Annotated in this window: 49 protein-coding genes and 1 pseudogene (2 of these 50 cut by a window edge); 23 read left to right on the top strand and 27 right to left on the bottom strand. The window is 73.0% G+C overall.

All coding sequences use genetic code 11. From position 1 onward, the window contains the following. On the top strand, nucleotides 1-372 hold the 3' portion of the coding sequence (locus tag QSK20_RS16850) for a helix-turn-helix domain-containing protein (RefSeq protein WP_285789527.1). It extends 45 nt beyond the left edge of the window; only the last 372 of its 417 coding nucleotides appear in the window; its start codon lies off the left edge, out of view; its stop codon occupies nucleotides 370-372. A gap of 32 nt (nucleotides 373-404) precedes the next feature. Here the strand turns inward: QSK20_RS16850 and QSK20_RS16845 are convergent, their stop codons facing one another. The 9 genes from QSK20_RS16845 to QSK20_RS16805 all read right to left on the bottom strand — a co-directional run bounded on the left by QSK20_RS16845 (nucleotide 405) and on the right by QSK20_RS16805 (nucleotide 9,310). Next, complete coding sequence (locus QSK20_RS16845) at nucleotides 405-1,307, bottom strand: DUF8832 domain-containing protein (RefSeq protein WP_285789526.1); 903 nt, start codon at nucleotides 1,305-1,307, stop codon at nucleotides 405-407. 196 nt (nucleotides 1,308-1,503) lie between these two features. Continuing rightward, nucleotides 1,504-3,675 carry a RecQ family ATP-dependent DNA helicase gene (locus QSK20_RS16840; protein WP_285789525.1) on the bottom strand — a complete coding sequence of 724 codons (2,172 nt, stop codon included), beginning with the start codon at nucleotides 3,673-3,675 and terminating at the stop codon, nucleotides 1,504-1,506. A gap of 109 nt (nucleotides 3,676-3,784) precedes the next feature. Next, the gene (locus tag QSK20_RS16835; RefSeq protein ID WP_285789524.1) at nucleotides 3,785-4,909 is read right to left on the bottom strand and encodes a branched-chain amino acid ABC transporter permease; all 1,125 of its coding nucleotides are present in this window, start codon (nucleotides 4,907-4,909) and stop codon (nucleotides 3,785-3,787) included. Then, a complete protein-coding gene (locus QSK20_RS16830) occupies nucleotides 4,906-5,796 on the bottom strand; it encodes a branched-chain amino acid ABC transporter permease (protein ID WP_285789523.1) in 891 nt (296 codons plus the stop codon). The genes QSK20_RS16835 and QSK20_RS16830 overlap by 4 nt, the downstream gene beginning before the upstream one ends. Next, a complete protein-coding gene (locus tag QSK20_RS16825; RefSeq protein WP_285789522.1) occupies nucleotides 5,793-6,554 on the bottom strand; it encodes an ABC transporter ATP-binding protein in 762 nt (253 codons plus the stop codon). Before QSK20_RS16825 ends, QSK20_RS16830 begins: the two co-directional genes overlap by 4 nt. Beyond that, entirely contained in the window at nucleotides 6,551-7,294 is a 744-nt protein-coding gene (locus QSK20_RS16820) for an ABC transporter ATP-binding protein (protein WP_285789521.1), read from the bottom strand. The genes QSK20_RS16825 and QSK20_RS16820 overlap by 4 nt, the downstream gene beginning before the upstream one ends. 7 nt (nucleotides 7,295-7,301) lie before the next feature. Beyond that, on the bottom strand, nucleotides 7,302-8,507 hold the full coding sequence (locus QSK20_RS16815) for a substrate-binding domain-containing protein (RefSeq protein ID WP_285789520.1): 1,206 nt from the start codon (nucleotides 8,505-8,507) through the stop codon (nucleotides 7,302-7,304). A 201-nt stretch (nucleotides 8,508-8,708) separates the two neighbouring features. Continuing rightward, on the bottom strand, nucleotides 8,709-8,987 hold the full coding sequence (locus QSK20_RS16810; RefSeq protein WP_285789519.1) for a hypothetical protein: 279 nt from the start codon (nucleotides 8,985-8,987) through the stop codon (nucleotides 8,709-8,711). Next, on the bottom strand, nucleotides 8,984-9,310 hold the full coding sequence (locus tag QSK20_RS16805; RefSeq protein ID WP_285789518.1) for a DivIVA domain-containing protein: 327 nt from the start codon (nucleotides 9,308-9,310) through the stop codon (nucleotides 8,984-8,986). Before QSK20_RS16805 ends, QSK20_RS16810 begins: the two co-directional genes overlap by 4 nt. A gap of 261 nt (nucleotides 9,311-9,571) precedes the next feature. Between QSK20_RS16805 and QSK20_RS16800 the strand changes: the two genes are divergently transcribed. The 4 genes from QSK20_RS16800 (at nucleotide 9,572) to QSK20_RS16785 (ending at nucleotide 12,694) form a co-directional block, all read left to right on the top strand. Further along, nucleotides 9,572-9,835: a GntR family transcriptional regulator gene (locus tag QSK20_RS16800; protein ID WP_502888917.1), complete on the top strand. Its 264-nt coding sequence runs from the start codon at nucleotides 9,572-9,574 to the stop codon at nucleotides 9,833-9,835. Between the two features lie 13 nt (nucleotides 9,836-9,848). Then, nucleotides 9,849-10,535, top strand: a complete 687-nt coding sequence (locus QSK20_RS16795) for a GNAT family N-acetyltransferase (protein WP_285789517.1) — start codon at nucleotides 9,849-9,851, stop codon at nucleotides 10,533-10,535. Between the two features lie 519 nt (nucleotides 10,536-11,054). Continuing rightward, nucleotides 11,055-12,167: a hypothetical protein gene (locus tag QSK20_RS16790; RefSeq protein ID WP_285789516.1), complete on the top strand. Its 1,113-nt coding sequence runs from the start codon at nucleotides 11,055-11,057 to the stop codon at nucleotides 12,165-12,167. After that, nucleotides 12,167-12,694, top strand: coding sequence for a SigE family RNA polymerase sigma factor (locus QSK20_RS16785; protein WP_285789515.1), 528 nt, complete (start codon nucleotides 12,167-12,169; stop codon nucleotides 12,692-12,694). Before QSK20_RS16790 ends, QSK20_RS16785 begins: the two co-directional genes overlap by 1 nt. Before the next feature lie 97 nt (nucleotides 12,695-12,791). Here QSK20_RS16785 and QSK20_RS16780 read toward each other — a convergent pair whose 3' ends face one another. Then, nucleotides 12,792-13,913 carry a glycerophosphodiester phosphodiesterase gene (locus tag QSK20_RS16780; protein WP_285789514.1) on the bottom strand — a complete coding sequence of 374 codons (1,122 nt, stop codon included), beginning with the start codon at nucleotides 13,911-13,913 and terminating at the stop codon, nucleotides 12,792-12,794. Between the two features lie 167 nt (nucleotides 13,914-14,080). Here QSK20_RS16780 and QSK20_RS16775 point away from each other — a divergent pair, with 167 nt between their 5' ends. Both QSK20_RS16775 and QSK20_RS16770 read left to right on the top strand, forming a co-directional pair. Further along, the gene (locus tag QSK20_RS16775) at nucleotides 14,081-15,418 is read left to right on the top strand and encodes a TrkH family potassium uptake protein (RefSeq protein ID WP_502888916.1); all 1,338 of its coding nucleotides are present in this window, start codon (nucleotides 14,081-14,083) and stop codon (nucleotides 15,416-15,418) included. After that, nucleotides 15,408-16,085: a potassium channel family protein gene (locus tag QSK20_RS16770; protein WP_285789512.1), complete on the top strand. Its 678-nt coding sequence runs from the start codon at nucleotides 15,408-15,410 to the stop codon at nucleotides 16,083-16,085. The genes QSK20_RS16775 and QSK20_RS16770 overlap by 11 nt, the downstream gene beginning before the upstream one ends. Nucleotides 16,086-16,127: 42 nt before the next feature. Here the strand turns inward: QSK20_RS16770 and QSK20_RS16765 are convergent, their stop codons facing one another. The 7 genes from QSK20_RS16765 to QSK20_RS16735 all read right to left on the bottom strand — a co-directional run bounded on the left by QSK20_RS16765 (nucleotide 16,128) and on the right by QSK20_RS16735 (nucleotide 25,061). Continuing rightward, complete coding sequence (locus tag QSK20_RS16765; RefSeq protein WP_285789511.1) at nucleotides 16,128-17,924, bottom strand: serine/threonine-protein kinase; 1,797 nt, start codon at nucleotides 17,922-17,924, stop codon at nucleotides 16,128-16,130. Nucleotides 17,925-18,030: 106 nt separating this feature from the next. Continuing rightward, entirely contained in the window at nucleotides 18,031-19,584 is a 1,554-nt protein-coding gene (locus tag QSK20_RS16760; RefSeq protein WP_285789510.1) for a fused MFS/spermidine synthase, read from the bottom strand. A gap of 36 nt (nucleotides 19,585-19,620) precedes the next feature. Next, on the bottom strand, nucleotides 19,621-20,634 hold the full coding sequence (locus QSK20_RS16755; RefSeq protein ID WP_502888915.1) for a coiled-coil domain-containing protein: 1,014 nt from the start codon (nucleotides 20,632-20,634) through the stop codon (nucleotides 19,621-19,623). A gap of 138 nt (nucleotides 20,635-20,772) precedes the next feature. Continuing rightward, nucleotides 20,773-21,585: an inositol monophosphatase family protein gene (locus QSK20_RS16750; protein WP_285789509.1), complete on the bottom strand. Its 813-nt coding sequence runs from the start codon at nucleotides 21,583-21,585 to the stop codon at nucleotides 20,773-20,775. Further along, entirely contained in the window at nucleotides 21,578-22,030 is a 453-nt protein-coding gene (locus tag QSK20_RS16745) for a response regulator (protein WP_145837041.1), read from the bottom strand. The genes QSK20_RS16750 and QSK20_RS16745 overlap by 8 nt, the downstream gene beginning before the upstream one ends. After that, the gene (locus QSK20_RS16740) at nucleotides 22,027-23,811 is read right to left on the bottom strand and encodes a sensor histidine kinase (protein ID WP_285789508.1); all 1,785 of its coding nucleotides are present in this window, start codon (nucleotides 23,809-23,811) and stop codon (nucleotides 22,027-22,029) included. Before QSK20_RS16740 ends, QSK20_RS16745 begins: the two co-directional genes overlap by 4 nt. Then, nucleotides 23,808-25,061: a PP2C family protein-serine/threonine phosphatase gene (locus tag QSK20_RS16735; protein ID WP_502888914.1), complete on the bottom strand. Its 1,254-nt coding sequence runs from the start codon at nucleotides 25,059-25,061 to the stop codon at nucleotides 23,808-23,810. Before QSK20_RS16735 ends, QSK20_RS16740 begins: the two co-directional genes overlap by 4 nt. 312 nt (nucleotides 25,062-25,373) lie before the next feature. Between QSK20_RS16735 and QSK20_RS16730 the strand changes: the two genes are divergently transcribed. Continuing rightward, on the top strand, nucleotides 25,374-27,761 hold the full coding sequence (locus tag QSK20_RS16730; protein ID WP_285789507.1) for a M28 family peptidase: 2,388 nt from the start codon (nucleotides 25,374-25,376) through the stop codon (nucleotides 27,759-27,761). Nucleotides 27,762-27,950: 189 nt separating this feature from the next. Further along, a complete protein-coding gene (locus QSK20_RS16725) occupies nucleotides 27,951-28,634 on the top strand; it encodes a DUF4386 domain-containing protein (protein ID WP_285789506.1) in 684 nt (227 codons plus the stop codon). 59 nt (nucleotides 28,635-28,693) lie between these two features. Here QSK20_RS16725 and QSK20_RS16720 read toward each other — a convergent pair whose 3' ends face one another. From QSK20_RS16720 to QSK20_RS16710, 3 genes are all read right to left on the bottom strand, one after another. After that, complete coding sequence (locus tag QSK20_RS16720) at nucleotides 28,694-28,948, bottom strand: Smr/MutS family protein (RefSeq protein ID WP_013736060.1); 255 nt, start codon at nucleotides 28,946-28,948, stop codon at nucleotides 28,694-28,696. 172 nt (nucleotides 28,949-29,120) lie between these two features. Next, nucleotides 29,121-29,489 carry a tetratricopeptide repeat protein gene (locus QSK20_RS16715; RefSeq protein WP_285789505.1) on the bottom strand — a complete coding sequence of 123 codons (369 nt, stop codon included), beginning with the start codon at nucleotides 29,487-29,489 and terminating at the stop codon, nucleotides 29,121-29,123. A gap of 85 nt (nucleotides 29,490-29,574) precedes the next feature. Continuing rightward, nucleotides 29,575-30,354 (bottom strand): ROK family protein, encoded by a 780-nt coding sequence (locus QSK20_RS16710; protein ID WP_285789504.1) that lies wholly within the window; start codon nucleotides 30,352-30,354, stop codon nucleotides 29,575-29,577. A gap of 63 nt (nucleotides 30,355-30,417) precedes the next feature. Between QSK20_RS16710 and QSK20_RS16705 the strand changes: the two genes are divergently transcribed. From QSK20_RS16705 to QSK20_RS16695, 3 genes and pseudogenes are all read left to right on the top strand, one after another. Further along, nucleotides 30,418-32,055, top strand: coding sequence for an ABC-F family ATP-binding cassette domain-containing protein (locus QSK20_RS16705; protein WP_285789503.1), 1,638 nt, complete (start codon nucleotides 30,418-30,420; stop codon nucleotides 32,053-32,055). Between the two features lie 38 nt (nucleotides 32,056-32,093). Continuing rightward, nucleotides 32,094-32,339: pseudogene (locus QSK20_RS16700) on the top strand (hypothetical protein); the annotation flags it as partial. A 205-nt stretch (nucleotides 32,340-32,544) separates the two neighbouring features. Beyond that, nucleotides 32,545-33,270: a methyltransferase domain-containing protein gene (locus QSK20_RS16695; RefSeq protein WP_285789502.1), complete on the top strand. Its 726-nt coding sequence runs from the start codon at nucleotides 32,545-32,547 to the stop codon at nucleotides 33,268-33,270. 152 nt (nucleotides 33,271-33,422) lie between these two features. Here QSK20_RS16695 and QSK20_RS16690 read toward each other — a convergent pair whose 3' ends face one another. From QSK20_RS16690 to QSK20_RS16680, 3 genes are all read right to left on the bottom strand, one after another. Then, entirely contained in the window at nucleotides 33,423-34,928 is a 1,506-nt protein-coding gene (locus QSK20_RS16690; protein WP_285789501.1) for a hypothetical protein, read from the bottom strand. Nucleotides 34,929-34,972: 44 nt separating this feature from the next. Continuing rightward, nucleotides 34,973-35,428: a hypothetical protein gene (locus QSK20_RS16685; RefSeq protein ID WP_285789500.1), complete on the bottom strand. Its 456-nt coding sequence runs from the start codon at nucleotides 35,426-35,428 to the stop codon at nucleotides 34,973-34,975. Between the two features lie 266 nt (nucleotides 35,429-35,694). Beyond that, on the bottom strand, nucleotides 35,695-36,702 hold the full coding sequence (locus tag QSK20_RS16680; RefSeq protein ID WP_285789499.1) for a LacI family DNA-binding transcriptional regulator: 1,008 nt from the start codon (nucleotides 36,700-36,702) through the stop codon (nucleotides 35,695-35,697). Nucleotides 36,703-36,863: 161 nt separating this feature from the next. Between QSK20_RS16680 and arfA the strand changes: the two genes are divergently transcribed. The 5 genes from arfA to QSK20_RS16655 all read left to right on the top strand — a co-directional run bounded on the left by arfA (nucleotide 36,864) and on the right by QSK20_RS16655 (nucleotide 42,672). Beyond that, nucleotides 36,864-38,375 carry an arabinosylfuranosidase ArfA gene (gene arfA, locus QSK20_RS16675; RefSeq protein WP_285789498.1) on the top strand — a complete coding sequence of 504 codons (1,512 nt, stop codon included), beginning with the start codon at nucleotides 36,864-36,866 and terminating at the stop codon, nucleotides 38,373-38,375. Nucleotides 38,376-38,518: 143 nt separating this feature from the next. Further along, nucleotides 38,519-39,847, top strand: a complete 1,329-nt coding sequence (locus tag QSK20_RS16670) for an ABC transporter substrate-binding protein (RefSeq protein ID WP_285789497.1) — start codon at nucleotides 38,519-38,521, stop codon at nucleotides 39,845-39,847. Nucleotides 39,848-39,926: 79 nt separating this feature from the next. Next, nucleotides 39,927-40,817 (top strand): carbohydrate ABC transporter permease, encoded by an 891-nt coding sequence (locus QSK20_RS16665; protein WP_285789496.1) that lies wholly within the window; start codon nucleotides 39,927-39,929, stop codon nucleotides 40,815-40,817. Between the two features lie 11 nt (nucleotides 40,818-40,828). Further along, nucleotides 40,829-41,653: a carbohydrate ABC transporter permease gene (locus QSK20_RS16660; protein WP_285789495.1), complete on the top strand. Its 825-nt coding sequence runs from the start codon at nucleotides 40,829-40,831 to the stop codon at nucleotides 41,651-41,653. Continuing rightward, nucleotides 41,650-42,672, top strand: a complete 1,023-nt coding sequence (locus QSK20_RS16655; protein ID WP_285789494.1) for a glycoside hydrolase family 43 protein — start codon at nucleotides 41,650-41,652, stop codon at nucleotides 42,670-42,672. Before QSK20_RS16660 ends, QSK20_RS16655 begins: the two co-directional genes overlap by 4 nt. A 77-nt stretch (nucleotides 42,673-42,749) precedes the next feature. Here QSK20_RS16655 and QSK20_RS16650 read toward each other — a convergent pair whose 3' ends face one another. Next, nucleotides 42,750-44,222 (bottom strand): amino acid permease, encoded by a 1,473-nt coding sequence (locus QSK20_RS16650; RefSeq protein ID WP_285789493.1) that lies wholly within the window; start codon nucleotides 44,220-44,222, stop codon nucleotides 42,750-42,752. 268 nt (nucleotides 44,223-44,490) lie between these two features. Here QSK20_RS16650 and QSK20_RS16645 point away from each other — a divergent pair, with 268 nt between their 5' ends. Both QSK20_RS16645 and QSK20_RS16640 read left to right on the top strand, forming a co-directional pair. Then, a complete protein-coding gene (locus QSK20_RS16645) occupies nucleotides 44,491-46,152 on the top strand; it encodes a glycoside hydrolase family 10-like protein (protein ID WP_285789492.1) in 1,662 nt (553 codons plus the stop codon). A 187-nt stretch (nucleotides 46,153-46,339) separates the two neighbouring features. After that, nucleotides 46,340-46,876, top strand: coding sequence for a phospholipase (locus tag QSK20_RS16640; RefSeq protein WP_285789491.1), 537 nt, complete (start codon nucleotides 46,340-46,342; stop codon nucleotides 46,874-46,876). 12 nt (nucleotides 46,877-46,888) lie between these two features. Here QSK20_RS16640 and QSK20_RS16635 read toward each other — a convergent pair whose 3' ends face one another. Together QSK20_RS16635 and QSK20_RS16630 are read right to left on the bottom strand one after the other, a co-directional pair. Then, nucleotides 46,889-49,633: an ATP-binding protein gene (locus tag QSK20_RS16635; RefSeq protein WP_285789490.1), complete on the bottom strand. Its 2,745-nt coding sequence runs from the start codon at nucleotides 49,631-49,633 to the stop codon at nucleotides 46,889-46,891. A 125-nt stretch (nucleotides 49,634-49,758) separates the two neighbouring features. Then, nucleotides 49,759-49,980 carry an FmdB family zinc ribbon protein gene (locus QSK20_RS16630; RefSeq protein ID WP_285789489.1) on the bottom strand — a complete coding sequence of 74 codons (222 nt, stop codon included), beginning with the start codon at nucleotides 49,978-49,980 and terminating at the stop codon, nucleotides 49,759-49,761. 57 nt (nucleotides 49,981-50,037) lie between these two features. Here QSK20_RS16630 and QSK20_RS16625 point away from each other — a divergent pair, with 57 nt between their 5' ends. From QSK20_RS16625 to QSK20_RS16610, 4 genes are all read left to right on the top strand, one after another. After that, complete coding sequence (locus QSK20_RS16625; RefSeq protein ID WP_285789488.1) at nucleotides 50,038-51,594, top strand: lytic transglycosylase domain-containing protein; 1,557 nt, start codon at nucleotides 50,038-50,040, stop codon at nucleotides 51,592-51,594. A 70-nt stretch (nucleotides 51,595-51,664) separates the two neighbouring features. Next, nucleotides 51,665-52,684 carry a GNAT family N-acetyltransferase gene (locus QSK20_RS16620; RefSeq protein ID WP_285789548.1) on the top strand — a complete coding sequence of 340 codons (1,020 nt, stop codon included), beginning with the start codon at nucleotides 51,665-51,667 and terminating at the stop codon, nucleotides 52,682-52,684. Between the two features lie 95 nt (nucleotides 52,685-52,779). Beyond that, on the top strand, nucleotides 52,780-56,055 hold the full coding sequence (locus QSK20_RS16615) for a lamin tail domain-containing protein (RefSeq protein WP_285789487.1): 3,276 nt from the start codon (nucleotides 52,780-52,782) through the stop codon (nucleotides 56,053-56,055). Nucleotides 56,056-56,245: 190 nt separating this feature from the next. After that, a complete protein-coding gene (locus QSK20_RS16610; RefSeq protein WP_285789486.1) occupies nucleotides 56,246-57,214 on the top strand; it encodes a peptidoglycan-binding protein in 969 nt (322 codons plus the stop codon). Nucleotides 57,215-57,310: 96 nt separating this feature from the next. Here QSK20_RS16610 and hemB read toward each other — a convergent pair whose 3' ends face one another. Next, nucleotides 57,311-57,671, bottom strand: partial view of a porphobilinogen synthase gene (hemB, locus tag QSK20_RS16605; RefSeq protein WP_285789485.1) — the 3' end only. It continues 623 nt past the right edge of the window; 361 of the gene's 984 nt are visible here — the last part of the coding sequence; its start codon lies beyond the right edge, outside the window; it ends in the stop codon at nucleotides 57,311-57,313.

The raw sequence follows: 57,671 nt of genomic DNA, 5'->3' as shown, positions 1-57,671 counted from the left end.
GTCCGGCGGGCCATCGACGACGCCCGCCAGGAGCGCGGGTGGACCGTCACCGACCTGGCCACCCACACCGGGGTCGGCCGGTCCACGATCTTCCGTTGGCTGGCCGGCGACTGGCAGGACTATCCCGAGTTGGCCAAGGTCCGTGGCTTCTGCGCCGCCCTGGACGTGCCGGTCGCTGCGGCGTTCCGGGCGCTCGGCCTGCCCGACGGCGCTCCGGTGGCCCGGCGTCGGGTCGACGACGCCCCGGTCGAGGCGGACGTCCGGGTGATCCTCGACCGGCTCGCCGACCCCGCCGTCCCCACCGAGGAGAAGCACCAGATCCGGGACCTGCTGCGCTACCTCGCCCACCGGCCCGCCCGACGCGCGGGCTGAGCCCCGCCGCGACGGCGCAGGGGCGGTCAGGGTCAGGGCATCGTCACCGTGTACTCGGCGGTGTGCACCTCACCGGCCACCTGGAAGTCGAGGTAGAACCGGTAGCGACCGGGGCCGGGCACGGTGAGCCGGAACATCACCGCGTTCCCCGCCAGTTCCGTCTCCGGATGCACGTGCAGGTAGCCGAGGTCGCCCTCACGGAGCACCACCAGGTGCCCGTACGCGCCGAGGTAGCGCTCCAGCGTGGGCGTGCTGTCGCCGACGCGCACCCGGAACGCCATCGGCGCGTTCACGCCGATACGGGGGTCGCCCTGGAAGTCGACGGTGAACCGGTCGACGGTCGCGGTCCGGGCCGGCGGGGGCAGCTCCCGGGGGGTGTACGCGCCGGGGACGACCAGGTCCACCCCGAGGGTCACCGGCGTCTGCACGTTGTCGGCGCCGATCGTGGAGAAGTCGGCGTACGCCCGCCAGATCCCCGGCTCGGGCAGCGTCAGCGGGATCGACCAGGTGCCGTCGGCGCCCATCGTCGGGTGCAGGTGCTGGAAGCCGGTGAGGTCCCGGCGCACCACGATCAGGTGCATCGGCTTGTCGTGCACGATCGCGAACCGGGTCACCGGCCGCTGCCCGGCCTCCTGGATCTGGAAGCGGAACTCGCCGGCCCGACCGGCGGTGAACGTCACGCCCAGCGGGGCGAGGGTGTAACCCGCCGCGGTGACGGCGAGGCCGCCGGCCTCCGTACCGCCGTCGAGGTGCTCGTGGACCGGCGTGCCCGCCGGGTGGGTGTGGTCGGTGCCGGCCGTGGTGGTGGACGCCCCCGCCACCGACGACGGGTGGGGGTTGAGCCGCCCGATGCCGAAGCCGGCGATCAACGCGAGGACCAGCCCGGCCACCACCAGCGCCAGCCGGAGAGTGCTGACGGGGAACTGGTCGTTCATGCGGTTCACGGTACCGTCGGAACGGCTGGTCACCGGTCGGCCACGGCGACGGCGTGGCAACTGTCGCATTCCGCCTCGGCCGGGAACTTTTCCGCCCGACCCGGGACGCGCCCGCCCCGCCACGGCCCCGGTGGGCGATGCCCGTACGGCCCCGGTGGGCGACGCCTGCCACGGCCCGGTGGGGGCCATCCGCCACTCAGCCGGCGACGGCCAGCGCCAAGGGCAGGACGTCGGGCGCGCCGTGGCGGCGCAGCAACCGCGCCACCAGGGTCAGCGTCCAGCCGGAGTCGACCAGGTCGTCGACCAACAATACCGGGCCGGTCAGCCCGGTGAGCGCGCCGGCCAGGTCGTCGGGCACGGCGAAGGCGTCGTGCAGCGCGCGTACCCGCTGGGCGCTGTTGCCGCGCGGACCGGCCGCGCTGGCGGCGTCGGTCGGCGCGACCTGGCCGAGCAGGGGCAGCCGGCCGATCTCGGCGATCCGCTCGGCGAGCGAGCCGACCAGCCGGGGACGCCGTCGGGAGCCGACCGCCACGACGCCCGCCGGACGTCGCGGCCACGGGTCGTCCCCGTGCGACCAGTCCTTGAGCACCTCGACCACGGCGGCGACGACGTCGTCCGGCACCGGCGCGTCGGCGGCGTCCGGACCCACCAGGGTGCGCAGCCGCCCACCCCACCCGAGGTCGGAGAGGCGTCCGACCGCGCGTCCCGGCAGCGCCTGCTCCGTCGGGGCGATGCGCCCCTTCAGCGGTACGCCCACCGCGTCCAGGCCGGTGGGCCAGAGCTTCTTCGGGGCCAGCTCCACCCCGGGGCGGCCGAGGAACGCCTGCGCGGCGGTGAGCGCCGGACCGGACACCGTGGCGTCGAACAGCGGCCCGGCACAGCGGTCGCACCGGCCGCAGTCGCCGGCCGCGTCGTCGTCCAGGCATTCGCGCAGGTAGCGCATCCGGCAACCGGGCGTGGTGGCGTACTCGCGCATGGCCTGCTGCTCGGCGGTGCGGGCCTGGGCGACGCGGCGCAACCGGGCCTCGTCGTAGGTCCAGGGTTCGCCGGTGGCGAGCCAGCCGCCCCGGACCCGGCGGACCGCGCCGTCGACGTCGAGCACCTTGAGCATCATCTCCAGCCGGGCCCGGCGCAGGTCGACCACGGGTTCGAGGGCCTGCGTGGAGAGCGGCCGGTCGGTACGCAGGGCGGCGAGCACGGCCCGGACCTGCTCCTCGGGCGGGAAGGCGAGCGAGGCGAAGTACCGCCAGATCGCCGCGTCCTCGGCCCCGGGCAGCAGCAGCACCTCGGCGTGCTCGACGGCCCGCCCGGCCCGGCCGACCTGCTGGTAGTACGCGATCGGCGAGGGCGGCGCGCCGAGGTGCACGACGAAGCCGAGGTCGGGCTTGTCGAAGCCCATGCCGAGCGCGGAGGTCGCCACCAGCGCCTTGATCTTGTTGTCGAGGAGGTCCTGTTCGGCGGCGCGCCGGTCGGCGTCGTCGGCCTGCCCGGTGTACGCCGCGACCGCATAGCCGCGCGAGCGGAGGAACTCGGCAGTCTCCCCCGCCGCGGCCACGGTCAGCGTGTAGACGATCCCCGAGCCGGGCAGGCGGTCGAGGTGGTCGGCGAGCCAGCCGAGCCGGTGCGCCGGGCTGGGCAGGTCGAGCACGGCCAGCCGCAGCGACTCCCGGTCCAGGCTGCCGCGCAGCACCAGCACGTCCGCCCGGTCGGTGCCCGGGGCACCGGCGGTGGTGTCGAGCTGCTCGGCGACGTCGGCGGTGACCCGGGCGTTGGCGGTGGCCGTGGTGGCGAGCACCGGCGTGCCGGTCGGCAGGTTCGCCAGGAACGTGCGCAGCCGGCGGTAGTCCGGGCGGAAGTCGTGCCCCCAGTCGGAGACGCAGTGCGCCTCGTCGACCACGAGCAGCCCGGTGGTGGCGGCCAGCCGGGGCAGGACGGTGTCCCGAAAGTCCGGGTTGTTGAGGCGTTCGGGGCTGATCAGCAGGACGTCGACCGTGCCGGCGTGGATCTCGGCGGTGATGCCGTCCCACTCGTCGAGGTTCGCCGAGTTGATGGTGCGGGCCCGGATCCCGGCCCGACCGGCCGCCTCCACCTGGTTGCGCATCAACGCCAGCAACGGCGAGACGATCACCGTCGGACCGACGCCGCCGGTCGGGGCGGTGTCAGTGTCCCGCCCGCGCAGCAGGGCGGTGGCCACGAAGTAGACGGCCGACTTGCCCCACCCGGTGCGCTGCACGCAGAGCACCCGACGCCGGTCGACCACCAGTGCCTCGATCGCCCGCCACTGGTCCTCACGCAGCCGGGCGTGCGCACCGGCCAGGCGCCGTAGCACCGACTCGGCCCGCTCCCGTACCGCCGCCCGATCCCCCACCCGCCCTTTCTACCAGCCCGGCCGGCCGCACCCCACCGGCCGACCCCGCCTCCCGGTGGGTCGGCGGCGGGGTCGGCGGGCAGGTGCGGTCAGAGGGTCCGGCGGGCGGTCAGGGGGCCCGGCGGGGGCGGGCGAGGGCGGTGCGGAGCGGGCCCAGCCGGGTGGCGAGGGTGGCGAGGCCGCCGGGGAAGAAGTAGACCGCCAGGATGAACACCGTGCCGAGCACGAACAGCGGCTGCGAGAGCGGGGCGCTGAGCCAGCCGGGCAGCGCGTCCACCGCCCCGGACGCCCCGAAGGCGGTCAGCCGGTGGTCGAGGTACATGTAGAGGATGCCGCCGAGCACCGGGCCCCAACGGGTGCCCGGCCCGCCGAGCACCACCATGACCAGCAGGGAGAGCGTCAGCTCGCTTGAGGTGATGTGCGGCGAGGCGCCGCCGATGATCAGGCAGTAGACCGCTCCGCCGGCCGTCGCCAGCCCGCCGGCCAGGGTGAACGCGACCAGCTTGAACCGGTACGGGTCCAGCCCGAGCACCCCGATCCGCCGCTCGTCGTCGCGCAGCCCGGCGAGCACCCGCCCGGTCGGCGAGGCGCTGACCCGGTGCACCACCAGCACCACCACCGCCAGGTACGCCAGCGCCAGCCAGTACAGGTTCACCGTGTTGGTCACGCCGACCAGCGCCGCCGGCAGCCCGGAGACGTCCAGCGGAAGCCCCTCCTCGCCGCCGGTCAGCCCGCCGAAGTCCCGCGCCACCAGGATCGCCCCGACCTGGGCGAACGCCAGGGTGACCATGGCGAAGGCGATGCCCACGGTGCGCAGGGCGACCGCGCCGAGCAGCGCGGCGAGCGTCGTCCCGCCGGTCAGGGCGAGCAGCGCCGCCTGCCACAGCGGCAGCCCGGCCTTGGTGACCAGGATGTCGGTGCCGTACACCCCGGCGGCGAAGTAGAGCGCGTGCCCGAAGGAGAGCATCCCGGTCCGCCCGAACAGCAGGTCGTAGCCGGCGGCCAGTCCGCCGAAGACCAGGCAGACGGCGAGCAGTTGCAGGGTGCCGGGCGAGTTCAGCGGCCCCTCGAAGATGCCCGGCAGGTGCACCGTCGAGTACGGCAGGATCGCGGCGACCGCCAGCGCCACCAGCGGCAGGAACGGCCGCAGCCGCTGCCACACCGACGGCTCGCGCTCGGCCGGGACGGCCGCCTTCGGCGGCTCCACCGCGCCGTCGACCACGGAGTTCGTCATGCGGTGGCCACCTTTCCGGCGATGCCCTGCGGACGGAGCAGCAGCACCACGGCCAGCAGCGCGACGACGCAGATGTCGCCGAGGCCGGAGGTGCCGTAGTAGTTCACGAACTGTTGCAGCAGCCCGACCGCGACGGCCGCGTACGCGGAGCCGACCACCGAGCCCATCCCGCCGATCACCACCACGATGAACGCGAAGATCAGCAGCGAGCCGCCCTGGCCGGGCGAGACCGAGCCGAAGTAGACGCCGCCCAGCGCGCCGGCCAGCGCGGCAGCCGCCCCGCCGATCGCGAAGACCAGGGTGAACGCCTTCCGCACGTCGATGCCGAGCGCGGTGACCATCTCCCGGTTCTCCACCCCGGCCCGGATCACCAGGCCGTACCGGGTGAAGCGGAGGAAGGCCAGCAGCGCGGCGAGCACCAGCCCGGCGGCGATGATCAGCAGCAGCCCGGCGTTCGGCACCTTCGCCCCGAACACCGAGGTCACCTGGCGGGTCCACTCCGGGCGCGGGAAGGGACGCGGGTCGGCGCCCCAGACCGCCTGGAGCAGGGCCACCCCGGCGAGCGAGAGCCCGACGGTGACCAGGACCTGCGCGATGGTGCGGGAGTAGAGCGGCCGGATCAGCACCAGCTCCACCAGCACCGCGACCAGCGCGCCGGTGAGCACGCCGAAGGCGGCGGCCACCACGAAGCCGAGGCCGTCCGGGCCGGCGCCGGGCAGGTTCCCCGACGCCCACCAGGTCGCGTACGCCCCGACGCCGAGGAAGAGCCCGTGCGCGAAGTTGAGCACGTCGGCCAGGCCGAACACCAGGGAGAGCCCGGAGGCGACCAGGAAGTAGAGCGCGGCCAGTCCGAGGCCGGTCAGGGTGAGCAGCACGACGGTGCTCATGAGGCGGTGTCCTTCCTCGCGACCGCGGGGCTCGGGGAGTGCGCCTCGGCCGATCCGACGCCGAGCAGGGACTTCGTCAGCTCCGCCTCGGCGAGCAGGTCCCGGGCACCGCCGCTCCAGGCGACCCGCCCGGCGTCGATGACCACCGCGTCGGTGGCGAGCCGGCGCACCACGGCGAGGTTCTGCTCGACGAGCAGCACCGGCACCGTCTCGGCGACCCGTTCCAGCACCTCGGCCACCTCGGTCACCACCTTCGGGGCGAGCCCCTTGGTCGGCTCGTCGACCAGGAGCAGCTTGTTGTCGTTGAGCAGCACCCGGCCGATGGCGAGCATCTGCTGCTGGCCGCCGGAGAGCGAGCCGGCCCGCTGGCGTCCGCGCCGGTCCAGCTCCGGGAAGAGCGCGAACACCCGGTCGTACGCCGGGGTGCTGCCGCGCCGTTCGGCGAGCCGCAGGTTCTCCGCGACGGTGAGGCCGGCGAAGACGCAGCGGTCCTCGGGTACGTAGCCGAGGCCGTCCCGGACCAGCCGGTGGGTGGGCCGGTCGAGCAGGCTGCGCTCGCCCATCCGGACCCGGCCGGTCACCTCGCCGCCGGCCGGGGTGAGCCCGACGACGGCCCGCAACGTGGTGGTCTTGCCGACGCCGTTGCGCCCGAGCAGCACGGTGACCCCGGTCGGGGCGACCGTGAAGGACACCCCCTGGAGGATGTGCAGCCCGGCGATCCGGACCGACAGGTCCTCGACGGTGAGGATGGCGGTCATAGAGATTCCCCCAGGTAGGCCTCCTGGACGGTGGGGTTGGCCATCACCGTCTCCGGGGTGTCACAGGCGAGCAGCGCGCCGTGGTGCATCACGGCGATCCGGTCGGCCAACTCCAGGATCACGTCCATGTGGTGCTCCACCATGAGCACCGCCCGGCCGCTCTCCCCGGTCAGCGACTTGATCACGCTGACCAGTTCGGGGACGTCCTCGGCGCTCACCCCGGCCATCGGCTCGTCCAGCAGCATCACCCGGGGTTCCCCGGCGAGCAGCAGGGCGATCTCCAGCTTGCGCTTCTCGCCGTGGGCGAGGGTGCCGGCGAGCGCCGTACCCCGGTGGGCGAGGCCGACCCGGTCGAGCGCCGCGTCGGCGGCGGCGACCACCTCCCGGTCGGCCGCCGCCCGCCGCCACAGCTTCATCGAACCCCCGCGGTGCGCCTGGACGGCGAGCCGCACGTTCTCCCGCACGCTCAGCGAGCCGAAGACCGAGGACGCCTGGAAGGTACGCCCCAGACCGAGGCGGGCCCGCCGGTGCGGCGGGAGGGCGCTGATGTCCCTCCCGTCCAGCAGGACCGTTCCGGCGGTGGGGCGACGCAGGCCGGTGATCAGGTTGAACAGTGAGGTCTTGCCGGCGCCGTTCGGCCCGATCACGCCGAGGAACTCCCCGGGCGCCAGGTCGACGTGCACGTCGTCGACGATGGCGACCTCACCGATCCGCCAGGTCAGACCGCGGGTGGCGAGCATCGTCGGATCAGCCCTTCATCGCCACGACCGGCGGCGCGGACTCGTCGCCGGTGAGGCTCTTCTCGGCGGTCGCGGTGAAGTTGGTGCCGCTGCCGGACAGCTTGGCCTGGTACATCGGCTGGAGCAGGGCGTGGTCCTCCTTGCGGATGGTCATCTTGCCCTTGACCCCGTCGAAGCTCCAGCCCTCCAGCGCGGTGACCATCTTCTCCACGTCGTCGCCGCCCTCGGCGACCGCGCGGACCACCATCTGGGCGGCGGCGAAGCCGTCCGGGTGGAACAGGTCGAGCGTCCCGCCGGTGACCTTGGCCTTGAGCGCCTTGGCGGCCTCGGTGTCGCTGGCCCCGTCGAAGTAGTGCGACAGGAACGAGATCTTGGTGCCGGCCGCGCCAAAGGTCGCCCAGGAGGCGCGGATGTCGAGCCCGGTGACGACCGTGGTGGAGGTCAGGACGCCCTGCTGGTCGAGGGTCTGCCACATCGCCGGGGCGGTGGTGCCGGCCCAGGCCACGAAGAGCAGGTCCGGCTTGGCGGCGGTGATCTGGCTGGCGAACGGGGTGAAGTCGGTCGCGCTGGCCGGGGCCCGGACGCTGCTCACGGTCGCCCCGGCACCGCCGATGACGGCCTTGACGGCGGCCTCGTTGGCGTCGCCGAACGCGCCGTCCTGGGCGAACACCACGACCTTCTTGCCGGTCGGGTCGCCGATGAAGGACTTGGCGGTCACCACGTCCTGGTACGACTGCCGGCCGGACCGGAACGTGTAGCGGTTCGCGCCGGTCACCCCGTCGGTGGCGGCCGGGCCGGAGATGAAGAGCACCTTGTTCTGCGCGGCGATCGGGGCGACCTGCAACGCCACCCCGGAGGCGGTGGACCCGGCGAGGATCTTGTGCCCCTTGCCGATCAGGTCCTTCGCCGCCGACACCGCCTTGGCCGGGTCACCGGCGTCGTCGACCTCGGTGACCTCGATGGTCCGGCCGTCGACCTTGCCGGTGCCGTCGGTGGCGAAGTCGAGGCCCGCCCGGAACCCCTCGATGTACTGCTTGCCGTAGCTGGCCAGGGCTCCCGACTGGGAGTACACCAGGCCGACCTTGACCGGGGCGGCGTCGTCACCGCCACCGGAGGCGGTCTCCTGCGGGCTGCCACAGGCGGTCGCGGCGACCGCCGCAGCCATCATGGTGGCGGCGGCGAGGACCGCGCGCCGCGTCGTCCGGACCGTCATTGCGACTCCACGTGAGGACTCGGAGGAAGGGAAATCCGTTGTCGGCTCACGCTAGGAGTGACGTCACCCACGGGCTATGTGGCGGCAACACACAAGTAACGCCGACCAGGTGGCCGGCCGGGACAATCAGGCACCCCGGTGTTTCCGGTCGATGGCCGACACCGCCACCGGGACACTGACCATCGTGTCGGCTCCCGCCACCTACCGATGTCGCTCGGCGCCACAGTCCCCGTCGTGCCCGGCCGGTCGCGGACAGCGCCGGCCGCGCGCGAACAACCGGTCGCAGAACACCCGGTGCCGTACGCCCTGCGCGTCCTCGGCGGAGACCGTCGTCTCGCCCCGGTCGACGTCGGCGAGGAAGCTCACCGCCCGGGTGATCGACCGGGCGAAGCGCAGCGCCCCGGCCAGGTCGGTGGCGACCACCGGCAGGTGCACCACGAAGCGCTCCCGTTCCCGGTCCACCGGCACGCCCCCGCTCACCGGTGCGTCCTCGGCGCGAACCGGGACTGCCAGCTCCGCAGCGCCCGTTTGATCCGGACGTTCTCCTCGGTCGTGTAGGTCAGCTCGCGACGGGCGGCGGCCAGCTCACCGGCGACCCGGTGCAGGAACGCGTACACCTCCAGCGGGTCGAGCCCACCTCGGCGCACGCTGCGGAACTGCCGGTCGCGGACCTGCCCGGCGGTCAGCGACCGACAGGTGGCCGAGCGGTACCACCCCTCGTTCGGCGACCGCCGCCGGTGTTGCTCCGGCCGCCCGTGCCGGGGCCGCGCTGTCGGCCGGAAAAGTCTCTCCAGGATTCCCATGTGCGGACATCCCTCCGTCACCCGTCGTCGGTGGAAGGCGGCCCGGTCCGCACCAAAGGGGGAGACGCGGACCGGGCCGCCGGCCCCGCGACCGCAGCCCTCATCGGCGGTACGACCTCGGAGCCCACTCGGCTGTCCACCTCCGAGGGTTTGCCGAACCAACCGGAGCCGGACACCCAGCAACTTACGCCACTTACTAGCCTGAGTCTAGCTCTGTGTATCCGGCGACTCACTTATTGCAGTTACTGGAGCAGGTCGGGCATGATCGGGGATGCCGAACCAACCGGAGTCCTCACCATGCCCACAGCACAACCATCATTTCGCCTGATCGTGGACGAGATCGCCGAGAAGATCCGGACCGGCGCCCTCAAGCCCGGCGACAAGCTGCCCTCAACCAGTCAGCTCGCCACGGCTTACGGCGTCAGCAACAACACCGTCTACCGGGCGTTGGCGATCCTGCACGACCGCAATTTGATCATCGGCCAACAAGGACGCGGCACCTACGTCGCCGAGCGGTCGCAGTGACCGGCGCGCGCCGGTGACCGACGGCCCCACCCCGGCCGCGCACGTCCCCACGCCCGACGGCGGCGATCCGACCCTGCCGGAGCTGGTGATGGCCTGGGGTCGGGGCTGGGCCCGCTGCCGGGGCACACCCGCTCCGACAGCCGTACCCGGGGGCTTCCGGGTCGAGGTGGGACGACCCGGCCATCGGGTGCGTTACGTGCTGCACCGCCACGACGCGGCGGTCCTGAACGACCTCGGTCGACGCCTGACCGCCCCGGGCACCTGGGTCAAGGTCATGGGAAGCCCCGCCGGGCTGCGCGACGCACTGCCACCGCACTGGACGATGGCCCCGGTCGACCACCTGATGAGCGCCCCGTTCGGCGCGGGCGTGGTGACCCCGCCCGCGCCGTACACGGTGCGGATCGACACGACCGGCGAGGCGGTGGTCGCGACGGTGGTGGACTCCACCGGGAGCCCGGCGGCCTCCGGACGGCTGGGCCCCGCCGGGTCGTACGGCGTCGTGGACCAGGTGGAGACCACGCCCGCGCACCGGCGGCGCGGGCTGGGGACGATCGTCATGCGGGCCCTGGCCGACCATGGCGCGCGACACGGACTACGGACCGGAATCCTGGTCGCCACCGACGACGGGCGCGGCCTCTACGAATCGCTCGGCTGGACGCCCCACTCGACCGTGGCGGCAGCCTTCATCCCGGAGGACTGACCCTCACCCCGTGCCAGCCTCCAAATCTTGGACACTTACCGTCCGCATTCGACGGTAAGTGTCCAAGATTCACGACGCGGGACGCCATCGAGCGAACCGCGCGGCACCGCCGATCGGCGGACGGGCGCGGGCGGCGTCGGGCTGGGGCGGCGGACGGCCGGCGGCGGACGGGGGGGCGGCGGACCGGCGGCGGGCGGCGGGCGGCGGGCGGCGGGCGGCGGGCGGCGGGGAGATCCTCCGCTGCCGAGAGAGCCCACGCCGGCCACGGTCGGCGGACTCCGGCGTGGGCGCACAGACGGGGCAGCTCTACAGCGTCGGCAGCACCATGGGTGCCGACCGTCGGTGGTGGACGAGATGGCGGCCACCAGCGGCGCTCGGGGACGGTGGCGCAGTGGCGGGAGAACGTCGGGCCTGCTGGCGACGTCGGACTTCCGCTCATGGAACCTTCTCCGGCTCCCGGTGCCTTTGGGTGGATGGAGCGGCCACACGGGGTGGCGCGTCCACACGAGGAGGACGCCGATGACGGAGCGGATCAGGGCACTGCTGGATACGGCGGTCGCCGACACCCACCCGGCCAGTGTCGACCCGGTACCGGAGGTGCTCAGACGCGGTGCCGCCGCGCGCCGCCGCCAGGTCACCACCGGGCTGGCTGGCGTACTGACGCTCGCGCTGCTCGTCGGCGGCGGACTGGTCGCCACCGGCTGGCCGACCGGTGACGCGTCCGGGGCCGACCCGGCCGCCAGCCCCACTGGACGCCGTACCCCTGACCCACTGCCCGACGGCAGCGACCGCAAGGGCACGCCCCGTCCGTTCCTGGTCGAACTCGGAGACGACGAGGCGATACGCGTCAACGGGCTGGTCGTGCCGGCACCGCCCGGCTGGCGGGTGAACCGGGACGTCAGCCGGCCGCTGACCTACTGCGAGGTGCCCGCCCGGACGATCCTGGTCGACGTCAATATCAGCCCTGGTGGCGACTGCGACGCGCAGCCGATGGTCATGGTCCGTCACTGGCAACCCTGGTACAGCCGGCCGAACCTACCGGCCCGGACCTTCAGCTCGGGTCTGACCGAGGTGGTCCTGCCCGGCGGGCAGCCCGCCTGGTTCGACGACAACGACGTCGACAACCTCTCGGCGGCCCAACGCGGCCGGTGGGCCGCCTTCAACGTGGAGATGCCCTGGTCGGGCGCGGGGCTCACGGTCGAGATGACGCCGACGGAGGTGAACCCGTTCGTGGCGTCGATCCACAGCACGACGGAGAAGCCCGGCCGCCTGATACTGCCGGAGACCGCACCCGCCGCGCAGCTCGGCCAACGAGGGCACGAGCGGATCGACTCCACCGACGCGGCCGCCGTCGCCAAGGTGCTGAACCGGCTACGTGACCTGGACCGGCCGGTCGACGAGGACGAGCTGACCTGCTCCTCGGCGGAGCCGCTGACCCCGGCCTGGAAGCCGGCTGCTCGGGACATGGCCGCGCTCACGCTGCTGTACCCCTCCGGCCCGCCGCAGGCGGTGGTGGCGATCAGCAGCACCGACGACTGCGCTTTCGCCACCTCCTCGATGGGTGGCCGGGTCTGGCTGCCCGAGGGCTTCCTCACCGAGATCCGCGCCCTGCTCGCCCCGGCGGGGCGCTGATGTCCCCCGCCACCACCGCCGGACCGCCGGGGTTCGCCGAGTTCGTCAACGCCCGGTACGTCCCGCTGGTGCGGCACGGCACGCTGCTCACCGGCGATCACGGGCACGGCGAGGACCTGGCACAGGAGGCGCTGGTCAAGACGTACCGGGCCTGGCACCGGCTCCACCCGGACGGCGACGCCGAGGCGTACACCCGGCGGGTGATGGTGCGGGCGGCCTGGCGGGCCGGACGGCGGCTGTGGCGACGGGAGGTCCCCACCGGGGAACTGCCGGACCGGCTGGCCGAGGATCCGTACGAGCCGCGGGACACCGCCCGCCTGGTGCTCGCCGCGCTCCGTGCGCTCCCCACCCGGCAGCGGGTGGTGCTGGTCCTGCGGTACTGGGCGGAGATGCGCGAACAGGAGATCGCCGAGCTGTTGGGCTGCTCGACGGGAACGGTGAAGAGCCGGGCCAGCCGGGCGATAGCCAGCCTGCGACGGCTCGACGGGCCCCTGGCCGAACTGTTCGAGCCCGCCCGGGTGGACTGACGGGTCAGCCGGTCCGGCCCTCCTGTCAACGGGGGCTGGCCCGCCACCCGGGCGGTCGGGTGACGGGCCAGCAGGAGGAGAGTCGGATCGGGTGAGGTCAGGACAGGCCGGCGCGGGCGGCGACGGCGGTGTCCGGGTGGTCGGCGAAGACGCCGTCCAGGCCGAGCCGGAAGAACAGCTCGTACTCGGCGGTGATGTCGCCCCGGGCGTTCGGGTCGGTGCCGATCCGGTGGTCGACGGCGAGGAACTGGTTCTCCGCGCGGAACGTCCAGACGTGCACGTCCAGCTTCTCCCGGTGCGCGTCCCGGACCAGGGCGGTCGGGGCGAGCAGCTTGCCGGTCGCGTCCCGGGGCACGATCAGGTTCTTCTGCGCGCCGACGATGTCGGCGTACCCGGCGATCCAGCGCAGGCCCGCCGGCTTGGCCAGGTCGGCATAGGTGCGCGGGTCCCCGGAGACCCGGAAGTCGTACGGACGGCCGGACGCGTCGAGGAGCTGCGCCAGCTTGACGTCGATCATCTTGTCCAGCTTGCGCAGGTTGGCCGTCTCGAAGGACTGGATGACCACCGGCGAGCTGGGCCTGGTCAGCTTGTTGGCCCGGAGCACCTCGACCAGCGGCTCCTCCAGGGGCAGCCCGATGGAGGCGAAGTAGGTGGGGTGCTTGGTCTCCGGGGCGATGCCGATCACCCGGCCCCGCTTCCGCCCCTCCTCCCGGGCCACGTCGATGACCTCCTGGAGGGTGGGCACCTCGAACCGGCCGTCGTACGCGGTGTTGGTGACCCGGACCTGCGGCAGCCGCTCCTTGGCGCGCAGCGTCTTCAGCTCGGCGAGTGTGAAGTCCTCGGTGAACCAGCCGGTCACCGCGACCCCGTCGATGGTCTTCGTGGCCTTCCGGGCGGCGAACTCGGGTCGGGCGGACACGTCGGTCGTCCCGGAGATCTCGTTCTCGTGCCGGGCGACCAGCACGCCGTCCCGGGTCGGGACGAGGTCGGGCTCGATGTAGTCCGCGCCCATCCGGATCGCCAGCCGGTACGCCTCCAGGGTGTGCTCGGGCCGGTAGCCGCTCGCCCCGCGGTGGGCGATCACGACCGGCTGGTCGGTGGCCCGCGACCGGTCCGGGCGGGCCTGCGGTTCGGCCCCGACGGCCGTGGCGGTGGGCACGGCCACCGCGACCGTGAGCAGCGCGCCGGCCACACCGAGGGCGGAAAGGGTACGTCGCAACGCCGTCTCCTGTCATCGAGAGGGATCGCGATCAGCCAAGCGGCGGCCGGCGACCGGGAGGTGGTCTCCGACTGACCGGCAGGTGAATGTCGGGCTGGTCGTCCCCGCGCCTGCGGCGGATGCCCGTTTCCCCACCCGGTGCCGTGCTCCGGCACGAAGATTGGCTGGTGCGCCGGTTTCTGCGTCACCCCGTGCGGATCGTGCCCCTCGGTTTCCTGGTGGCGATCCTGCTCGGCACGGGCGTGCTGATGCTGCCCCCGGCGACCGAGGAGCACCGGTACACCCCCTTCCTCACCGCCCTGTTCACCGCCACCTCGGCGGTTTCGGTCACCGGAATGGTCGTGGTGGACACGCCGGACTACTGGACCCCGGTGGGGCTGGTGATGATCACCGTCCTGACGCAGGTCGGCGGCCTGGGCATCCTCACCGGCAGCACCCTGGTCATCCTGTTGGTGGCCCGGCAGCTGGGGCTGCGTACCCGGTTGCTGGTGCAGGCGGAGACGGCCGAGTTCGGCATCGGTGACGTACGCCGGTTGCTGCTCAGGATCGGCCTCACCGTGCTGGTCTGCGAGGCCCTGATCACCGCGATCCTGGCCCTGCGCTTCGCCCTCGCCTACGACTACCCGCTGGGCCGGGCCCTCTGGTACGCCTTCTTCCACGCGGTCCAGGCGTTCAACAACGGCGGCTTCTCCCTCTACCAGGGCAATCTGACCGGCTTCGCGCACGACGGGTGGGTCACCCTGCCCCTGGCGTTCGGCTCGATCATCGGCGGGCTCGGCTTCCCCGCGCTCTTCGAGGCCGCCCGGAGCTGGCGACGACCGGGTCGCTGGACGATCGGCACCAAGCTGACCGTCTGGGGCAGCCTGGTGCTCCTCACGGTCGCCTTCGTCGTCCTGCTGGCCGCCGAGTGGAGCAACCCCCGCACGCTCGGTCCCTACGGCTGGGAGGGCAAGGCGCTGGTCGCTTTCACCCAGGACGCGTTCGTCCGCACCGGCGGGTTCAACACGGTGGACGTCACCGGGTTGGACGAGGCGAGCTATCCCCTGATCATCGCCCTGATGTTCATCGGCGGCGGCAGCGCCAGCACCGCCGGCGGCATCAAGGTCGCCACCTTCTTCCTGCTCGCCTTCGCCATCTGGGCCGAGGTGCGGGGCGAGCCGGACGTGACCGTCGGACGGCGTCGGGCGGCCACGGCGAGCCAGCGTCAGGCGCTCACCGTGGCCCTGCTCAGTGTGGCCCTGGTGGTGGCCGGCACGGTGGCCCTGATCCTGTTGACCGAGCAGCACCTGAGCTACGACCGGGCGCTGTTCGAGGTGACCTCGGCGTTCAGCACCACCGGCCTCTCCACCGGCGTCGCGCCCACGCTGCCGGCCGCCGGGCAGGTCGTCCTGATCGTCCTCATGTACATCGGGCGGGTCGGCACCCTCACCCTCGGGTCGGCCATCGCGTTGAACACCCGCAGAAGGCTGTACCGGTACCCGGAGGAGCAACCCATTGTCGGCTAGACGTAACCCCGCTGGAGGCGGCCACGGCGTCGCGGTGATCGGGCTGGGCCGGTTCGGCACCTATCTGGCGGTGACCCTCACCCGCCTCGGCCACGAGGTGATCGCCATCGACCGGGATTCACAGACGGTGCAGAGATGGTCGTCCCGCCTGGACCGGGTGGTGCAGGCCGACGCGACGGACGAGACGGCGCTGCGCCAACTCGGCATCGCCGACTACGAGCGGGTGGTGGTCTGTATCGGCGCGGCGGTGGAGGCGAGCATCCTCACCGTCCTCGCGCTGATCGAGGTCGGCGGCTCGGCGATCTGGGCCCGCGCCACCTCCCGGAAGCACGCCAGGATCCTCTCCGCGATCGGCGCGCGGCACGTGGTCTTCCCGGAAGCGGAGACCGGGGAGCGGGTCGCCCACCTGATCGTCAGCAACCTGCTCGACTTCATCGGGTTCGGTGACGACTTCGCCATCGCCAAGGTCCGGGTTCCACCTCCCCTGGTCGGCCGCACGCTGGCCGAGGTCGCGCCGGACGCCCGCTACGGCGTCATGGTGGTCGGGGCGAAGCTCCCCGGCAGACCGTACGAGTACGCCGTGCCGGAGACGGTGCTTCCCGAGGGCTCCCTGCTGATCGTGGAAGGCGGCATCGACCAGGTGCAACGGTTCGCCGGGCTGACCTGAGACCCGTCGCGGGGGCGTGCGATCACCGGCGAGGGGCGGTCCTCACCCCTCGGCCGGGTCCTCGCCGTCGTCGTCCCCGTCATCGCCCCCGTCATCGCCCCCGTCATCGTCGCCGTCGTCGTCCTCATCGGGACTTGGGGTTGCGTCCGGAGTTGGCTCCGGATCCGGGTCCGGTTCCGTTACCGGGGGCGTCGGCTCCGGGCTTTCGTCTTTTTTTCCCTCACCGTCCTTGTCCTTGTCCTTGCCTTTGTCCTTGCCCTTGTCGTTCCCGTCGTCGTCACCCGAGTCCCGGGTGCGGGTGTTCGTGCCGGACGTGGTCGTGGCGCCACCGGTCCGCGTTGCGCCACCGCCCGAGGCGACCGTCGGGTTGGGTGTGGGCGAACTACCGGCCACCCCGGCGACCCGGACCTCGCAGGTCTCGGTGCCGAGTTCGAACCGCACCGGCAGCGGGTTCGACCCGGCGTACCGGCCGGTCAGGGCGATCTTCTCGGTGGCACCGGGGGCCAGTGCGGCCTGCCCGGCGGCCGGGAGCACCTCGACCGTCCGCCCCTGCTGCCGGACCGTTGCCGGGTCCGGGCCGCTGACCGTCTGGTCGCCCGGCAGGGTGAACCGCATCGTCCAGTCCCGCAGCTCCGTCCTGCCGGTGTTGGTCAGGGTCACGTCGGCGGTGAAGGTACGACCGTCGTCGCGGCGCAGCGCGTAGTCGACCGTGCAGGGCGCCGTCCGGTCCAGCCCCATCCGGGCCTTGTCCGGGCTCACCTGGTCGCCGCTGGCCGGCTGCTGCGCGCTCATCCCCCACACCACGCCGGTCACCGCGAGCAGGCCGGCCGCCACCGCGCCCGCCTGCACCTGTCGCCGTCGCCGGCCCTTCACACGCCGCGACCTGCTCAGCGACAGCGGCAGCGCGTCGGTCGCCGCCGACCAGGGCAGGATCGTGGTGTTCGCGGCGGCCAGCAGCGCCGCGTCCGACGGGCCGGCCGGCGACACCGGCAGGGCGGCGGCCACCCCGGCCGCCTCGGCGAGGGTACGGGCCAGCTCGACGCTTGTCGGTCGGTCCTCGGGCCGCTTCGCCAGGCAGCGGTGCACCAGCTCGACCACGTCGCCGGGCAGGCCGGAGACCGGTGGCATCGGCTCGGGGTCGGCGTGCACGTGGGCGCGGAGCATCTGGGTGGTGGTGCTCGCCTGCCAGGGGAGCCGGCCGGTCAGCATCCGGTACAGCAGCAGCCCGACCGCGTACACGTCGGTGGCCGGGGAGACCGGACCGCCGTCGAGCCGTTCCGGAGCGACGTACGCCGGGGTGCCGAGCAGCGTGCCGTCCGGCCCCTTCTCGCTCTCTCCGACCAGGGCGGAGATGCCGAAGTCGACGACCTTCACGCCGGTCGGGGTGAGCATCACGTTCCCCGGGGTGACGTCCCGGTGCACCACGCCCCGGGCGTGTGCGGCGGAGAGGGCGGCGGACGTCTCGGCGGCGATGGTCACCGCCTCCCGCCAGGGCAGTTGCCGGTCCCGGCCGAGCCGGGCGGTCAGCGGCGGACCGTCGACCAGCTCCATGACCACGTACGGGACGGTCAGTCCGACCTGCTCCGACTCGCCGTAGTCGTAGACGTTGGTGATGTGCGGGTGGACCAGCCGGGCGGAAGCCTGCGCCTCGGTGCGGATCCGGTGCCGGAAGGCCCGGTCGCTGGCCAGCCGCGAGGCGAGCACCTTGACCGCCACCTGACGGCCGAGCACCTCGTCGTAGCCCCGCCAGACCACGGACATGCCGCCCGCGCCGAGCTGTTCGATCAACCGGTACCGGTCACCGAGAAGTTGCGCGCCCTTGCCGACCCCACCGCCCATGGCAACAACTGTTGCCCGACCGGCCGGATAGTTACACCGACCACGGCAAAATCGGTCAGCATCGCCACCGATCGGGCGGTGCGGACGCCCTGCCGGGGCACCATCCTCAGGCGGTGGCGAGAAGCTGGTCGACCGGGGCGTAGTCGTCGGTCAGCACCAGCGCGTCATCGACGAACGCGGTCAGGTCGGCACCGGACAGCAGCCGGGTCGGCTCGTCGAGCGTGGCGAGCCGTTCCTCGGTGGCGGCCAGCGGCAGTGGCTCGTCCGAGGCGACGATGAGGAAGTTGGCCCCGTACTCGCCGCGCAGCGCGGCCGGCGGGGCGACCAACGCCACGTGCCGGAACTCGGCGGCCACGGTGGCCACCTCGGCACGGATGAACCGCATCGGCGGGTAGTCGATGACGTTCTGCACGTAGAGCCCGCCGGGACGGAGCACCCGGCGGATCTCGGCGGCCATCTCCCGGGTCGCCAGGTGCCACGGCACCACCAGGTGTCCGAAGGCGTCTCCCACCACGAGGTCCCGACTGGCGGCGGGCTCCCCGGCGACCAGCATCCGGGCGTCGCCGACCTCGGCCCGCATGTCCGGCCCGGTACGCAGGCCCAGGTCGGACCGACCGAGGTCGACCAGTCCCCCGTCGATCTCGAAGACCAGGTTGTCGGTGCCGGGGCGGGTGGCGGCCAGGTAGCGGGGCATGGTGAAGCCACCGCCGCCGACGTGCAGCGCGTCCATCCGCTGCCCGGTCGGGGCCGCCACGTCGGCGACCGCCCCGATCCACTGGGTGTACTCGAACTTCAGGTACGTGGGGTCGGCCAGGTCGACGTACGAGTGCTGGGCGGAGTTCAGCAGCAGCGTCCGACCGGTCGGCCGGCTGCCGTCCACCTCCACCGACGCGCAGTGGTACGCGGTCTCCAGGTCGCACGGGTCCGGCGCGACGGCGGCCAGGCCCGCCCCGGCCAACCCGAGCACCACCACGGCGGCGCGGGCGCGGGGCGGGCCGGGCAGCCCGGTGCGGTCCTGCCGGTACAGGTAGATCCCGAGGGCGATCCCGCTCACCCCGAGCGCCACCGCCAGCCCCAGCATGATGACCGAACTGGGCAGGGCCGCCACCAGGACGAATCCGGTGGCGAGGGTGGCGGTGATGCCGCCGAGGGTGCCGATGCCGGAGAGCCGCCCGACCACCTGCCCGGTTCGGCGCAGGTCGCCGAGCTGGAGTTTCACCACCAGCGGGGTGACCGCCGACAGCAGTGCCGCCGGCACGAAGACGGCCGCCGCGACGAGCAGCAGGATCGCGCTCGCCGCGCTGCCGCGCAGCACCTCGCCGGCGTACCGGACCACGGGCAGGGTGACCGCGGTGGCGATGCCGGACAGCACCAGCGCCGGGGCGAGCAGGGGACGCGGGTCCCGTCGGTCGGCGAGCCAGCCGCCGGCCCACGCCCCGTACGCGATGGCGGCCAGCGCGATCCCGATCACCGAACTGGTGACCTGGAGGGTGACCCCGACGTACGGGCCGACCAGACGCAGGGCCACGGTCTCCAGGACCAGCACGGCCCCGCTGGAGAAGAAGACCAGGAACGCGGCGAGACCGGTGGGCAGCGCCCGGACCGGGACCGGCGCGGGCGGGGTGACGTCGACGTCGACGGGGGACTTCGGGGAGCTCACCGCTGCGATGGTACGCAGCGTTCCTGGTAGGGGCGGTCAGTACATGGAGAGATGAACGTGGTTCGTGTGGTCGGCGGCGGGGCTGCCCCGGCCGCCGTACGCCTGCCAGCCGGTGCCCGGGTGCCAGATCTGCCGGTACCAGATGACGTAGAGCACGCCGAGTCGGCTGGCGTTGCGGACGTACCAGGCGGCGAGCCGGTCACCGTAGTCCTTGTCGCCGCCGGTGGCCGTCTCGTCCTTGAAGCCGTTCGTGGCGGCGGAGAAGTCACACGCCCGCCCCTTGGGGTGCTCGCCCGATCCGCCGCTGCGGAAGCAGGAGACGTGTCGCTTGTAGCCGGCTGCCTGGGCCTGCTGGAGGGCGTTGAGCGTGCGCGCGGTGATGCAGCCCGAGGTGGTCGGGTCGTTCACCGAGCAGGACTCGGACGGCCAGGAACCGTCCGGGTTGCGTGGCGCCGGCCGGGCGTTGGCGGACCCGCCGCTGCCGAAGCCGCTGCTGGGCCCGGAGCTGACCGCGGCGAGCGCCCGTTCGGCCTCCCGCTTCTTCTTGGCCAGCTGGTTGACCTGCTTGAGCTGCTCGCGGACCTCGGCGTCGATGGCCAGCTTGGCCCGGTCGGCCCGGCTGCGTTCCTCGGCGAGCGCCCGCAGTCGCTGGGCGTCCCGCTGGGCCATCACGTCGAGTTCGGCGGCCCGCTGGAGGAACGTCTCCGGCGCGCTGCTCTGCAACAGCAGCCCGGTGGCGGTCAGCCGCCCCTGCTTGTACGACTGGACGGCCACCTTGGTCACCTGGGCGGTCAGTCCGACCAGTCGGGCCTCGATGTTCTTCAGCTCGGTGGTGAGCAGGGCCTGCCGCTTCTTGGAGTTCTCCAGCTTGGCGGTGGCCTCGATGTGGCCCTTGGCGCTGGCCTCCAGCGCGTCCCGGAGCGCCTTGGTGCCGCCCTCGGCCGGCTCGGCGTGGGCGGGGGCGGCCCCGCCGAGCACGAGCGCCACCACGGCGAGCAGTGCGACCAGCGGCCGGAGGCCACGACACCGGTGGAGAGCCGTCCTGCGCACGAAAGCGATGTCCTCTCGTCAGCCGGGACGCGGCCCGGCCCCGGGCGCGTCCTCGGCGTGGACCGCCGGTCACAATACCGGACCGCCGGCCGCCGGCCGAGCCGGTGACGACCCGGACGGCCGCCCCGACGGGGGGTCTCAGTCGGCGAGCAACGCGGCGTGCACCGCGTCCCAGACCTGCTCGTTCGCGGCCACCAGCAGCCCGTGGTCGTCGACGGCCGGGTGGTAGTCGGTGCCGTCGAACCGGCGGACCACCCCGCCGGCCTCCCGGACCAGCAGCGCGCCCGGCACGTGGTCCCACGGGAACGTCCGCCAGAAGAGCACGAAGTGCTGTGTGCCGGCGAGCACGTCGAGGTACTCCCGGCCGGCGCAGTGCTGGCCGGGGAGAACCTCGCCGAGCCGCCGGCCGCCGGCCGTCGCCCGGGACCGCAGCGGCGGTGGCAGGTAGTGGCTCATCGACGCGCCACGCAGCTCGCCGAGGGGCGGCACCCGACCGGCCGTGTCGACCGTCCGGCCGTCCAGACGTACGCCCGCGCCGGCCCGGCCCACGGCCAGGTTGTCGGCAAGCGGGTCGAGGATCCAGGACGCCGCCGGTTCGCCCTCGGTCAGCAGGGCCACCATCAGGGCGAACGGCCGCTGCCCGGAGGCGAAGTTGGCGGTGCCGTCGACCGGGTCGACCAGCCAGACGTCCCCCGTTCCGCGCAGGTGCGCCAGGAGCGCGGGGTCGGCGGCGACGGCCTCCTCGCCGACCACCACCGAGCCGGGACGCAACCGGAGCAGCCCCTCGGAGATCATCTCCTCGGCCCGCTGGTCGGCGACGGTCACCACGTCGCCCGGGGCCTTCTCGGTGATCTCGTGGGCGTCGAGACGCCGGAACAGCGGCACGACGATCTGCTCGGCGGCCTCGCGGAGCAGGCCACCGACGTCGTCGAGCAGGGTGTCGTCAACCACGCGGCGGCAACTTGACCACGCTGACGAAGAACTCGTCGATCTGCCGGACCACCGAGATGAACCGCTCGAAGTCGACCGGCTTGGTCACGTACGCGTTCGCGTGCAGCTGGTAGCTGCGGAGGATGTCCTCGTCGGCCTGGGAGGTGGTGAGCACCACCACCGGGATCCGGCAGAGCACCTCGTCCCGCTTGATCTCCTCCAGCACCTCCCGGCCGTCGCGGCGGGGCAGGTTGAGGTCGAGCAGGATCAGGTCCGGCGTCACCGCGTCGGCGTACTGGCCCTCACGCCGCAGGTAGGCGAGCGCCTCGGCGCCGTCGGAGACGACAGTCAGCCGGTTGCGGAGCTTGTGCTCCTCGAACGCCTCCTGGGTCATCAACACGTCGCCGGGGTCGTCCTCGACGAGGAGGACCTCGATCGGGCTTCTGCCGTCCGCCGGAGCGGTCATCGCACTGTCTCCTTCGTACCAGCCGTCCTGCCGCTCGTCGCCTGGTCCGGACGCTGGTCGTCAGCGTCCCGAGCGGTGTCGTCGGCCGGCCCGGTCGTTGCCGTTCCATTGATGTCGGCGGGCCGGGCACTCTCCGGGCCCGTCTCCGCGTCGGTGCTCCCGGCCGGCGCGTCGCCCCCGGTCGCGTCGGCGTCCCCGTCCCGCTCGTCGGCCGCCGCGCGGGCGGCCTCGACGTCCTCGGGCAGCGCCGGGAGGGTGAACCGGATGGCGGTGCCCTCCTCGGTGTCGGTGTCGACCCAGACCCGACCCCCGTGGTACTCGACGATCTTCTTGACGATCGCCAGGCCGATGCCCGTGCCCGGGTAGGCGTCCTTCGAGTGCAACCGCTGGAAGATCACGAAGATCTTGTCCGCGAACTCCGGCTCGATCCCGATACCGTTGTCCCGACAGGTGACCTCCCACTCGCCGTCCACCAGACGCGCCGAGACGTGCACCCTCGGCGGCACGTCCGGCCGCCGGAACTTCACCGAGTTGCTGACCAGATTGGCCAGCAGGTTCGTCAGCAACGGCTCCTCGCCCCGGATGGTCGGCAACTCCGACCACGTCAACTCCGCACCGGCCTGCTGCCGGGCCACCTCCGTCTGCCCGGCCACCTCCGCCATCACCCGATCCAGGTCCACCTCGGTGAACCCCGTCGTCAGACGACCGATCCGGGAGAACGCCAACAGATCGTTGATCAGACGCTGCATCCGCTGCGCCCCGTCCACCGCGAAACCGATGTACTGGTCGGCACGCTCGTCGAGCTGCCCCGCGTACCGACGCTGGAGCAACTGGCAGAAACTCGCCACCTTCCGCAACGGCTCCTGAAGATCATGCGACGCCACGTACGCGAACTGCTCCAGGTCACGGTTGGACCGCACCAACTCCTCGGCCTGCTTCTGGAGCTGCGTGTTGACCCACTCGATCCGCTCCCGCGCCTCCCGCACCTCGGCGAGATCCTTGGCGATCTTGCGCCGCATCGCCTCGACGTCGTCGGCGAGCTGTTGGAACTCCGGTGGCCCGGACCCGCTGATCTCGTGCTGGTAGTCGCCCTCGGCCACCTCCCGCACCTGACCGGCCAGACCGGTGAGCGGTCGGACGACCATGCGCTCCAGCGAGACCAGCAGGACCGCGCCGGCCACGACCACCACCAGCGCCGCGATGATCAGCAGGACGACCAGCAGGTTGCCGGTCCGCCGGATGTTCCGCTCGTTGGCGTTCCGCTCGGCGAGGATCTCCGCCTCCAGCCGCGACATCGAGCCGCGGATCTGGTCGAACTCCTGCCGGGTCCGGTCGTTGATCAGGCTCTGGGCCGCCTGGGTGCCGTCCTGGTCGACCGCCGTGATCACCGGTACGGCCACCGCCTGCCGCCACCGCTCCGCCTGAACGCGGACGGCGTCCAGCTCCCCCCGGACCGCCGGGTAGTCCCCGGCGAGCCGGCCCATCGACTCGATCCGGTCCCGCTCCTGCTCGACACCGCTCTCGTACGGCAGAAGATCCTGGCGGTCGCCGCTGACCGCGTACCCGCGGACGGCGGTCTCCTGGTCGAGCAGCGCGTTGAACAGCTCCTGCGCCTGGACCCGCAGCGGACCGGTCTCGGTCAGCACCGCGTCCGTGTGGGCCCGGTTCCGCGCGGCCACCGCCGCCTCGGCGGCGGCCAGGCCGACCAGCAGCACACCGACCACGGTCAGCAGGGTGACCACCCGCCGGCGCAGCGTCCACCCCCGCGTGACGGCGTTCACCGGCCACCGCCCCGGCTGACCAGCAGCATCGCCACGTCGTCGGCGAGCGGGCCACCGTTGATCTCCTCCGCCTGGCCGACGAGCCAGCCCGGCAGCTCGGGTAGCGGCACGGTCCGGGTGGCCGGCTCGCCGACCAGCGCGCTCAGCCCCGGCACGTCGAGCCGCTCCTCACCGTTGCCCACGCGCCCCTCGATGAGCCCGTCGGTGTACATCAGCAGGGACCAGTCATCGGTGGGAAACTCCAGGTCGAAGGCAACGGGCCGGCGGGGGCGCACCCCGAGGAGCAGACCGCCCGGGGCGGGCACCGGCGCGACCTCACCCCCGGCGATCAGCAGTGGCGGCGGGTGCCCCGCCAACCGTACGGTCGCCCGGTTGGCGTCCAGGTCCAGCCGCGTGGTGGCGACGGTCGCGAAGATCTCCTGGAGCCGGCGTTCGCTCATCAGCACCTGTTCCAGGGCGGGCAGCACCTCGTCGTCGGGCACCCCGGCGAGGATCAGCGCACGCCACGCCACCCGCAGTTCCACTCCGAGCGCCGCCTCGTCCACGCCGTGTCCGCAGACGTCCCCGACGATCAGGTCGATCCGCCCCGGCCGGGTCTGCACCACGTCGTAGAAGTCGCCGCCGATCAGGGCGGCGTGCCGGCCCGGGCGGTAGAAGGTGTGCACGGCGATCCGGTCGCGCTCCATCAGAAGCGGCGTCGGCAGCAGGCCACGTTCCAGGCGGGCCGACTCGGCCTGCCGCAACTCGAACTCGCGGAGTCGGCGGGCGTTCTCGTCGGCCCGCTTCCGCTCGACGGCGTAGCGCAGCGCGCGGGTCAGCAGGACGCCGTCGACGGTGCCCTTGACCAGGTAGTCCTGCGCGCCCTCGGCGACCGCGACGATGCCCAGGTGCTCGTCGGAGCGACCGGTGAGCACGCAGACCGCCGCGCCGCCGGCCATGTCGAGGACCTGGCGCAGGCCGTCGATCCCCTGGGCGTCGGGCAGGCCGAGGTCCAGCAGGACGCAGTCGACCCCGACCACCCGCTGCCGGGCCTCGCTCAGGCTCGTGGCGACCAGCAGTTCGATCATCGAGTTGGTCTCGGCGAGCAGTTCCCCGACGAGGAACGCGTCTCCCTCGTCGTCCTCGACCAGCAGGACCCGCATCCGGTCGCCGGGCGGCAGCGCCGGGTGCCGGCCGAGGCCACCGTGCGGATACGCCAGCGGCGCGACGGTGGAACGGGGCAGCCCCGTCCCCGGCACGGACCGGGTCACCGCCGCGAGACGCGGAAGCTCACTACTGATGTCGGGCTCCTTCCGAGTGCCCTGCTGATCCTGTATTAGACAACGGTCGCACACAACACGACGGCCACGGCACGGGCGGAGATGGGGTCGGTCACTACGCAGCAGCGGGCAAAAAGGGCACCGCCCGCAGTGACCGGTCGTCGACCGACCGGACGGACCGGGCACGCTCCCACGGGCCGCGCCGACCCGGTCACCGCCCGGACCGGACGATCACGTCCCCCGCCGGACGCGCGGGAGAGGCAGGATGGTGCCACCCCCGGCCCCACCCGCGAGGAGACCCCAGTGGGCGCACCGTCCGCCACCCCCGCCGCCGACCGGGCGCTGGCCCGGCCGCGCCGCCGACCGGCCGCCGCCGTGGCCGCGCTCGCCGCACTCGTCGCGGTCGCCGCCGGCACCCTGTTCGACCTGCGAACGCCCGCACCGGCCCCGGCCGACGCGCCGGCCGCCGAGTTCAGCGCCACCCGGGCGTACGAGCACGTGAAGGTGGTGGCCGCCGAGACCCACGCCGCCGGCAGCCCGGCCAACGACCGGGTCCGGGCGCACCTGGAGCAGACCCTGCGCGGGCTCGGCCTGGAGACGTCGGTGCAGGACACGATCGCACCGGAGGCCGGGCAGCTCAGCGGGGCCGCCGGCGGCACCACGCTGGCCCGGGTCCGCAACGTGGTGGCCCGACTCCCCGGCACCGACCCGACCGGTCGCGTCTTCCTGGTGGCGCACTACGACTCGGTGCAGTCCGGGCCGGGCGGCAACGACGACGCCGCCGGCACCTCGGCGATCCTGGAGGCGGCCCGGGCGCTGACCACCGGCCCCCGGCCCCGCAACGACATCGTCTTCGTACTCACCGACGCGGAGGAGGCGTGCCTCTGCGGGGCCGCCGCGTTCGCCGCCGAGCACCCGCTGGCCGCCGACGGCGGGGTGGTGCTCAACCTGGAGGCGCGCGGCCGGACCGGTCCCGTGATCATGTTCGAGACCTCCCGGCGCAACGCCGCCCTGGTGGGCGCCTTCGGCCGGGCCGCCCCGCACCCGGTGGGCACCTCGTTCGCGGTGGAGGTCTACCGGCTGCTGCCCAACGACACCGACTTCACCGCCTTTCTCGACGAGGACTTCGTCGGGCTGAACTCGGCGTACCTGGACGGCGGGGCGATCTACCACACCCCGCTGGACACCGCGGAGTCGATGGACCGGCGCAGCCTCCAGCACCACGGCGACAACGTGCTCGCGCTGGCCCGGGAGTTCGGCCGGACCGATCTGGACACCCTGGACGCCGCGCACGACGCCACGTACTTCCCGGTGCCCGGCGGCCTGGTCCGGTACCCCGGCTGGCTGACCTGGCCGCTGGCCCTGGCCGGGCTGCTGGCCGTCGCCGCGCTCGGCTGGGCGGCCCGCCGACAGGGCCGGGCCAGCCTGCCCCGGCTCGCCGCCGGCTTCGGGCTGGCGGCGGTGCCGCTCGTCGCCGCCCCGCTCGCCGCCTGGCTGCTCTGGACGGCGGTGCTCGCCGTCCGCCCCGGCTACGCCGAACTGCTCGACCCGTACCGGCCGGGGTGGTACCGCCTGGCGGTGGTGGCGCTCGCCGCCGCCGTCCTCTTCGGCTGGTACGCGCTGACCCGCCGCGCGGTCGGCCCGGCCGCGCTGGCGGTCGGCGGACTGGGCTGGCTCGCCCTGTTCGGCGTGCTGCTCGCCGTGGTCGCGCCCGGCGGGTCGTACCTGGCCACCCTGCCCGCCCTGGCCGGCGCGCTCGCCGGCCTGGTGGCCCTGGCCACCCGGATCGACGGCCCCGGACCGGTGGTCGCGGTGACCCTCGCGGCGGCGGTGGGGGTGCTGGTCCTGCTCCCCACGGTGGTGCTGCTCTTCCCGGCGCTCGGAATGGGAATGGGCGCGGTCGCCGCGCTCTTCGCGACGCTGCTCGGATTCGCCGCGCTGCCCGTGGTGGACCTGCTGCACCCGCAGGCCGGCGGCGAACGCGGCATGGCCGCCGCGCGGGCCCGTCGCCGGGGCGCGCTGCCGGCGCTGGCCGCGACGGTCGCCGCGCTGGTCTTCGCCGGGGTCGGCCTGGCCGTGGACCGTTTCGACGCCGCCCACCCGATCCCGACCCACCTGATGTACGCCCTCGACGCCGGCACCGGGCAGGCGCGCTGGCTCAGCCACGAGACCGACCCGCAGCCCTGGACCGACGGTTACGTCGACGGGACCGAACGCGTCGACGACGAGTTCCCCGGCCTCGGTGACACGGAACTGCGAGCCGGGCCCGCACCCCGGGCCGACCTGCCCGCGCCGAAGGTCGAGGTGCTCGCCGACACCCGTTCCGGCACCGAGCGCACCCTGCGGCTGCGGCTCACGCCGCAACGGCAGGTGCGCCTGACCACGCTGCACGTGGACGCCGGCACGGCCACCGTTCGGTCGATGGTGGTCGGCGGCCGACCGGTGCCGGTCGACCGGATCGCCGACGAACAGCGGTGGGACGTCGGCCTCGTCTTCCACGCCCCACCGCCGGAGGGCCTGGAGATCACGCTCACCGTCACGCCGAAGGCGGAGCGGGTGGCGTTGCGCGCCATGGACGCCAGCGACGGCCTCGACGGGCTGCCCGGCTTCCGTCCCCGCCCGCCCGACGTCGGCGTCGTCGGCTCCCACACCTCCGAGATGCTCGCGGTGGCCCAGACCCACCACCTCTGACCCAGCGAACTGATCGACTGAACATGCGGCATCTTGGGCGATCACCCTGCGCGGAGAGGCCAGGATGCCGCATTTTGCGCCGGCCAGGATTGCGCCCACGCGAATTGGCCGAGCGGCCGATTCGCCATCGCACCGAAGCACAGGAGGGTGACGGCATGACCATCGTCGATTGAGCGGGAAAGGGGCCCGATGGACCCACTGAGGAGGACCGCGCTGGTCGCGGGCGGGTTCTACGTGCTCACCTTCGCCTCGATTCCGACCCTCGCCCTGTACGAACCGGTGCGCGACGCGGACTTCGTCGTCGGCTCCACGCCGGAGACCCCGGTCGTCATCGGTGGAATCCTCGAAGTGATCGTCGCCCTCGCCTGCATCGGCACCGCCGTCGTGCTGTACCCGGTGCTCAGGCGGCAGGGCGAAACCCGAGCGCTGGGCCTCGTCACCGCCCGGGTCCTCGAAGCCGCCTGCATCTTCGTCGGCGTCGGGAGCCTCCTGACGGTCGTGGCCCTGAAGCGGGCCGACGCCGGAGCGGAAGCGTTGGTCACCGGCCAGGCGCTGGTCGCCTTCTACGACTCGATCTTCCTGCTCAGCCAGGGCTTCATTCCGGCCGTGAACGCCCTGCTGCTGGGTTCCCTGCTGTACCAGTCACGCCTCGTGCCGCGGGTTCTTCCCGTGCTCGGGCTGGTCGGAGCGCCCCTGCTCGTCGTTTCCGACGTCGGCATACTGTTCGGCCTCTGGGACCGGCTGTCGCCGGTGGTGGCGGTCGCGGCCCTCCCCATCGCGGTGTGGGAGTTCTCGTTGGGCGTCTACCTGATCGTCAAGGGCTTCCGGCCCTCCCCGGTCACCACAGGAATGGTCGCCGCCAGCGCCCGGTAGGCGGGCTGGGATTCAGGTCAGCAGCCGTGCCGGGACCGTCCCCGGCGGAACCGGGGCTACTACTTCCAGCGGAAGTGGACGAAGAGGCGGCCGAAGTTCTTGGAGTCCTTCTCGACCCGGTGGTAGAGCTGTTTGACGTCCTTCTGGTCGAGGAACCGCAGCACCCGCTTCTTGAGCTGGCCGGAGCCCTTGCCCGGGATGATCTCGACCAGGGTGGCCTTCTTCGCCACCGCCTCGTCCATGATCCCGCGCAGCGCCCGGTCGATGTCGTGGCCCTTGTTGAAGATGTCGTGCAGGTCCAGCTTGAGTTTCATGCCGCGCCCCGGTCGAGTGTCGTGCCGCCCGCCGGCCGGACGCGCCACGTGACCGTGGCGCGTGCCCGACCGGCAGGTCGGCTCCCATGCCGGCCATGGTAGGTCGGCGGGTTTCCTGCGGCGGCCCGGCGGCTTCCCGTGTCGGTACGGGAAGCCGCCGGGCCGCAGGGGGTCAGCGCGGGCTGCCGACCCGGGTCTCGACCCGTTGCAGGGCCTTGCGGTAGTCGTCGTTGGCCGAGTGCATCGCGGCGGCGATCCGCAGGTGCCGCAGCGCGTCGACCGGACGGTTCAGCCGCTCCAGGGTCCGGCCCAGCACGTGGTGCGCGTAGTGGTCGCTCGGGTCCTGGTCGACCAGCACCCGAAGCTGCTCCTCGGCCCGGCCGAGCTGGGCCGACTGGAAGTACGCGCGGGCCAGCAGCTGCCGCACCGAGGCGTTGCCGGGCTCGGCCGCCACGATCGGCTCCAACAGTCGGGCCGCTCCGGTCGGGTCCCCGGCCTCGAAGAACATCGTCGCCCGCCGGTACTCCGCCAGGAAGTCCATTCGACCCACCCCCTCGTGTCCCGCCGTCCGCTCCTCGTCCGACGCTCGCACAAACACCGCAGGGGTGGCGAGTGTTCCCGGCCGGTCAGCCGCCCGGACGCCCGTCAACGGAGACCGGCGGGGTGAGCTGCCAGGCCCGGACCCCACCGACCAGCGCGGCGGTGTTCGGCACGACCACCACGTCCTCGCCCATCCGCGCGAGCTGCTCCGGCCGGATCAGTCGGGAGTTGCCGCCACCCAGGTAGAGCCGGTCCCAGCGGAACACCGGCCGCAGCCCGTCGACCACCTGCCGGACCCGGCGGGACCAGAAGCCGTCGCCCAGCCGGCGGCGCTCCGGCTCGCCGACGTAGGTGTCGTAGGTCATCCCCCAGCGCACCGGTGCCTGGGACAGTTCCAGGTGCGGGGCGAGCACCCCGCCGTCGAAGAGGGCGCAGCCGAGCCCGGTGCCGAGGGTCAGCACCAGCTCGCAACCGCTGCCGGCGACCACCCCGGCACCGTGCACCTCGGCGTCGTTGAGCACCAGCGCCGGCACGCCGAAGGCGTCGGCGAGCGCGGTACGCGCGTCGTACCCGGTCCACTCGGCGAGCAGTCCCGGATCGACCCGGGAGCGTGGCCCGGACCGGGTGACGTAGTGCGGGGTGGCCACCACCACCCCGTGCCGGAGCATCCCGGGCAGGCCCACGGTCAGCCGGTCGGCGGCGGGCAGCCGCCCGGCGAGGTCCAGCAGCGTCCGGACGAAGAGGCTCGGCGGCAGCGGGTACGGCGTGGGCACCCGCAACGGCCGGGCGCGCATCGTCCCCGCCTCGTCGAGCACCGTTCCCTTGATGCCGCCGCCACCGCAGTCGATCGCCAACGTGGTCACCACGCGCGCCAGTCTGCCGAATGCGTTCGGTCCACGGGGGGCCGGAGGGCTAGGCTTCGACTCCTGATGAGCGCCACGATGATCGTCAAGGACCTCTCCGCCGGGCACGGCGACCGGTTGCTCTTCACCGGACTCGACCTGGTGGTGGCCCCCGGGGACGTGGTCGGCCTGGTCGGGGTGAACGGAGCCGGCAAGTCGACGCTGCTGCGTACCCTCGCCGGGTTGCAGGCGGTGGAAGCCGGCGGCGTCACGCTGAGCCCGCCCACCGCGAACGTCGGCCACCTGCCGCAGGAGCCGGAACGCCGCCCCGACGAGTCGGTCCGCGACTTCCTGGCCCGCCGGACCGGGGTGACCGCCGCGCAGGCCGCGCTGGACGCGGCGACCGAGGCGCTGACGGCGGGGGCGGCCGGTGCCGACGACGCGTACGCCGAGGCGCTGGAGCGGTGGCTCGCCCTCGGCGGCGCCGACCTGCCCGAGCGGGCCGGTCAGGTGGCTGCCGACCTGGGGCTCGGCGTCGACCTGGACCACCCGATGACCGGGCTCTCCGGCGGGCAGGCGGCCCGCGCCGGGCTGGCCTCGCTGCTGCTCAGCCGGTACGACGTCTTCCTGCTCGACGAGCCGACCAACGACCTCGACCTGGCCGGACTGGCGAGGCTGGAGGAGTTCGTCACCGGGCTGCGGGCCGGCACGGTGCTGGTCAGCCACGACCGCGAGTTCCTGACCCGCACGGTCACCCGAATCCTGGAGCTGGACCTGCACCAGCAGCAGGTCCGGCACTACGGCGGTGGCTACGCCGCGTACCTGGAGGAGCGCGAGGTGGCCCGCCGGCACGCCCGCGCCGAGTACGAGGAGTATGCCGAGACCCGTGCCGGGTTGGAGGAACGGGCCCGCACCCAGCGGTCCTGGATGGACAAGGGCGTACGCAACGCCCGGCGCAAGGCCACCGACAACGACAAGATCGGCCGGAAGTTCCGGTCCGAGTCCTCCGAGAAGCAGGCGGCGAAGGCCCGGCAGACGGAACGGCTGATCGAGCGGCTGGAGGTGGTCGAGGAGCCGCGCAAGGAGTGGGAGCTGCGGATGGAGATCGCCGCCGCGCCCCGCGCCGGGGCCGTCGTGGCCGCGCTCCGCGACGCCGTGGTACGCCGGGGCGGTTTCACCCTCGGCCCGGTGACCCTCCAGGTCGACTGGGCCGACCGGGTGGCGGTGACCGGGGCGAACGGGTCGGGCAAGTCGACCCTGCTCGCGGCGCTGCTCGGTCGGGTGCCGCTGGAGTCCGGGCACGCCTCGCTCGGGCCCGGCGTGGTGGTCGGCGAGGTCGACCAGGCCCGGGGACTCTTCGTCGGCGACGAGCCGCTGCTGGACGCCTTCCGGGCCGCCGTACCGGAGATGGCACCGGCGGACGCGCGGACCCTGCTGGCCAAGTTCGGCCTGCGCGCCGACCACGTGCTGCGGCCGGCGGCGACCCTCTCCCCCGGCGAGCGGACCCGGGCGGCGCTCGCGCTGCTTCAGGGACGCGGGGTGAACCTGCTCGTGCTGGACGAGCCGACCAACCACCTGGACCTGCCCGCGATCGAGCAGTTGGAGTCGGCGTTGGCGGGTTACCCCGGCACGATGCTGCTGGTCACCCACGACCGGCGGATGCTGGCGGCGATCGAGACCAACCGGCGGCTGCACGTCGACGACGGGCGGATCGCCGAGCTCTGATCCGTGCGTACCGTCCATCGGCGGGTCACAATCGGTTGATGCTGAGGTGGGAGTACGCACTGCTGGTACGCCGCCGGCAGGCGGTCAGCGACGGCATCGGCTGGGAGGTCACCTTCCACTGGTACGGGCCGGACGGCGCCCTGGTCGACGTCACGCCGTACGGCGACACCGCGCTGTCCCACCTGAACCGGGCCGGCGACCTGGGTTGGGAGTTGGTGGCGATGAGCGAGGACCCGTCGCTGCCCGGCAACCACGAACTGCACCGGTACCACCTCAAGCGTCCGAAGACGCAGCTCGCGCCCCGGCAGCGGGTACGCGGGGCCGGGCGGGGCGGGCGGCGCGGCATCACCGGATGACCCGGGCCGGCGGTGAACCGGCCACGGCACCACCTCCCGCCCGCACCCGTCGCGGGTTCCGCACGTCGCCCTTCCGGCAACCTCGCGCATACCGGGCGCGGATGCGGGTAACGGGCGGCGGGAGGTGACCCGCATGGTCGCGCTGGCGCAGGCACCGCCCTCGGCCGACCGGCTGAGGGCGATCGACGTCTTTCTCACCGGGGCGTGGACGGACCAGGCCCGACACGACGACCGCCTGCGCGACCTGGCGGTCGACGTGGGGTTCGACCGGGGCGTGGCCCACCTGACCGGCGAGGTGCCCACGGCGGCGGACCTGCGCCTGGTCCGGGAGCGGGTCGGCCGGCTCGCCGGGGTGTTGGGGGTCTGGTCGCGGGTGGCCGTCGCCGGCCGGGCACCGGTCGTCGTCGACCTGGGCTGCGGTGGCACCAAGCAGTACCCGGGCAACCTCGGGCTGGACATCCTCCCCGCTCCCGGCGTGGACGCGGTGGCGGACCTGTCCGGGTCGCTGCCGCTGGCCGACGACTCGGTCGATGTCCTCTTCGCGGTGCACATCCTGGAGCACCTGGTCGACTTCCTGCCACTGGTGGACGAGGCCCACCGGGTGCTCCGGCCGGGCGGTGTCCTGCACGTGATGAGCCCCTGGTGGCGGCACGTGAACGCGGTCGCCGACCCGACCCACGTCCGGCTGCTCGACGTTCAGACGATCAAGGGGATCTGCGGCCAGCGCCCACCCGGTACGCCACGCTGGTACCCGCTGCACGTCGGCTGCGACGGCGCGTCGATCTTCGCGGACCTCACGCCGCTGGCAGCCGACGATCCGGGGCCCGAGCCGTCCCACCTGGCCCGCTTCTTCGACTGAGAGGTCACGCGCGTCCGAGGCGGGACGCCGGTCGGCGAGGTCGGTGCGTCCAGGACCGTGGACACCCGAGGCGGGACGCCGTGCCGGCGAGGTCGGTGCGGCCAGGACCGCGGACACCCCGACATCGCCGAACCGGAGTCGATCGAGGCGACCTAACCGCCCGGAGGACGGGGCCAGGCCTCCGCCTCGGGATCGACCGGCCGGCTCGCCGACGGCACCGGGGCGGGCGCCGCAGGCGGGGATGCCGGCGGCAGGGGCATCGGCGGCGCGGGCATGGAGGGCACGGACGCCGGGGGTGTCGTACCCCAGCTCGGAGCAGGCACCGGCTCCGGCGGAGGCAGAGGCGCGGGAGGCGCGGGCGCGGGAGGCGCGGGTGCGGGAGGCGCGGGTGCGGGAGGCGCGGGTGCGGGAGGCGCGGGTGCGGGGGGCAGAGGCGCGGGTGTGGGGGGCGGGGCCGCAGTGACCGGAGGCGGGATGACCGGGGGTGTCTGGCAGGGCTGCCAGACCCGGTCCCCGGCGACCAGGCTGCGGAAGTCGAACCGGCACTTCGAGCAGGTACGAAGTGCCGTCTCGGCCCGCCGGTCGCCGCACCGCTGGCAGAACGTCACCACCGTCTCGTCGGCGTCCATGCCCTGGCAGCGCGGGCAGGAGAATTCCGGCCCCTTGTTGTTGAGCTGCGCCAACCGGCCGGCCAGCACGTACGGGGTGACCACCGCGCTGAGGCTGGTGGCCAGGTCCCGGGTCCGCCGGGTGCGCTCCTGCAACCGTTCCAGATCGGGATTGGTCACCTTCTCCAGCCGGCAGGTGGTGCAGGTCCGCAGGTTCCGCACCGGCAGCAGGCCCCGGAGCCGGGCCTGCTGGTGCAGGAAGGTCACCACCGGTACGTCCGCCGGCTCGACGGTGAACCGGGCGGCCGGAGCCGAGCCCGGTGCGACCGAGGCGAGGTGTTCCTCGACCCGGAACACCAACGACTGGACCTGGGCCACCAGGTTCGGCGGCATGTCCCCGGGTCTGTCGGCGATCAGTGCGCCCACCATCAGCATGCCGTCGGCCAGCTCCGCCGGCACCTCCGCGACGGTCTGCGGAGTCTCGAAGGCGAAGGTGTCGGTGCCGGACCGGCTGACCGCTGCCCGGCGCTGGGCCGGGGAGTCCCCGTCGAGCAGGCGGGACGCGTGCCGGGAGAGCACCGCACCAGCCCGGTTGGCGAGGCTCGCCGCGTTCTGCATGATCGCCACGTCACCGGGTCCGGTCTGCCGCCACCAACCGGGGAACGCGGTGGCAGCGGCCGGGTCGAGGCGGCCGAGCACGCCGTCGACCGCACCGAGAACGGACTCGAACAGCTGCACGTAGGCCGAGGTGAGGCCCCAGTTCCGGCCCACCCGGCCGGCCCAGCGGTCGGCCAGCAGGACGGTGACCCGACAGCCGTCGCCGTCGGCTTCGAGGCCGATCCGCAGCGCGACCGGCACCCGGGCGGCAGAGAGGGTGACCCCACCCAGCTTCGAGCCGCGTACCGCTTCCAGCAGGCTGAGCTGCTCGGTGCGCAACTCGAAGGAGAGGTCCCGGAGAACGCGGAGCAGGTGCTGCCGGGCCACGCTCGGCGGCGCGGCGATCCGGCGTTCCGCGCCGGCCAGCAGCCGACCCGCCTCGGTGGCGGTCACGGCCGGGTCGGGCCGCGACCCGGGACCGCCGTCTGCCGCCCAGCTCATTCCGCGATGTCGAAGCTCGTGCCGGCGTCGTACGTGTTGTAGGGGGCGACCTCCGCCACCGCCGTGTCCAGGTGGGTGACCGCCTGGGCGGAGTAGTCGAGGGAGACGTCGTAGTTGTTGTCGGCGAGGTGGGCGTGGTCGGCGGCGTACGCCATCCCGCTCTCGGCGGCTGCGAGGTTGCCGGCGGCCAGGTTCTCGTTGGCGTAGTCGACCCAGTCCTGCGCCGACCCGGCCCACTGGTCGCCGCTGGCCGCGTGCCAGTCGGACCAGCCCTGGTCGGCCACGGCCCCGGCGATCTCGCTGTCGACCACGTCCAGCACCGGCTCGGGCAGCACCGCCTCGACCACCGGCGTGATCGGCTCGACGGTCGTCGGGCCGAACGTGTCGATGCCGGCGTCCGCGACGGACGTGTCGGTGGACAGGTAGTCGCCCCAGCTCGGATCGGTGCTCATCTCGCCCCCAGGTCTCATGACAGCGCGCGGCGCGCGCGTACATCATGGCGACGGGACGACACCGCGCCCATCCCCCGATCGGTGTCGCCGTCGTGCCACTAAGGACTGTCGCATGTGGACACCACAGCCGGAGCGCCGGCACCCGCGTCGGGTGTGTGCAGGGGTCCCCTGCTCGGCAGAAAGCGGTAACAGGGGGCCCCTGCAATCACCCGACGACGGCACTCTCGCGGAGCAGGCACCTGCCGAGGGTGCTCTCGCGGAGGCGGTCAGCGGCCGAGGGTGCTCTCGCGGAGTTCGAGACGGTACGGCGCGGTGAGGGTCCGGGGCGGGGCGTCCCGGTCGCCGGAGATCCGACCGACCAGCAGTTCCACCGCGAGCCGGCCGATGCGTTCCTTGTCCGGCGCGATGGTGCTCAGGGTGGGGATGGAGAACCGCCCGTCCTCGATGTCGTCGAAGCCGGCGACCGCGACGTCCTCGGGGGCCCGTAGACCGTACTCGTGCAGGACGCGCAGCGCGCCCAGGGCGAGCGTGTCGTTGAAACAGAAGACCGCGTCGGGGCGCACCCCGGAGGCGAGCAGGTCACGCATGGCGGCGGCCCCGTCCGCGCGGTGCCACACCGGCGCGGGGGCGACCAGGCGTTCGTCGTACCCGATGCCGGCGTCGGTGAGGGCGGCCCGGTAGCCGGCGAGCCGCAGCCGGGCGCTGGCCCCCTCGGCGGTGCGCTGCGCGCCGATGGCGGCGATCCGGCGGCGGCCGAGGCCGGCCAGATGGGCGGTGATCTGCCGGGCGGCGGCCACGTTGTCGATCATCACGTGGTCCGCCGGCCCGTGGTCGACCCGTTCCCCGAGCAGCACCATCGGGGTGCCGTCCAGGCCGGTCAGGTCCTCGGCGGTGAGCGCCAGCGGGCTGAAGATCAGCCCGTCGATGAGGTGGTCGCCGATGCCGCTGGCGGCCACCCGTTCCTGTTCCCGGCTGCCGCCGGTCTGGTCGATCAGCACCGTCCAGCCCTGCTCGGCGGCGGCGACCACGACGTGCCGGGCCAGCTCGGCGAAGTACGGGATGTCCAGCTCGGGCACGGCGAGGGCGATCACGCCGGTACGCCCCTTGCGCAGGTTGCGGGCGGAGAGGTTCGGCCGGTAGTTCAACTCCGCGATCGCCTGTTCGACCCGCGCCCGGGTGGCGGGTCGGACATGCTGGTATCCGTTGACGACGTTCGATACGGTCTTCACGGACACCCCGGCCTTCTCGGCCACGTCCTTGAGCCTGTGCCGCACCTCGCCACCCTCCCGACCCCGTTATGCGGGGCACTTTACCGTGCCACCAGCCCTTTACAACGTTGCCTACAACGTTGTAGAAAGTCGGGCAGGCGAGTGACCACGATCACTGCCCGCAGTCAGGTGATCAGGAAGTCAGGCGACGAGGAAAGGTGGCCGCCGTGCGGACCGCTCAGGTGACGATCGATCCCGCCTTCGCGATCGGCGCGGCCGACCGCCGACTCTTCGGATCGTTCGTCGAGCACATGGGGCGCTGCGTCTACGGCGGCGTCTTCGAGCCGGGTCACCCCGGGGCCGACGCCGACGGGTTCCGCGCCGACGTCCTGGAGCTCACCCGCGAGCTGGGCGTCTCGGTGGTCCGCTACCCCGGCGGCAACTTCGTCTCCGGCTACCGCTGGGAGGACGGCATCGGCCCGACCGGCGACCGGCCGCGCCGGCTCGACCTGGCCTGGAAGAGCATCGAGACCAACGCCTTCGGCCTGGACGAGTTCATGACGTGGGCGGCACGGGCCCGGGTGGAGCCGATGATGGCGGTCAACCTCGGCACCCGTGGCGTCCAGGAGGCCTGCGACCTGCTGGAGTACACCAACCACCCGGGCGGGACCGCGTGGTCCGACCTGCGCCGCAAGCACGGCGCGGAGCAGCCGTACGGCATCCGGCTCTGGTGCCTGGGCAACGAGCTGGACGGCCCCTGGCAGGTCGGCCACAAGACCGCCGACGAGTACGGCCGGCTGGCCGCCGAGACCGCCCGCGCGATGAAGCTGGTCGACCCCTCGATCAGCCTGGTCGCCTGCGGCAGCTCCAACCGGGGGATGCCCACCTTCGCCTCCTGGGAGGCGACCGTGCTGGAGCACACCTACGAGCACGTCGACTACATCTCCGCGCACACCTACTACGACCCGTCCGACGGTGACCGGGCCAGCATCCTGGCCTCGGCGGTCGACATGGACAACTTCATCCGCGAGGTGGTGGCCACCGCCGACCACGTGGCGGCCAAGCTGCGCCACCCGCGCAAGCTCAAGGTCTCCTTCGACGAGTGGAACGTCTGGTACCAGTCCCGTCTCCAGGCCGACCTGGACCGACGCGGTTGGGTGGAGGCCCCGGCGCTGATCGAGGACACCTTCACCGCGGTCGACGCGGTGGTCGTCGGCGACCTGCTGGTCACCCTGCTCCGGCACGCCGACCGGGTCGGTGTGGCCTGCCAGGCGCAGCTCGCCAACGTGATCGCCCCGATCCGGACCCGCACCGGTGGCCCGGCCTGGCGGCAGAGCATCTTCCACCCGTTCGCGCTGACCGCCCGGTACGCCCGCGGCACGGTGCTGCGCACCGAACCGGTCTCCCCCACCTACCCGACCGCCCGCTACGGCGACGTGCCGGTGCTGGACACCGTGGCGGTGCACGACGAGGAGCGGGGCGAGCTGACCGTCTTCGCGGTCAACCGGGGCGAGGAGGACCTCGCGGTGGACCTCGACCTGCGCGGCCTGCCCGGGGCGACCGGGCAGACCCACCTGACCCTCGCCGCCGGGGCGGACCCGACGGCGAGCAACACCGAGGCCGAGCCCGACCGGGTCACGCCCCGGGAGAGCACCACCCCCAGGGTCGACGGCGGCCGGTGCACCGTACGTCTGCCCGCCGTCTCCTGGAACATGCTGCGCTTCGTCACCCGGTCCTGACCGGATCCACCACCTACCCTCTGACCAGCCCCGCCACCGGCCTCGACACGTTCCGCCACCCGCACCCGCACCCGGACCAGAACCGGAACCCGGGCCGGGCTCCCGGCCGGACCCGGCGATCCCGTCCCGAAGGAGACAACAGCATGATGCGCAACGAGATGAGCCGACGGCGTCTGCTCAGCCTCGGTGTCGGGCTCGGCACCGCGGCCACGCTCGCCCTCACCGGCTGCGGTGGCGACGACGAGGAGCCCACCACCACGACGGGCAACGGCGGCAAGGACTACACCGGCCCGAAGGTCGACCTGAAGCTGTGGAACGGCTTCACCGGCGGCGACGGCGAGATCTTCAAGAAACTCGTGGAGACGTTCAACGCCGAGCACAGCAACATCGCGGTGGCGGTCACCACCTACCAGTGGGAGGACTACTACAGCAAGCTTCCCGGCGCGGTCTCCGGAGGTGCCGCGCCGGACATCGCGGTCATGCACATGGACCAGCTCGCCACCTTCGCCGCCCGGGGCGTCATCACCGAGCTGGACGACGTGGCCAAGGCGCTGGAGCTGACCGAGGCCGACTTCTCCCCGACGGTGTGGGCGGGCGGCCTCTACAACGACAAGCGGTACGGCATCCCGCTGGACATGCACCCGCTCGGCCTCTACTACAACAAGGCCCTCATGCAGAAGGCGGGCCTCGACCCGGAGAAGCCGCCGGCCACGCGGGACGACTACACCGCGGCGCTCACCGAGCTGAAGAAGTCCGGCGTGCAGGGCTTCTGGGTCAGCCCGTTCCAGTTCACCGGCGGCATGACCTTCTACTCGCTGCTGCACCAGTGGGGCGGCTCGCTCTTCGACGCCGACGTCGCGAAGGCCACCTTCAACTCCGACCCGGCGGTCGAGGCGTGCACCTGGCTGGTCGACATGATCAAGCAGGGGCACTCCCCGGCCAACGTCGGCCAGGACGCCGACTACCTGGCGTTCAAGGGCGGCAAGAACGCCTTCAACTGGAACGGCATCTGGCAGGTCAACGACCTGAAGAAGAGCCCCGACGTGCAGTGGGGGGTCGCGCCCCTGCCGCAGATCGGCAGCAAGCCGGCGGCCTGGGCCAACTCCCACAACTTCACCATCGTCAAGCAACGCAGCACCAACGCCAACAAGGTGGCCGGGGCGAAGGTCTTCATCAACTGGCTGAGCCAGCACTCGCTGGACTGGGCCGCCGGCGGCCAGGTGCCGGCCCGTAAGGCGGTCCGCGAGGATTCCGGCTTCACGGCGCTCACCGAGGTGAACGCGCTCGCCCCGCAGATCGACTACGCGGCCTTCCCGCCGGCCGCGCCGGGTGTCGGCGAGGTGCTGACCACCTTCTACACCTCGTTCAACGAGGCGGTGCTCGGCAAGAAGTCGCCGAAGCAGGCGCTGGACGACGGCGTCGCCAAGGCCGACAAGCAGCTGGCGGACAACCGCAAGAAGTACGGGAACTGAGGCGGTCGTGGCCGGCATCGGCACGGTCGGGGCGGCGCGTGGGGACGCGCCGCCCCCGGCGGCACGGCGGAGACGCCAGGTGACGGACCCACGCGGGCGGGCCAGCACCCCGTACCTCTTCCTCGCGCCGTACCTCGTTCTCTTCCTGGTCTTCGGGCTGGCCCCGATCGTGTTCGGGCTCTGGCTGAGCCTGCACCAGTGGGACCTCCAGCTGCCCCACCGGCCCTTCGTCGGGCTGGACAACTACCGGGACCTCTTCTCCAGCGACTCGGCGATCTACGGGGACTGGTGGTCCAGCGTCCGGGCCACCGGCATCTTCACCCTCTTCTCGGTGCCGCTGCTGGTGGTCGTCCCGCTCGGGTTGGCGCTGCTGCTCAACGAGAAGTTCCCCGGGCGGACGTTCTTCCGGGCGGTCTACTTCGCCCCGTACGTGCTCGGTGTGGCGGTGATCGGCCTGCTCTGGCGTTTCCTGCTCGACGCGAACCTGGGCCTGGTCAACCGGCTGCTCGGCGCGGTCGGGCTGCCGTCGGACACGCCCTGGGTGACCGACGTGCCGTGGGCCTGGGTCTCCCTGGTCGGGGTGACCGTCTGGTGGACCTCCGGGTTCAACGCGGTGATCTACCTGGCCGGTCTCCAGGACATCCCGCCGGAGCTGTACGAGGCGGCGAAGATGGACGGCGCCGGCGCCTGGGACCGGTTCCGCAACGTCACGCTCCCCGGGCTGCGGCCGGTCATGCTCTTCGTGCTGACCACGACGATCCTCGCCTCGGCCAACGTCTTCGGCCAGTCCTTCCTGATCACGCAGGGCGCGCCGGGCGAGCAGACCCGGACGGTGGTCTGGCGGATCGTCGACGAGGGGCTCCGGGACAACGACGCGGGTCGGGCCGCCGCGATGAGCATCCTCTTCGCGCTCGCCCTCGCCGTGATCAGCATGGTCAACTTCCGGTTCTTCCGGTACCGGGAAGACTGAGGAGGCGAGACGTGTCGACACTCCGCCGCACCGGGCGCTACACCGTCCTGGTGCTCCTGGCCCTGGTGTTCCTCACCCCGTTGCTCTGGATGGTCGTCACCTCGCTGAAGACCTACGGGGACGCACAGAAGATCCCGCCGGACTGGCTGCCGAGCCCGCTCTCCGGGTACGGCTACGAGCGGATCCTCACCGACACGGCCAACCCGGTGCTGCGCTGGTTCGTCAACAGCATGCTGGCCGCCACGCTGCACGCGCTGCTCGTGCTGGTGACCGCCTCGATGGCCGCGTACGCCCTGGCCCGGCTGCGGTTCCGGGGTCGTACGGTGAGCTTCGCGCTGATCGTGGGGACGCTCTTCATCCCGCCCACCTCGCTGGTCATCCCGAACTTCGTGATCGTCGAGCGGCTCGACTGGCTGGACACCCTCACCGTGCTGGTGGTGCCGGGTGCGGCCAGCGCGTTCGGGGTGTTCTTCCTGCGGCAGTTCTTCCTCTCCATCCCGGCGGAACTGGAGGAGGCGGCCGTGCTGGACGGCGCGAACCACTGGCAGGTCTTCACGAAGGTGCTGCTGCCGCTGTCGAAGCCGGCCCTGGCCACCCTGGCGGTGTTGTCGTTCCTCACCAACTGGAACGACTTCCTCTGGCCGGTCTACGTGCTGTTCAGCCCGGAGAAGCTGACCGTGCCGGCGGGCCTGGGCCTGCTCCAGGGCGCGTACGTCACCGACTACCCGGTGATCATGGCCGGTGCGGTGCTGGCCAGCGTGCCGGTGCTGATCCTCTTCGTACTGGCCCAGCGGCACATCATCCAGGGCGTGTCCCGCAGCGGACTGAAGGGATGACCGTGCGACCCGGCCGGCGACGCGACGCGACGGCGGCCCTGCTGACCGCCGCCGTGCTGCTCGTCGCGGGCTGCCCCGCGACCGACGAATCGACCGCCACGACCACGGGACCCGACATGTTCACCAATCCGGTCATCGCCACCGACTCCCCCGATCCGCACGCGATCCGGGTCGGCGACACCTGGTACCTCTTCCACACCAACGGCGACGGCCGCAACGTCCCCGTGCACACCTCGCCCGACCTGGTGGAGTGGACGCCGGCCGGGGACGCCCTGCCGGAGCTGCCGGGCTGGGCCGACCCGGGGAAGACCTGGGCTCCCGAGGCGATCGAACTGGCCCCGGACCGGTTCGTCCTCTACTACACCGTCGCCGGGCGCTCCTCCGGCCGGCAGTGCGTCGGGCGGGCGGTCGCCGCCGCGCCGCAGGGCCCGTACCGGGACGGGTCCTCCGGGCCGCTGATCTGCCAGGCGGAACTGGGCGGCGCGATCGACGCCAGCCCGTTCCGGGACACCGACGGCAGCCTCTGGCTGCTCTGGAAGAACGACGGCAACGCCGTCGGCCAGGACACCTGGCTCTGGTCGCAGCGCCTCTCCGAGGACGGGCTGGAGCTGGTCGGCGAGCCGACGAAGCTGCTCAAGCAGACCGAGCCATGGGAGGGGCACCTGATCGAGGGGCCGTTCTTCTGGCGGCGGGACGGGAGGCTCCACCTCTTCTTCGCCGCCAACGCCTACGACCGGGCCGAGTACGCCGAGGGGTACGCGGTCTGCGAGAGCCCGACCGGTCCCTGCGTCAAGGCGCCGGAGAACCCGATCCTGCGGAGCAACGCGGCGGCCTCCGGCCCCGGCCACGCCTCGATGGTCGAGTCCGACGGCCGGACCTGGCTGCTCTACCACGCCTGGCCGCCCGGACAGGAGGGTTCCGTCGCCCCCGGCCGGCAGACCTGGCTGGACGAGGTCGTCTGGCGCGACGGCCGCCCCGTCGTCAAGGGCCCCACCGCCACCGCCCAGCCCCGCCCGTAGCCGCACCGGGCGTAGCCGCACCGCCCGGCTGACGTGGTAGGAGGGGTCCCCGCACCACCCCGCACCCGGAGCAGCGGTTACGGCTTGGGCTGGGCGAGGCGGTTACGGCGGCGGCCGTAGAAGAGGTAGATGAGGAAGCCGAGCAGCATCCAGGCCAGGAAGCGCAGCCAGGTCTCCACCGACAGGTTGAGCATGAGGTAGAGGCAGGCCAGCGCCGAGACGACCGGCAGCACCGGCGAGAACGGCACGGTGAACGGCCGCTCCAGCTCCGGCCGGGTGCGGCGCAGGATCGGCACCGCCAGCGAGACGAGCACGAAGGCACAGAGCGCGCCGATGCTGACCAGGTCCGCCAGGGCGGTCAGCGGCAGGAAGCCGGCGAGCAGCGCGACCAGCACGGTCATCATCGCCGTGATCCGGTACGGGGTGCCCCAGCGGGGGTGCACCTTCGCCACGGCGGGCGGGATCAGCCCGTCCCGGGCGACGGCGAACCCGATCCGTCCCATGGCCACCAGCTGGACCAGGATCACGCTGGTCAGACCGGCGACGGCGGCGATGGAGACGAGGATCGCCGCCCAGCCGGCCCCGACCGACTCGAAGGCCGCCGCGATCGGGGCACCCCGGTCGATCTCGTCGTACGGGACCATGCCGACCACCACCAGCGAGACGCCGATGTAGAGCACGGTGGCGACCAGCAGCGTGCCGAGCAGGCCGAGCGGCAGGTCCCGCCGCGGGTTCCTGGTCTCCTCGCCCAGGTTGGCCACCGCCTCGAAGCCGGTGTACGCGAAGAAGACCACCGCGGCGGCGGTGAGCACCCCGGCGAAGCCGAAGACCGAGGGTTCCATCCCGAAGATCGCCTGGGTGACCGGCTGCCGGAGGCCGGTCTCGCCGGCTCCGGCCTCCTCGGCCGGCGGGATGAACGGGGTGAGGTTGGCGGCCTTGACGAAGAACGCCCCGGCGACGATCACGAAGACGCAGATGGCGACCTTGACGAGGACGAGCAGGTTGGTGACCCGGGCCGACTCGCGGATGCCGACGATGGCCACCACGCCGAGGAGCAGCACGATGCCGATGGCCCCGACGTTGACCACGCTCCCCTCCTCGCCGAACCAGGTGGCCGGGAGGTTGAACAGTTCGGCGAGGTAGCCGGACCAGCCCCGGGCGACCACCGCCGAGCCGAGGGCGAACTCCAGCAGCAGGTCCCAGCCGATGATCCAGGCGACGATCTCGCCCATGGTGGCGTACGCGTAGGTGTAGGCGCTGCCGGCGGCCGGGATGCTGGAGGCCAGTTCGGCGTAGCAGAGCGCGGCGAGCAGGGCGACCAGCCCGGCGATGGCGAACGAGACCACCACGCCGGGGCCGGCGTGTTCCCGGGCCTCCAGCCCGGTGAGCGTGAAGATGCCGGTCCCGATGACGATGCCGATGCCGAATCCGGTGAGGTCGCGGGCACCGAGCCGGCGCTTGAGCCCGGGTCCGCCGTCCTCCCCGTCCGCCTCGCTCTGGGCGATCACGTCCTTGATCGGTTTGGTACGCAGCACGGACACCGCAGTCACCCCTCCCACCGTGCGACCACCTCCGTGGCGGCCGGTGACCGCTGCTGCTACCCCGGCTCCCGGCGGGCGAACCGCCACGTCGCGTACCAACCCGGTAACGGCGGGTCGAGTCGGCGACCCGGGCGGCGGCCGATCTCCGGTGGGGTCTTGCGCCGGGCGGCCGGTTGTGAAAATTTCCTTCTGACGGTGTATTGCTGGCGACGAATCTTGCCGACAAGCTGCCGTCCGCTCCCCCTGCCAGCCGAGCCCCAACGAAGGGACGCACCTGATGAAGGCACCTCGGCTCAGAGCCGCCGGGCTGGCCGTCGCGCTGCTCGGCGCGCTCGTCGCCGCGACGCCCGCGCAGGCCGCTCCGGCCGCCGACGCCACCACCATCGCCACCGCCGACTGCACCACCGACCCGGCCACCCCCAAGCGCCAGTTCCGGGCGATGTGGATCGCGTCGGTGACCAACATCGACTGGCCCACCAAGACCTCCTGGACCGCGCCGGACCGGATCGCCACCCAGAAGGCGGAGTACCTGGCCTGGCTCGACCTCGCCGAGCGGCTCAACCACAACGCGGTGGTGGTCCAGATCCGGCCGACCGCCGACGCGTTCTGGCCGTCGCCGCACGAGCCCTGGTCGGAGTACCTGACCGGGGTGCGCGGGCAGGACCCGGGCTGGGACCCGCTGGCCTTCCTGGTGGACGAGTCGCACAAGCGGAACCTGGAGTTCCACGCCTGGTTCAACCCGTACCGGGTCTCGATGCCGGCCCCGGGCGGCGCGGGCGCGGACATCAACCAGCTCGCCCCGAACCACCCGGCCCGGCAGCACCCGGAGTGGACCTTCGCGTACCCGCCGGCCGGGGTCGCCGGCAGCCGGCTCTACTACAACCCCGGCATCCCCGAGGTCCGCGAGTTCGTGCAGACCGCGATGATGGACGCGGTCGAGCGGTACGACGTCGACGGCGTGCACTTCGACGACTACTTCTACCCGTACCCGAGCGGCACCCACCAGGTGCCGGACGACGCGACGTTCGCCGAGCACAACCGGGGCATCGCCGACAAGGCCGACTGGCGGCGGGACAACATCAACCTGCTGGTCAAGGAGATGGGCGAGAAGGTCAAGGCGGCGAAGCCGTGGGTGAAGTTCGGGGTCAGCCCGTTCGGCATCTGGCGGAACAAGTCGGTCGACCCGCTCGGCTCGGACACCACCGGCAGCCAGTCGTACGACATCATCTCCGCCGACACCCGCAAGTGGATCAAGGAGGAGTGGGTCGACTACGTCGTGCCGCAGCTCTACTGGTACATCGGGCAGTACCCGGCGGCCGACTACGCCCGGCTGGTGCCGTGGTGGGCCGACGTGGTGAAGGGCACGAAGGTGCAGCTCTACATCGGCCAGGCCGACTACAAGAGCGGCGACCCGGCGTACGGCTCGTTCTGGATGAACCCGCGTGAGCTGTCCGACCACCTGACGCTCAACCGGTCGTACCCGGAGGTGCTCGGCAACGTGCACTTCTCGGCCGTGCAGGTGCGGGCCAACCGGCTCGGCGCGACCGACATCTACGCGCAGGAGCACTACTCGAAGCCGGCGCTGGTGCCGACCATGCCGCACCTGGCGGCGAAGCCGCTGCTCTTCCCGGTGGTGACCGGCGCGAAGCGGACCGCCGACGGGGTGACGCTGACCTGGCGGCAGCCGGCGGACGGCGTCGGGCCGCTCGGGAAGGCGACCTCGTACGCGATCTACCGGCTGGACGGCCGGCAGCTGCCCGGTCGCTGCGACCTAGCCGACGCGACGAACCTGGTCGACACCGTGCGGGCGACCCCGGGCGCGGTGCAGTCCTGGGTGGACCCCACCGCCGAGGCGGGTAAGTCCTACACCTACCTGGTGACCGCGTTGGACCGGCTCTACAACGAGAGCCCGGCCAGCCCGGTGCGCTTCGTGCGCTGACCTGACGGGCACCGGATGCCCCGGGGTGGTCCGTCCACCCCGGGGCATTCGTCGGTTTCGACGCATGGCGGCAATTTCCAGCAAGACGACACCGAATATCCACCAAGATCGATAAAAACTGTTCTCCAACCGGTAACCCGCCGGTGACACCATTCCGGCGCTCACCCCCACCCGGAGGAGAAATCCGATGCACCGTCGCCTCACCACCCTGCTCGCCGCCAGCGCGTTCGCGCTGCTCACCCTCCTCGGGGTCGCCTCGCCGGCCGCCGCGGTCACCCGGGACCAGAAGCTGTCGGTGATGTACAGCTGGACCCAGACCAGCGCCAGCAGCTACAACTCCTGGAACTCGGCCCGCCTGAACCAGGGCGCCTGGTCGGCGTACGCGTTCAACTGGTCGACCGACTACTGCTCGTCCAGCCCGGACAACCCGCTCGGGTTCACGTTCAACCTGTCCTGCTACCGGCACGACTTCGGGTACCGCAACCACAAGGCGATGGGCGTCTTCACCAGCGCCAACAAGGCCCGCGTCGACAGCGCCTTCTACGAGGACCTCAAGCGCGTCTGCACCAAGTACAGCAGCGTCGTCCAGCCGGCCTGCTACAGCCTGGCCTGGACGTACTACCAGGCGGTCCGGGCCTTCGGCTCGGTCGTGGTCAGCCAGGCCGACCTGGACCGGGCGGCCATGATGAAGGCCGACGCCGAGCGGGCCGCCGCCCGGCGCTGACCCGCGCCCGGCTCACCAGCTCGACGTGAACCGGGGGGAGGCGGGGGACAGGTCCGGGTGCTCCACGGCCAGGGCCAGCGCCGCCGCCTCCTCCAGTCCCAACTCCGCGCCGGCCGCGTAGGCGGCGTCGAACGCGGCGTCGCCCAGCCGCCGGCGGGCCTCGGTCTGCCACCGCAGCCAGTACGCCCCGAACAGCCCCGGCGTGAACCGCATCCGGGCCCGGGTCGCCTGGGTCGCGCCGAAGAGCCGGGCGGCGGTGAGCGGGTCACCCCCGTCGGCACAGCGCACCGCGAGCGCGTTGACCGTGTCGCAGGCCCGACCGTGGTAGCCGTGGCTCATCCGGGACCGGAGCGCCACCTGGAGGTGCTCGTGCGCGGCGACCAGGTCCCGCCGGGCCAGCGCCACCATGCCGAGCAGCATGTCCACCGAGCGCTGCCCCCGCTCCACCGGCCGGGTCGCCTCCACCGACCGGGCCGCGCCGAGCAGCTCCGCCGCCTCGTCCAGCGCCCCGCGCCGCCACAGCAGCTCGGCCAGGCTGTAGACCGCGAGCAGCCCGTCGGCGGCCACCCCCCGTTCCCGCGCCCAGGCGATGACCTCACGGCAGACCTGCTCCGCCTCGACGAACTGCCCCATGTCGACCAGGGGCGCGGCCCGACCGGCGAGCACCCGGGCCAGCAGGCCGGCGTCCCCGGCCTGCCGCGCCGCCGCCTCGGCCCGCTGGGCGAAGCGCAGCTCCTCGGCGAACTCGCCGTCCGCCCCGGCGTGCAGCGAGTGCATGTGGTACGCCGCCGCCAGCTCCGCCTCGGGGATCCGCTCACCGGTCTCGGCGATCCGCCCGTAGAGCCGGAACAGCCAGAGCCGTCCCTCCCGGGCCAGCCCCCGCTCCCGCCACCACAGGTCCAGGCCACCGGCGAGGAGCAGCCCGTCCCGGGCCCGTCCCCCCGTGGTGGACCAGCGCAGCGCGGCCCGCAGCTCACCGGCGAGCGGGTCGAGCGAGTACAGCGACAGGGTCACCGGCTGCCCGTCCGGGCCGAGGTACGCCCGCCGCAGCACGTGCTGCGACCAGGCCACGTGCCGGTCCCGGGCGACCTGCTCCTCGCCGGCCGCCGCCAGCCGGCGGGCCGCGTACGCCCGGATCGGGTCGAGCATCCGGTACGTGCAGCCCGACGCGCTCGGCTCGGCCAGGATCATCGACTTGTCCACCAGCACCGAGAGGGAACCGAGCGGGTCCCCGTCGAGCAGCCACTCCACCGCCGCCAGATCGACCGGCCCGGCGAAGACCGCCAGCCAGCGCAGCAACCGGGCCGACCGGGGGCCGAGCGTCCGGTACGACCAGGTGACGGTGGCCTGCATGGTGGCGTGCCGTTCGACCGTCGACCGGGTGCCGTCCCCGGGCAGCTCACCGGCGGTCCGCAGCTCCACGGTGTCCTCCTGCGCACCCGACCAGGGCCGGGGAGCGTCCGGCTCGTCCCGTCCGGCGTCCAGCGCACCGAGCACGTCGGCCAGGCGTTCGGCGAGCTGCCCCGCCGAGAGCACCCGCAGCCGGGCCGCGGCCAGCTCGATGGCGAGCGGGAGACCGTCCAGCCGGTGCACCACCCGACGCAGGTCGGCGGCCTCGGCCGAGCCGGGCCGCCGACCACCCCGGGCGGCGGTGGTCCGGTCCAGCAACAGGGCGACGGCGTCACTCTCCCCACCGCCCGGCGCCGGGTCGATCGACAGCGGCGGGATCCGCCACACCACCTCGCCGGGGAGGTTGAACGACTCCCGACTGGTGGCGAGCACCCGCACGTCCCGCGCGCCGGTCAGCAGCCGCGAGATCACCTCGGCGATGGCGGCCGGCTGGGCGTCGCAGGTGTCCAGCACGACCAGCGTGCGGCGGGTGGCCGCGTACTCGACGAGGGTGTCCATGACCGGGCGGCCCGGCTCCGGCCGCAGACCGAAGGCGGCGGCGACCGCGAACGGCACGAGCCCCGGGTCGGTGACCGTGGCGACGTCGACGAACCACACCCCGTCCGGGTACGCCTCGACCAGCCCGGCGCACACCTCCACGGCGAGCCGGGTCTTGCCCGCGCCACCCGCGCCGACGACGGTGACCAGCCGGTGGCCTGCCACCAGCCGCCGCAGCTCGGCGCGCTCCGCCTCCCGCCCGACGAACGAGGTGACCCGGGTGGGCAGGTTGTGCGGCGGCGCGTCGGCGGTACGCGGGCGCGGGAACTCCCGCTCCAGTCCGGGGGCGAGGACCTGGAAGAGCCGTTCCCGGTCGTCGAAGCCACGCAGCCGGTACAGCCCGAGGTCGAGCAGGGAAGCACCGGCCGGCAGCGGCTCGGCGTGCCGCACCGTCGACGCCGAACAGAGCACCTGTCCACCGTGGGCGGCGGCGGCGATCCGGGCCGCCCGGTGCACCTCCGGGCTGGCGTACTCGCCGTCGCGCGGTTCCGCGTAACCGGTGTGCAACCCCATCCGGACCCGGGGGGCCGCCTCCGGGGTGGGCCAGTCGTGACCGGCCAGCGCCCGCTGCGCGGCCAGGCACGCGGCTACCGCGGCGGCGGCGTCGGCGAAGGCGATGAAGAACGAGTCACCCTCGGTGAGCAGCTCCGCGCCGTCGGCCGCGACCAGGGTGTGCCGCAGCAGGCGACGGTGTTCGTGCAGCACCGGCCGGTAACCGGCACCGAGCATCCGGGCCAGGCGGGTCGAGCCCTCGATGTCGGTGAACAGGAAGGTCACCCACCCGCTCGGGAGGCGGATCCGTGGCGACATGCGTGGAACCTCCGCCCCTGACGTCGCCGGCCATGCTGCCTTATGTCGAGACCGTCACGCATCGTGAGAACGGCCGGACGGATTCGACCGCAAGGTACCGCAACCGGCTGACGGGGGCGCGGGAATCAGCAGCCGCAACCGCCGCCGCAGCAGCCACCGCCGGACGGGGCGGAGCCTCCGCCGACCGGCCCGGCACCACCCCGGCCGGTCACCGCGACCGTGGAGAGGAGCTTGACGGTGTCGGCGTGGCCCTGCGGGCAGGAGGCCGGCGCACCGGCCTGCGCCATCGGCCGGCTGACCTCGAAGGTGGCGCCACAGGCGCGGCAGCGGAACTCGTACCGGGGCATGGCAACAAGGGTACGACCGGTCCTGACGTCGGCGCTGACATGGGTAATACTCGACGGGTGGTGGACGGAGAGGACAGCGTTCGGAGTCGGCCCCTGCGTCCGGCCGCGCCGCCCGACGGGCCGCTCGCCACATCGGGCGCCGCCCCGGAGTCGGCGCCGCGCACCGCCGATGCGGTGCCGAAGCCCCGGACGCCCGTGCCGCCGGAGACGCTCCGGTCGAGTGGCCCGGCACCGGCCGACTCCCCGCCAGCCGCCGTCGCACCGGCCGAAACCGCTCCCGCCGCGACCACCGCCGCCCCGGCGGACGACGCCACCCGCGCCGAAGACCCGCCGGCCGGACCCGGTGCCCCGTCGGAGGGCACGTCCGGCGGCACCGCAGCCGCCCCGGCGGCGACCGCCGAGCCGACGACCACCGGACCGGCCGCCAGCGAACCCGGCCCGGGAAGCAGCCCGGACCCGGCGCACGCCCCCGGGACGGCGTCGGCCCCGGCGGCCAGCCCCGGACCCGACGCCGGAACCGGCTCGGACACGAAGGCCGGCTCGGACACGAAGGCCGGCTCGGACACGAAGGCCGGCTCGGACACGAAGGCCGGCTCGGAGCCGGGAACTGGGGACGACAAGAAGGCTGAGGCCGACCCGGAGGCTGACTCCACTTCGAAGGCTGAGGCCGACCCGAAGGACGGGTCGGGCCGGGCCGCGCGACGCCGCTACCGGGTGCCGTTCGCGCACGCCGTACGCCTGCCACCCCGGCGGGCCGCGGCCGGCGCGGTCCGGGCGACCCGGGCCTGGTCGAAACGTCCCGCCGGCCGGTTCGCCCTCTCCGGGATCTTCCTGCTCGCCCTGGTCTCCGCCACGGCGGCGGCCGGTGCGCTGCTGGTGCCGGCGACCGCCCCCGCGCCGCGCCCGGTGGCCGGGAGCGACGGCCCCGACGCGTCCGGCGGACCGTCCACCGTGCCCACCTTCCCCGGCGGGGTCGTGCCGCCCGGGACACCGCTGCCGGGCGGGGTCACCCCCGGCGGCGTCGCCCCGCTGCCGACCGGCCGCCCGGCCGACGTGCTCGCTGACTGGGCCCGGGTCACCGGCGAGAAGGTCGGTGTCCCGCAGGTGGCCATGCAGGCGTACGGCTACGCCGAGCTGGTACTCGCCCAGACCACGCCCAACTGCGCGCTGAGCTGGACCACGCTCGCCGCGATCGGGCACGTGGAGTCGGGGCACGGCTCGGCCAACGGCGCGAAGCTGCTGCCGGACGGGCAGGCGCTGCCGGAGATCATCGGTCTGCCGCTCGACGGCAACGGCAACCGCATGCGGATCCTCGACACCGACCGGGGCCGCCTCGACCGGGACCTCGTCTACGACCGGGCGGTCGGCCCGATGCAGTTCATCCCGACCACCTGGGAGGAGATCGGCGCGGACGCGGACAACGACGGCGTGAAGAATCCCCACGACCTGGACGACGCCGCGCTCGCCGCCGGAAACTACCTCTGCAAGGGCGGCCGGAAGATGACCGTTCCCGGTGACTGGTGGGGGGCGATCCTGTCCTACAACGACGTCCGGCAGTACGCCCAGGACGTGTTCGACAAGGCCAACGAGTACGGTCAGAAGAGTCGCGGCTGAGCCGACGCATCCATCCCGGACGTTCTGGATACTTCCCCCGGGCTGCCGTTGCCGGCAAGCTGTACGCGTGATGGTGCGCGAGTGGGATCCCCGGACCGCGTCGTCCGCCGAGATGGCGTCCCTGCTGGCGACGCTGAACGCGGTCCTGGCGGCCGACCTGCCCGACGATCCGCCCTGGCGGGAGACCTCGCTGCGGGAGTACCTCTCCGAGGTGATGCCCGGTGAGCGGCGGATCTCCTGGGTGGCGCAGGCGGAGGCGGCCGTCGACGGCCCGCCCGGGGCGATCCTCGGCCACGTGCAGGTGCTCCTGCTCGGCGACATCGGCGTGCTGGAGGTGCTGGTGCACCCGGACGCACGGCGTACCGGCCTCGGTCGCACCCTGGTCCGGCTGGCCGCCCGCCGCACGTACCAGGAGGGCTTCCAGTCGGTCGGGGTCGAGGTGGTCGGCGGGACACCGGCCATGGCGTTCTTCGAGGCGCTCGGCTTCGGTCGGGACTACGTGGAGACCCGCAGCGTGCTCCGGCTCGCCACGGTGGACTGGACGGCGGTGGGCGCGATGGCCACCGGCATCGGCACCGGTTACCGGATCGAGTTCTGCCCGGGCGGGCCGCCGGACGACCTGATCGAGTCGTACGCCCGGGCCAAGGCCGACTCGCGCGACATCGGCGACGGCGAGCTGCGACCCAGCTCCTACGACCCGCAGCGGCTCCGGGACAGCCTGGACTGCCTGCACCGGCGGGGCATGAAGCCGTACATCGTCTTCGCCATCCACGAGCGCACCGGCGAGGTCGCCGGGCTGACCGAGGTGGTCGTGCCGGCGCAGCATCCCACCCGGGCCGACCAGTACGACACCATCGTCGTGCCGGAGCACCGGGGCTACGGCATCGACCGGGCGATCAAGGCCCGGATGCTGCTGGAACTGCGTGCCGCCGAGCCGGAGCTGACCGAGGTGCAGACCTGGAACGCCCTGGCCAACGAGGCCATGCTGGCGGTCAACGCCGAGCTGGGCTACCGGCCCGACCGCCAGTGGTGCGAGTACGGTGCCGACGTGGCGGAACTGGTGCACCGGTTGGACGCACGGACCCGCTGACCGGTTGTTCACCGGCCCGTCCCGTGGGGGATGGACGTCGTACCGCATCGACGCCTACCGTGCGGTGGTTCCCGTACATCCTTCGTGGAGGCCCTATGCGCCCGCGCCGCATCCTCGCCGCGCTCGCGACCGTCACCGCCGTGACCGCCACGGCCGTCGGCGTCGCACCCCTCGCGGCCAGCGCCGCGCCCACCGACCTGTTCATCTCGGAGTACGTCGAGGGCTCGTCGAACAACAAGGCGATCGAGCTGTTCAACGGCACCGGTGCCGCCGTCGACCTGGCCGCCGGCGGCTACCAGCTCCAGCTGTACTTCAACGGCTCGACCACGCCGACCAACCTGGCGTTGACCGGCACGGTCGCCGCCGGGGACGTCTTCGTCCTCGCCAGTTCCTCGGCCGGCGCGGCGATCCTCGCCCAGGCCGACCAGACCACCGGCGCGAGCCTCTACAACGGCGACGACGCGATCGTGCTCCGCCGGGGCACGACCGTGCTCGACTCGATCGGTCAGGTCGGCGTCGACCCGGGCACCGAGTGGGGCAGCGGCCTCACCAGCACCGAGAACAACACCCTGCGCCGGCTGCCCACGGTGACCGCCGGGGACACCGATCCGTCGGACGCCTTCGACCCGGCCGCCGGTTGGGCCGGCTTCGCCACCGACACGTTCGACGGGCTCGGCACGCACACCGTCGACGGTGGCGGCCCGGTCGACCAGCCGGCCGTGCTGACCTGTGGCCCGTCCCTGGTCACCCCGGCCGGCACGGCGGCGACCCGGGAGGTCACCGCGACCGACGCCGACGACCGGATCGTCGACCTGGCGGTCAGCGCGGTCGCCCCGACCCCGACCGCCGGCACGATCGGCCGGACCGCGTTCACCGCCGCCGACACGGTGGGCGGTACCGCCCGCGCCACCGTGAGCGCCAGCGCCGACCTGGCCGCCGGTGCGTACACGGTCACCCTGACCGCGACCGACGCGGACGGCGGCACCGCGACCTGCGCGCTGGCCGTGACGGTGACCCGCGAGCTGACCGTCGGCGAGGTGCAGGGGCCGACCACCGACACCGAGTCCGGCCCGGCCGACCGGTCCCCGCTCGCCCCGCCGTCCGGCAACGGCACCAGCAGCGCCCTGTACGACGTCCGGGGCGTGGTCACCCAGCGCACCCTGGCGCGGACCTCGGCCGGGGCCGACCAGCACGGCTTCTTCCTCCAGAGCCGGGCCGACGCCACCGACGGTGACCCGACCAGCTCGGACGGCATCTTCGTCTTCATGGGCAACTTCACCTCGCTGATCGGCGGCTACGTGCCGACCGTCGGCGACGAGGTGGTGCTCCGGGCCCGGGTGTCCGAGTACTTCAACATGACCCAGCTCTCCTCGGCGTCGCTGGTCCGGAAGATCGCCTCCGGGCTGGACGTGAACACCGTCGTCACGGTCACCGACGCGGTGCCGCCGGCCGACCTGGCCGCCGCGCAGCGGTTCTGGGAGCGGCACGAGGGGGCCCGGCTGCGGGTCCGCGCCGGCAGCGGCGCGGTGAGCGGGCGGGCGGTCTTCGCGTCCACCGCCGACGCGGAGACCTGGCTGGTCGACCGGGACGACCCGCTGCTGGACCGGGCCGACCCGTACGCCCGCCGGGTGTTCCGGGACGCGCACCCGCTGGACAACGACCCGACCCGCGTCTTCGACGACGGCAACGGCCAGCGGATCATGCTGGGCAGCATGGGCGTCAAGGCCACCGCCGGGGACAGCACCGCTCTGCTGCCGCCGGCGAAGACCTTCGACACCCTGACGCAGGACGCGTACGGCGCGCTCTACTACTCCTTCGAGAAGTACGGCGTGCAGGTCGAGCAGGCCGCCTTCGCCCCCGGTGCCGACCCGTCGCGCAACGCCCCGCCGCGCCCGGCCGACCGGTCGAAGGAGATCGCGGTCGCCACGTACAACGTGGAGAACCTCTACGACCACCGGGACGACCCCTTCGACGGCTGTGACTTCACCGGCAACGCCGGTTGCCCCGGCGTCCGGCCGCCGTTCGACTACGTCCCGGCGAGCGAGGCCGACTACCGGGAGCAGCTCGGCAACCTCGCCGACCAGATCGTCACCGACCTGCACGCGCCGGACCTGATCCTGGTGCAGGAGGCCGAGGACCAGGACATCTGCACGGTCTCCGGGGGTGCGCTGGTCTGCGGCGACACCGACGACGCCGACGGCGCGCCGGACACCCTCCAGGAGCTGGCGCTGGCCGTCGCCGCCGCCGGTGGCCCGGCCTACGCCGCCGCGTACGACCGCACCGGCGCGGACGCCCGGGGCATCACCTCCGGGTTCCTCTTCCGCACCGACCGGCTCTCGCTGGCCGGGGCGACCGCCGCCGACCCGCTGCTCGGCTCCTCCCCCACGGTCGTGTACCGGGCGGCGGGGCTGCCGTCCAACGCGGACGTGCAGAACCCGAAGACGCTGAACGCGCTGCTCCCGCCGGACGTGGACACCTCCACCGGCAAGGACGGCGACAACGTGTTCACCCGGGCTCCGCAGCTCGCGAAGTTCACCGTCCGGGCCACTCCGGGCGGGGCCGATTCGTACACCCTGTGGGCGCTGAGCAACCACTACTCGTCCGGCCCGGACAGCCGCGTCGGGCAGCGCACCGAGCAGGCCCGGTACGGCGCGGCGATCGTCACCGCGATCGAGGCGTCCGACCCGCACGCCCGCGTGGTCTTCGGCGGCGACCTGAACGTCTTCCCCCGCCCGGACGACCCGATCGCGACCGGCGCGAACCCGACCCCGTCGGACCAGCTCGGTCCGCTGTACCAGGCGGGTCTGCGCAACCTCTGGGACGACCTGGCCGCCGAGGTGCCGTCGTCGGCGTACTCGTACAGCTTCGAGGGGCACGCGCAGACGCTCGACCACCTCTTCGTCAACGAGGCGCTGCACGCCGACCTGGTCCAGGTGCGGGCGGCGCACATCAACGCCGACTGGCCGGCCGAGTACGCCGGGGACGGGTCGCGCGGTTCCAGCGACCACGACCCGCAGGTGGCCCGGTTCTCCTCCCGCGCGTCGTTGAGCGTGTCGGACGTCCGGGTGGTCGAGGGCGACCGGGGGGACACCCCGGCCACCTTCACCGTCACGGTGTCCCGGCCGCTGTCCCACCCGGTGCTGGTCTGCGCCGGCACGCTCGGCGTGACCGCCCGGTCCGGGCAGGACTTCCGGTCGTACGCCGGCTGCCGGACGCTCGCCGCCGGGCAGACCTCGGTCGCGTTCCCGGTGGACGTGCGGGGTGACCGCAAGCGGGAAGCGGACGAGAAGTTCGCTCTGGTGGTGACCGGGGTTCCGGGCCTGCTGCTGGCCGACCCGATCGCGTTCGCCACGGTCGTCGACGACGACTGACCGCCTAACGGCCCGACCACGGCCCGTCGCCCGGGTGGAAACGCCCGGGCGGCGGGCCGTCGCCGTGCCGGGCGGCAGGTCGTGAGCGGTTTCCGCGCTGGCCATCGCCAAGATTGACATTCATGATCTACGATCTGTCCCACCGGTTGCCGCTCCGGCCCGGCCGGACCGCACGAACCAAGGATGGGCCATGTGTGAGAACGATCATCCCGTCGGGATGTCCGGGCTGACCGTCAGCCGTCGCACCGTCTTCGCGGCGCTGGGCGTCGGGATCGGCATCGGGGCCGTCGGCCTGCCGACGGCGGCGAGCGCGGCGGTCTCCGGATGGAGCAACCCCACGCTCGGCACCCTCACCTCCGGCTACAAGACCCCGTCCCGGCCGGGCCACCTGGGGTGGGACGTCGCCAACAGCCAGGGCACCCCGGTCTACGCCGTCGCGGCCGGCACCGTGCGCGACATCCGGACCGGCTCGTACCCCGGCGACCCGACCAGCGGGCCGCTGCCGGGCCGCACCGGCAACAGCGTCCACATCGACCACGCCGACAGCTACTTCTCCTACTACGGCCACCTGCACCGGGTGCTGGTCAGCGACGGCCAGCGGGTCAGCTGCGGCCAACTCATCGGACTGATGGGCACCACCGGCAACTCCACCGGGCCGCACCTGCACTTCGAGATCCACCGGCCCCGACTGACCTCGACGGACCCCCGGACGTTCCTCGCGAACCGGGGCATCAGCCTGGGCTCGACCGCGCCGGTGGGCACCACCGGCTGGCCGAGCGTGTCGCAGGGCACCACCTCCTGGACGGCCCGGGTGATCCAGTACCTGCTGCGCGGACGAGGTGTCTCCACCGTGGTCGACGGCTACTTCGGCCCGGGGACCGCCTCCTCGGTCCGGACGTTCCAGAGCAGCAAGGGGCTCTACGTCGACGGTCTGGTCGGTCCGATCACCTGGACCGCGCTGATCCTGCCGTTGCAGCAGGGCAACTCCGGGGACCTGGTCCGGGGCCTCCAGACGGCGCTCAACGCCCGGGGCGCGAGCGTCGTCGTGGACGGTGCCTTCGGCGCCCAGACCACCACCGCCGTCCGCAACTTCCAGAGTTCCCGTGGCCTCGTGGTGGACGGGCTGGTCGGACCGGTCACCTGGAGCACCCTCATCTGACCGGTCGTCGACACAGGATGCGGCAAGCCGGGGTGTCGGCAAGCCGGTAAGGCCCGACTTGCCGCATCCCGGAACCCGGACGGGCCGGGCGGGTGGTCAGCGGCCGTCGCGCAGCAGGCCGGCGGCCTCGACCGCCCAGTAGGTGAGGATGATCTGCGCACCGGCCCGCCGGATCGAGGTGAGCGTCTCTAGCATCACCCGCTCCCGGTCGATCCAGCCGTTCGCGGCCGCGGCCTCGACCATCGCGTACTCACCGGAGACCTGGTAGGCGGCGACCGGGACGTCCACCTCGGCCCGGACCGCGGCGACCACGTCCAGGTACGGCAGCGCCGGCTTGACCATCACCATGTCGGCGCCCTCGGCCACGTCCAGCGCGACCTCACGCAGCGACTCGCGCAAATTCGCCGGGTCCTGCTGGTAGGTGCGCCGGTCCCCGTCGAGGCACGACTCCACCGCG

The organism is Micromonospora sp. NBRC 101691, from assembly GCF_030269285.1.
In the GTDB taxonomy this organism is placed as follows: Bacteria; Actinomycetota; Actinomycetes; order Mycobacteriales; family Micromonosporaceae; genus Micromonospora; species Micromonospora echinospora.
The sequence above is the reverse complement of the archived record's forward strand: the minus strand, read 5'-3'. Positions and strand labels throughout refer to the sequence as shown.

Coding starts and splice junctions, on each gene's coding strand:
- QSK20_RS16790 (WP_285789516.1), top strand. CDS start 11,055: ATGACGGAGCGGATCAGGGCACTGCTGGATACGGCGGTCGCCGACACC.
- QSK20_RS16725 (WP_285789506.1), top strand. CDS start 27,951: ATGGACCCACTGAGGAGGACCGCGCTGGTCGCGGGCGGGTTCTACGTG.
- QSK20_RS16610 (WP_285789486.1), top strand. CDS start 56,246: ATGTGTGAGAACGATCATCCCGTCGGGATGTCCGGGCTGACCGTCAGC.
- QSK20_RS16630 (WP_285789489.1), bottom strand. CDS start 49,980: ATGCCCCGGTACGAGTTCCGCTGCCGCGCCTGTGGCGCCACCTTCGAG.
- QSK20_RS16615 (WP_285789487.1), top strand. CDS start 52,780: ATGCGCCCGCGCCGCATCCTCGCCGCGCTCGCGACCGTCACCGCCGTG.
- QSK20_RS16800 (WP_502888917.1), top strand. CDS start 9,572: ATGATCGGGGATGCCGAACCAACCGGAGTCCTCACCATGCCCACAGCA.
- QSK20_RS16815 (WP_285789520.1), bottom strand. CDS start 8,507: ATGACGGTCCGGACGACGCGGCGCGCGGTCCTCGCCGCCGCCACCATG.
- QSK20_RS16765 (WP_285789511.1), bottom strand. CDS start 17,924: ATGGGCGGTGGGGTCGGCAAGGGCGCGCAACTTCTCGGTGACCGGTAC.
- QSK20_RS16805 (WP_285789518.1), bottom strand. CDS start 9,310: ATGGGAATCCTGGAGAGACTTTTCCGGCCGACAGCGCGGCCCCGGCAC.
- QSK20_RS16640 (WP_285789491.1), top strand. CDS start 46,340: ATGCACCGTCGCCTCACCACCCTGCTCGCCGCCAGCGCGTTCGCGCTG.
- QSK20_RS16705 (WP_285789503.1), top strand. CDS start 30,418: ATGAGCGCCACGATGATCGTCAAGGACCTCTCCGCCGGGCACGGCGAC.
- QSK20_RS16830 (WP_285789523.1), bottom strand. CDS start 5,796: ATGAGCACCGTCGTGCTGCTCACCCTGACCGGCCTCGGACTGGCCGCG.
- QSK20_RS16685 (WP_285789500.1), bottom strand. CDS start 35,428: ATGAGCACCGATCCGAGCTGGGGCGACTACCTGTCCACCGACACGTCC.
- QSK20_RS16825 (WP_285789522.1), bottom strand. CDS start 6,554: ATGACCGCCATCCTCACCGTCGAGGACCTGTCGGTCCGGATCGCCGGG.
- QSK20_RS16835 (WP_285789524.1), bottom strand. CDS start 4,909: ATGACGAACTCCGTGGTCGACGGCGCGGTGGAGCCGCCGAAGGCGGCC.
- QSK20_RS16695 (WP_285789502.1), top strand. CDS start 32,545: ATGGTCGCGCTGGCGCAGGCACCGCCCTCGGCCGACCGGCTGAGGGCG.
- QSK20_RS16620 (WP_285789548.1), top strand. CDS start 51,665: ATGGTGCGCGAGTGGGATCCCCGGACCGCGTCGTCCGCCGAGATGGCG.
- QSK20_RS16820 (WP_285789521.1), bottom strand. CDS start 7,294: ATGCTCGCCACCCGCGGTCTGACCTGGCGGATCGGTGAGGTCGCCATC.
- QSK20_RS16845 (WP_285789526.1), bottom strand. CDS start 1,307: ATGAACGACCAGTTCCCCGTCAGCACTCTCCGGCTGGCGCTGGTGGTG.
- QSK20_RS16720 (WP_013736060.1), bottom strand. CDS start 28,948: ATGAAACTCAAGCTGGACCTGCACGACATCTTCAACAAGGGCCACGAC.
- QSK20_RS16670 (WP_285789497.1), top strand. CDS start 38,519: ATGATGCGCAACGAGATGAGCCGACGGCGTCTGCTCAGCCTCGGTGTC.
- QSK20_RS16635 (WP_285789490.1), bottom strand. CDS start 49,633: ATGTCGCCACGGATCCGCCTCCCGAGCGGGTGGGTGACCTTCCTGTTC.
- QSK20_RS16745 (WP_145837041.1), bottom strand. CDS start 22,030: ATGACCGCTCCGGCGGACGGCAGAAGCCCGATCGAGGTCCTCCTCGTC.
- QSK20_RS16785 (WP_285789515.1), top strand. CDS start 12,167: ATGTCCCCCGCCACCACCGCCGGACCGCCGGGGTTCGCCGAGTTCGTC.
- QSK20_RS16645 (WP_285789492.1), top strand. CDS start 44,491: ATGAAGGCACCTCGGCTCAGAGCCGCCGGGCTGGCCGTCGCGCTGCTC.
- QSK20_RS16715 (WP_285789505.1), bottom strand. CDS start 29,489: ATGGACTTCCTGGCGGAGTACCGGCGGGCGACGATGTTCTTCGAGGCC.
- QSK20_RS16655 (WP_285789494.1), top strand. CDS start 41,650: ATGACCGTGCGACCCGGCCGGCGACGCGACGCGACGGCGGCCCTGCTG.